General features: G+C 66.3%; 48 protein-coding genes and 1 tRNA gene (2 of these 49 only partly in view). 34 read left to right on the plus strand and 15 right to left on the minus strand.

Annotated elements, in window-relative coordinates:
• The 4 genes from AC5P5M_RS06665 to AC5P5M_RS06680 all read left to right on the plus strand — a co-directional run.
• Positions 1-513 carry the 3' portion of an AraC family transcriptional regulator gene (locus AC5P5M_RS06665; RefSeq protein ID WP_053518158.1) on the plus strand. Its footprint begins 312 nt before the window's first position, so only the last 513 of its 825 coding nucleotides appear in the window; its start codon lies off the left edge, out of view; it ends in the stop codon at positions 511-513.
• 30 nt (positions 514-543) lie between these two features.
• The gene (locus tag AC5P5M_RS06670; RefSeq protein WP_053518159.1) at positions 544-1,632 is read left to right on the plus strand and encodes an alpha/beta hydrolase family protein; all 1,089 of its coding nucleotides are present in this window, start codon (positions 544-546) and stop codon (positions 1,630-1,632) included.
• Positions 1,633-1,722: 90 nt separating this feature from the next.
• A complete protein-coding gene (locus tag AC5P5M_RS06675; RefSeq protein ID WP_495205679.1) occupies positions 1,723-2,406 on the plus strand; it encodes a VOC family protein in 684 nt (227 codons plus the stop codon).
• A 59-nt stretch (positions 2,407-2,465) separates the two neighbouring features.
• On the plus strand, positions 2,466-3,083 hold the full coding sequence (locus AC5P5M_RS06680; protein WP_414487822.1) for a YiiX/YebB-like N1pC/P60 family cysteine hydrolase: 618 nt from the start codon (positions 2,466-2,468) through the stop codon (positions 3,081-3,083).
• Between the two features lie 52 nt (positions 3,084-3,135).
• On the opposite strand, the gene AC5P5M_RS06685 is transcribed toward AC5P5M_RS06680, so the two are convergent.
• From AC5P5M_RS06685 to ubiA, 3 genes are all read right to left on the minus strand, one after another.
• On the minus strand, positions 3,136-3,291 hold the full coding sequence (locus AC5P5M_RS06685) for a hypothetical protein (RefSeq protein ID WP_312555957.1): 156 nt from the start codon (positions 3,289-3,291) through the stop codon (positions 3,136-3,138).
• A gap of 241 nt (positions 3,292-3,532) precedes the next feature.
• Complete coding sequence (locus tag AC5P5M_RS06690) at positions 3,533-4,957, minus strand: short-chain fatty acid transporter (protein ID WP_193396040.1); 1,425 nt, start codon at positions 4,955-4,957, stop codon at positions 3,533-3,535.
• A gap of 105 nt (positions 4,958-5,062) precedes the next feature.
• Positions 5,063-5,956, minus strand: coding sequence for a 4-hydroxybenzoate octaprenyltransferase (gene ubiA / locus AC5P5M_RS06695; protein WP_495205680.1), 894 nt, complete (start codon positions 5,954-5,956; stop codon positions 5,063-5,065).
• Between the two features lie 161 nt (positions 5,957-6,117).
• Here ubiA and AC5P5M_RS06700 point away from each other — a divergent pair, with 161 nt between their 5' ends.
• Complete coding sequence (locus tag AC5P5M_RS06700; protein WP_253119204.1) at positions 6,118-7,284, plus strand: nucleotide sugar dehydrogenase; 1,167 nt, start codon at positions 6,118-6,120, stop codon at positions 7,282-7,284.
• 86 nt (positions 7,285-7,370) lie between these two features.
• On the opposite strand, the gene AC5P5M_RS06705 is transcribed toward AC5P5M_RS06700, so the two are convergent.
• The gene (locus tag AC5P5M_RS06705) at positions 7,371-9,596 is read right to left on the minus strand and encodes a polysaccharide biosynthesis tyrosine autokinase (protein WP_495205721.1); all 2,226 of its coding nucleotides are present in this window, start codon (positions 9,594-9,596) and stop codon (positions 7,371-7,373) included.
• Positions 9,597-10,134: 538 nt separating this feature from the next.
• Here AC5P5M_RS06705 and AC5P5M_RS06710 point away from each other — a divergent pair.
• The 8 genes from AC5P5M_RS06710 to AC5P5M_RS06745 all read left to right on the plus strand — a co-directional run bounded on the left by AC5P5M_RS06710 (position 10,135) and on the right by AC5P5M_RS06745 (position 18,179).
• Positions 10,135-11,124: a glycosyltransferase family 2 protein gene (locus AC5P5M_RS06710; RefSeq protein ID WP_253119176.1), complete on the plus strand. Its 990-nt coding sequence runs from the start codon at positions 10,135-10,137 to the stop codon at positions 11,122-11,124.
• 20 nt (positions 11,125-11,144) lie between these two features.
• Positions 11,145-12,242, plus strand: coding sequence for a polysaccharide pyruvyl transferase family protein (locus AC5P5M_RS06715; RefSeq protein ID WP_476340143.1), 1,098 nt, complete (start codon positions 11,145-11,147; stop codon positions 12,240-12,242).
• Positions 12,239-13,465: an O-antigen ligase family protein gene (locus AC5P5M_RS06720; RefSeq protein ID WP_346480637.1), complete on the plus strand. Its 1,227-nt coding sequence runs from the start codon at positions 12,239-12,241 to the stop codon at positions 13,463-13,465. The genes AC5P5M_RS06715 and AC5P5M_RS06720 overlap by 4 nt, the downstream gene beginning before the upstream one ends.
• Positions 13,466-13,473: 8 nt before the next feature.
• Entirely contained in the window at positions 13,474-14,244 is a 771-nt protein-coding gene (locus tag AC5P5M_RS06725) for a WecB/TagA/CpsF family glycosyltransferase (protein WP_495205681.1), read from the plus strand.
• Between the two features lie 29 nt (positions 14,245-14,273).
• Positions 14,274-15,629 (plus strand): TolB family protein, encoded by a 1,356-nt coding sequence (locus AC5P5M_RS06730; protein ID WP_476340140.1) that lies wholly within the window; start codon positions 14,274-14,276, stop codon positions 15,627-15,629.
• Positions 15,622-16,935 (plus strand): MATE family efflux transporter, encoded by a 1,314-nt coding sequence (locus tag AC5P5M_RS06735; RefSeq protein WP_346480634.1) that lies wholly within the window; start codon positions 15,622-15,624, stop codon positions 16,933-16,935. Before AC5P5M_RS06730 ends, AC5P5M_RS06735 begins: the two co-directional genes overlap by 8 nt.
• Positions 16,932-18,017: an alginate lyase family protein gene (locus AC5P5M_RS06740; protein WP_414487828.1), complete on the plus strand. Its 1,086-nt coding sequence runs from the start codon at positions 16,932-16,934 to the stop codon at positions 18,015-18,017. Before AC5P5M_RS06735 ends, AC5P5M_RS06740 begins: the two co-directional genes overlap by 4 nt.
• A gap of 85 nt (positions 18,018-18,102) precedes the next feature.
• Positions 18,103-18,179 (plus strand) — tRNA-Arg (locus AC5P5M_RS06745).
• Positions 18,180-18,366: 187 nt separating this feature from the next.
• On the opposite strand, the gene AC5P5M_RS06750 is transcribed toward AC5P5M_RS06745, so the two are convergent.
• The 3 genes from AC5P5M_RS06750 to AC5P5M_RS06760 form a co-directional block, all read right to left on the minus strand.
• Positions 18,367-19,722 (minus strand): Gfo/Idh/MocA family protein, encoded by a 1,356-nt coding sequence (locus tag AC5P5M_RS06750; RefSeq protein ID WP_111187265.1) that lies wholly within the window; start codon positions 19,720-19,722, stop codon positions 18,367-18,369.
• Between the two features lie 65 nt (positions 19,723-19,787).
• Complete coding sequence (locus tag AC5P5M_RS06755) at positions 19,788-22,763, minus strand: TonB-dependent receptor domain-containing protein (protein WP_495205682.1); 2,976 nt, start codon at positions 22,761-22,763, stop codon at positions 19,788-19,790.
• 119 nt (positions 22,764-22,882) lie between these two features.
• Positions 22,883-26,236, minus strand: a complete 3,354-nt coding sequence (locus tag AC5P5M_RS06760) for a TIM-barrel domain-containing protein (RefSeq protein ID WP_495205683.1) — start codon at positions 26,234-26,236, stop codon at positions 22,883-22,885.
• Positions 26,237-26,558: 322 nt separating this feature from the next.
• On the opposite strand from AC5P5M_RS06760, the gene AC5P5M_RS06765 reads away from it, so the two are divergent.
• From AC5P5M_RS06765 to AC5P5M_RS06790, 6 genes are all read left to right on the plus strand, one after another.
• A complete protein-coding gene (locus AC5P5M_RS06765) occupies positions 26,559-27,725 on the plus strand; it encodes an SIS domain-containing protein (RefSeq protein ID WP_065174327.1) in 1,167 nt (388 codons plus the stop codon).
• On the plus strand, positions 27,718-28,656 hold the full coding sequence (locus tag AC5P5M_RS06770; RefSeq protein WP_180877105.1) for an ROK family protein: 939 nt from the start codon (positions 27,718-27,720) through the stop codon (positions 28,654-28,656). Before AC5P5M_RS06765 ends, AC5P5M_RS06770 begins: the two co-directional genes overlap by 8 nt.
• A 17-nt stretch (positions 28,657-28,673) precedes the next feature.
• Complete coding sequence (locus AC5P5M_RS06775; RefSeq protein WP_495205684.1) at positions 28,674-30,008, plus strand: D-tagatose-bisphosphate aldolase, class II, non-catalytic subunit; 1,335 nt, start codon at positions 28,674-28,676, stop codon at positions 30,006-30,008.
• Positions 29,926-30,819, plus strand: a complete 894-nt coding sequence (locus AC5P5M_RS06780; RefSeq protein WP_346475376.1) for a DeoR family transcriptional regulator — start codon at positions 29,926-29,928, stop codon at positions 30,817-30,819. Before AC5P5M_RS06775 ends, AC5P5M_RS06780 begins: the two co-directional genes overlap by 83 nt.
• The gene (locus AC5P5M_RS06785; RefSeq protein ID WP_180877095.1) at positions 30,816-31,931 is read left to right on the plus strand and encodes an N-acetylglucosamine-6-phosphate deacetylase; all 1,116 of its coding nucleotides are present in this window, start codon (positions 30,816-30,818) and stop codon (positions 31,929-31,931) included. The genes AC5P5M_RS06780 and AC5P5M_RS06785 overlap by 4 nt, the downstream gene beginning before the upstream one ends.
• Positions 31,932-32,033: 102 nt before the next feature.
• The gene (locus tag AC5P5M_RS06790; protein ID WP_053518007.1) at positions 32,034-33,821 is read left to right on the plus strand and encodes an MFS transporter; all 1,788 of its coding nucleotides are present in this window, start codon (positions 32,034-32,036) and stop codon (positions 33,819-33,821) included.
• 7 nt (positions 33,822-33,828) lie between these two features.
• Here the strand turns inward: AC5P5M_RS06790 and AC5P5M_RS06795 are convergent, their stop codons facing one another.
• The 4 genes from AC5P5M_RS06795 to AC5P5M_RS06810 form a co-directional block, all read right to left on the minus strand.
• Positions 33,829-34,260 carry a SecDF P1 head subdomain-containing protein gene (locus AC5P5M_RS06795; protein WP_460256603.1) on the minus strand — a complete coding sequence of 144 codons (432 nt, stop codon included), beginning with the start codon at positions 34,258-34,260 and terminating at the stop codon, positions 33,829-33,831.
• A gap of 50 nt (positions 34,261-34,310) precedes the next feature.
• Positions 34,311-34,862: an HdeD family acid-resistance protein gene (locus AC5P5M_RS06800; protein WP_053518003.1), complete on the minus strand. Its 552-nt coding sequence runs from the start codon at positions 34,860-34,862 to the stop codon at positions 34,311-34,313.
• Between the two features lie 58 nt (positions 34,863-34,920).
• A complete protein-coding gene (locus AC5P5M_RS06805; RefSeq protein ID WP_476340126.1) occupies positions 34,921-35,616 on the minus strand; it encodes a ComFC family protein in 696 nt (231 codons plus the stop codon).
• Between the two features lie 183 nt (positions 35,617-35,799).
• Positions 35,800-37,140, minus strand: coding sequence for a chloride channel protein (locus tag AC5P5M_RS06810; RefSeq protein ID WP_445394025.1), 1,341 nt, complete (start codon positions 37,138-37,140; stop codon positions 35,800-35,802).
• A 204-nt stretch (positions 37,141-37,344) separates the two neighbouring features.
• Here AC5P5M_RS06810 and bioB point away from each other — a divergent pair, with 204 nt between their 5' ends.
• From bioB to bioC, 5 genes are all read left to right on the plus strand, one after another.
• A complete protein-coding gene (gene bioB / locus AC5P5M_RS06815) occupies positions 37,345-38,388 on the plus strand; it encodes a biotin synthase BioB (protein WP_481559428.1) in 1,044 nt (347 codons plus the stop codon).
• A 67-nt stretch (positions 38,389-38,455) separates the two neighbouring features.
• On the plus strand, positions 38,456-39,679 hold the full coding sequence (gene bioF, locus AC5P5M_RS06820) for an 8-amino-7-oxononanoate synthase (RefSeq protein ID WP_476340123.1): 1,224 nt from the start codon (positions 38,456-38,458) through the stop codon (positions 39,677-39,679).
• 18 nt (positions 39,680-39,697) lie between these two features.
• The gene (bioH, locus tag AC5P5M_RS06825; protein ID WP_053517994.1) at positions 39,698-40,477 is read left to right on the plus strand and encodes a pimeloyl-ACP methyl ester esterase BioH; all 780 of its coding nucleotides are present in this window, start codon (positions 39,698-39,700) and stop codon (positions 40,475-40,477) included.
• Between the two features lie 29 nt (positions 40,478-40,506).
• A complete protein-coding gene (locus AC5P5M_RS06830) occupies positions 40,507-41,286 on the plus strand; it encodes an SDR family oxidoreductase (protein ID WP_053517992.1) in 780 nt (259 codons plus the stop codon).
• Positions 41,287-41,297: 11 nt separating this feature from the next.
• Entirely contained in the window at positions 41,298-42,182 is an 885-nt protein-coding gene (bioC, locus tag AC5P5M_RS06835; protein ID WP_053517990.1) for a malonyl-ACP O-methyltransferase BioC, read from the plus strand.
• A gap of 166 nt (positions 42,183-42,348) precedes the next feature.
• Here bioC and AC5P5M_RS06840 read toward each other — a convergent pair whose 3' ends face one another.
• Both AC5P5M_RS06840 and AC5P5M_RS06845 read right to left on the minus strand, forming a co-directional pair.
• Entirely contained in the window at positions 42,349-42,981 is a 633-nt protein-coding gene (locus AC5P5M_RS06840; RefSeq protein ID WP_111187213.1) for a YdcF family protein, read from the minus strand.
• Positions 42,978-43,940, minus strand: a complete 963-nt coding sequence (locus AC5P5M_RS06845) for a pyridoxal-phosphate dependent enzyme (protein WP_495205685.1) — start codon at positions 43,938-43,940, stop codon at positions 42,978-42,980. The genes AC5P5M_RS06840 and AC5P5M_RS06845 overlap by 4 nt, the downstream gene beginning before the upstream one ends.
• 156 nt (positions 43,941-44,096) lie before the next feature.
• On the opposite strand from AC5P5M_RS06845, the gene AC5P5M_RS06850 reads away from it, so the two are divergent.
• The 9 genes from AC5P5M_RS06850 to AC5P5M_RS06890 all read left to right on the plus strand — a co-directional run bounded on the left by AC5P5M_RS06850 (position 44,097) and on the right by AC5P5M_RS06890 (position 54,413).
• Positions 44,097-44,573 (plus strand): hypothetical protein, encoded by a 477-nt coding sequence (locus AC5P5M_RS06850; protein WP_053517985.1) that lies wholly within the window; start codon positions 44,097-44,099, stop codon positions 44,571-44,573.
• Positions 44,574-45,063: 490 nt separating this feature from the next.
• A complete protein-coding gene (gene mnmG / locus AC5P5M_RS06855) occupies positions 45,064-46,953 on the plus strand; it encodes a tRNA uridine-5-carboxymethylaminomethyl(34) synthesis enzyme MnmG (protein WP_065174313.1) in 1,890 nt (629 codons plus the stop codon).
• A gap of 90 nt (positions 46,954-47,043) precedes the next feature.
• Complete coding sequence (locus tag AC5P5M_RS06860) at positions 47,044-47,574, plus strand: gamma carbonic anhydrase family protein (RefSeq protein WP_053517982.1); 531 nt, start codon at positions 47,044-47,046, stop codon at positions 47,572-47,574.
• A gap of 122 nt (positions 47,575-47,696) precedes the next feature.
• Positions 47,697-48,386, plus strand: a complete 690-nt coding sequence (locus AC5P5M_RS06865) for an RDD family protein (protein WP_053517981.1) — start codon at positions 47,697-47,699, stop codon at positions 48,384-48,386.
• The gene (locus AC5P5M_RS06870) at positions 48,383-49,375 is read left to right on the plus strand and encodes a stage II sporulation protein M (RefSeq protein WP_053517980.1); all 993 of its coding nucleotides are present in this window, start codon (positions 48,383-48,385) and stop codon (positions 49,373-49,375) included. Before AC5P5M_RS06865 ends, AC5P5M_RS06870 begins: the two co-directional genes overlap by 4 nt.
• On the plus strand, positions 49,365-50,954 hold the full coding sequence (locus AC5P5M_RS06875) for a DUF4129 domain-containing protein (protein ID WP_053517978.1): 1,590 nt from the start codon (positions 49,365-49,367) through the stop codon (positions 50,952-50,954). Before AC5P5M_RS06870 ends, AC5P5M_RS06875 begins: the two co-directional genes overlap by 11 nt.
• Complete coding sequence (locus tag AC5P5M_RS06880) at positions 50,951-52,135, plus strand: DUF4350 domain-containing protein (protein ID WP_164150504.1); 1,185 nt, start codon at positions 50,951-50,953, stop codon at positions 52,133-52,135. Before AC5P5M_RS06875 ends, AC5P5M_RS06880 begins: the two co-directional genes overlap by 4 nt.
• A complete protein-coding gene (locus tag AC5P5M_RS06885) occupies positions 52,132-53,118 on the plus strand; it encodes an AAA family ATPase (protein ID WP_053517976.1) in 987 nt (328 codons plus the stop codon). The genes AC5P5M_RS06880 and AC5P5M_RS06885 overlap by 4 nt, the downstream gene beginning before the upstream one ends.
• The gene (locus AC5P5M_RS06890; protein WP_495205686.1) at positions 53,115-54,413 is read left to right on the plus strand and encodes a DUF58 domain-containing protein; all 1,299 of its coding nucleotides are present in this window, start codon (positions 53,115-53,117) and stop codon (positions 54,411-54,413) included. Before AC5P5M_RS06885 ends, AC5P5M_RS06890 begins: the two co-directional genes overlap by 4 nt.
• A gap of 92 nt (positions 54,414-54,505) precedes the next feature.
• Here AC5P5M_RS06890 and AC5P5M_RS06895 read toward each other — a convergent pair whose 3' ends face one another.
• Together AC5P5M_RS06895 and AC5P5M_RS06900 are read right to left on the minus strand one after the other, a co-directional pair.
• Positions 54,506-55,684 (minus strand): glutathionylspermidine synthase family protein, encoded by a 1,179-nt coding sequence (locus tag AC5P5M_RS06895; protein ID WP_065174309.1) that lies wholly within the window; start codon positions 55,682-55,684, stop codon positions 54,506-54,508.
• 7 nt (positions 55,685-55,691) lie between these two features.
• On the minus strand, positions 55,692-56,264 hold the full coding sequence (locus tag AC5P5M_RS06900) for a DUF1190 domain-containing protein (RefSeq protein ID WP_053517972.1): 573 nt from the start codon (positions 56,262-56,264) through the stop codon (positions 55,692-55,694).
• A 234-nt stretch (positions 56,265-56,498) separates the two neighbouring features.
• On the opposite strand from AC5P5M_RS06900, the gene ilvD reads away from it, so the two are divergent.
• Positions 56,499-57,495, plus strand: the 5' portion of a protein-coding gene (ilvD, locus tag AC5P5M_RS06905) for a dihydroxy-acid dehydratase (RefSeq protein WP_346475368.1). It continues 842 nt past the right edge of the window; the window shows 997 of its 1,839 coding nt (coding positions 1-997); the start codon lies at positions 56,499-56,501; its stop codon lies off the right edge, out of view.

A 57,495-nucleotide genomic window follows, 5' to 3' on the forward strand; every position in this document is an offset into this window, starting at 1 on the left:
ACTGCGGATCTGGTCCTGGTGCAGGCGGCGCGCGTGGACGACATTCCCACCGCCTGCAGCGTGGCACCGCGCCTGCTCGACACGCCTTCGTTCCAGGTGGCCGGAATCGGCATGCGCCACACCCGCCACAGCAGTGGCGCCATCCCCGGCCAATGGGCGCAGCTCAACCGGGAATGGCCCAAACCCGCACCGGTCAGTTTTGGTGTATGCCACGACAGCGATGACGACGGCGGATTCACCTACCTGGCCGCATTGCCCAGCGCCGCGCTGACCTCGATTCCAGCACATTGGCAGCGCCTGCAGATTCCCGCGCGCCGCTATCTGGTGGCCTGGCATGACGGCCACATCTCGTCCATCCGCGCCACCTGGTTCTGGTTGCTGGATCACTATCTGCCCACCTCCGGATTGAGTCTTGCCGCGGCGCCGGACCTGGAACGCTACGACGCCCGCTTCGATGAGCACACCGGCAACGGCGGTGTGGAGATCTGGCTGCCCGTGGACCCCCACCCCTGATGAATGCAACACACTGAAAGGAGTCGTGCGATGCGCTTGATGCACCTGCTGCTGGGCCTGGTCCTGATTGCCCCCGCGTCGCTCGCCGGCGTCCCCGGCAGTGGCCTGGCCGGCGAACACCAGGCGGTGACCACCGTGGCCAGCGCTGCGGTACGCGACGCGCAGCAGCGCGATACGCTTCGCTACACCGTCTGGTATCCGGCTATGGCGGGCAGCAGCGAAGTGCCACTGCGTATCGGTCCGCCCGATGCACCGTTGTTCGTGGTGGGCCAGGCGGCGCCGGAGGCCGCCATTGCCGGTGGCCGCCTGCCGACCTTGCTGCTCTCGCATGGCAACGGCGGCAGCGCCCGCATGATGGGCTGGCTGGGCACCGCGTTGGCGCGCGCTGGTTATCTGGTGATCGCCGTCGACCATCCCGGCAACAACGGCGTGGATGAATTGACCCTGCAGGGCAGCATGCTGAGCTGGCTGCGTGCGGATGATCTGCGCGCCGCATTGGCCGCCGTGCAGGCCGATCCCAAGCTGGGGCCGCACGTGGATGCGCAGCGGATCGGTGTAATGGGCTTCTCGGCCGGAGGCTACACGGCCCTGCTGGCGGCGGGGGCGCGACCGGACCTGCGGCGGTTGCGTGATTTCTGCGAAGCCCATCCGGATGACGGTGTGTGCCAGCCACAGAGCGAGGCGCCGTCGCACACCCTGGAGGCTCGCAAGGCCGCGGCGGCGGCGGCGCATCTGGCGCCGTGGATGGCCCGCGCCGATGATGCCCGCCCGGTCCCGGGTGTGCGCGCCGTGTTCCTGATGGCACCAGCGATCATGCAGGCGTTCCCGCCCCAGCAGTTGCAGGCGCTGCGGCAACCGGTGTCGATCATCCAGGGCGCGGCGGACACGGTCGCTCCTGCAGCCACCAACGCGGAGGTCGCCAAGGCGTCCATCGCGGAGGCGAGACTGGATGTCCTGCCCGGTGTCGGCCACTACGACTTCCTGTCCGAATGCACGCCGCTGGGCCAGCAGCGACTGCCCGCCCTGTGCAGCAGCCAGACGCCAAGAGCGCAGACGCATGCACGCACCGTGGCGGAGGCGCAGCGGTTTTTCGAGGCCGCCCTGAAGCCGCGCCCGTAGCGCTTCGCGACGCCGTGTTGCACGGATGAAGACGCCGCGCGAAGGCCCGTGCCACTACACTGTCAGCGCACGCTTCGAGGCGGAGAGACCATGCGTCTGTTGCGTCTCACCCTGCCGGTATCCGACGTCACCGGGGTGGCGGCCTATTTCCGCGATGTGTTGCAGCTGCCGGTCAGCGGCAACCGCATCCACATCGGCTGGAGCACGATCGAGCTGCGGCTGGCCGAGGACGTCGCGGTCGGCGGCGTGCACCTGGCCTTCAACGTGCCGGACAACCGTTTCGCGGCCGCCATGACCTGGCTGCGCGAGCGTACGCCGCTGCAGCGCAACCCGGCAGGACTGGACTACTTCGCGCTGGAAAGCAGCTGGCAATCGCAGTCGGTGTACTTCACCGGCCCGGATGGACTGATCCTGGAGCTGATCGGCCGGCGCCGGCTTCCGTGCAGTCCGCAGGAGGGCGCCTTCCATGGCAGTGAGATGACCTGCCTGAGCGAAGTCGGTCTGCCCAGCCACGATGTCGATTCGGTGCGCCTGCAGGCCGCCGGGCGCTTCGGCCTGCAACCGATCAGCGCGCCCTCGGCCCAGTTCGCACCGATGGGCGATGACGAGGGCCTGCTGATCGTCGTTGCCGCCGACCGGCGCTGGTTCCCCGAACAGAAGGACCTGCCCAACGCACGGGGATTGCAGGTGCTGATGGGAGATGTACCCGCGGGCGAGCTGCGGGATGCGGAATTGGGCTGGGAGGTACGCGCCGTACCGCATCGGCGGGGCTGAACGGGCCGTGTGCCGTGCAGGAACCTACAATGGCGCTTCCTCCCGTTGCCGGACCCTCCATGCGCCGCATCCTGCTGTTGTTCGCCCTGTTGTTGCCCGCTGCCGCTGCGACGGCCGTGGATCTCCAGGAGGGCGACCTGCTGTTCGTCACCGCAGGGCAAAGTGGCCTGAGCGCTGCCATCGATGATGCGACCGGTACGCAGGCTCATCCCGGTTTCGATCATGTGGGTCTGGTGGCCGCCACGACGCAGGGCTGGGAAGTGCTGCATGCGGACGAGAAGGGCTCGCGCCGGCAGACGTTGGCTGCGTTCCAGCAGGACGCGCGCGCCCGGCTGCGGCAGATCGTGGTCTACCGCCTGCGCGCACCGCACAACGCTGCCATCGGCGACGCCGTCGCCACCGCGCGTACCCTGCTTGGAAGGCCCTACAACGCCTCCTACGTGCCGAACGATGACAGCTACTACTGCTCGGACTTCATCGAACGTGCCTTCCGTGCCCACCATGTATTCGCGCTGCAGCCGATGAACTTCCGCAATCCGCAGACCGGGAAGATCGCCCGGCATTGGATCGACCTCTACCGCAGCATGGGCATGGACGTACCGCAGGGCGTACCGGGTACCAATCCCAACGACATGTCGGCGGCGCCCGTGCTGGAGCGGATCGGCACACTGGAATGAGAAGCCCCGCACAAGGCGGGGCTTCAGGCGATGCTGGACAGGGACGCGAGGGTCACTCTTCCTCGTCCTGCCCGCCCTGCTGCTGGTTGCGCTGGCCGCGCTGCTGCTGTTCCTGCTGCTGTTGCTGCTGCTGATCGCGACCGCGCCCCTGCTGATCCTGCTGCTTCTGGTTCTGCTGGTTCTGCTGGTTCTGATTGTGCTGGCCCATTGCGGTGTCTCCAGTGCCACTCGCGGAATGCGGTGGTTGCGGCCATCGTCTGCAGCGGTGGGTTAACCATGCGTTGTGACGCAGCTACAGAAATGTGCATGCGCGTGAATGAACCGGCGTGGCGCCTTGTGCCACAAGCGGCTGAAGGATTCATGTGGGTTCGGCATGTGCTCATGCCCGCAGAGGCTGTGACCCATTCAGCGGCGCCCGCCCGGCCCGGCCGCGCAGCGGGCGCAGCACCTCATGGCATCACAGGCGGCACGTAATCCAGCGTCATGCCCAGCAACCACAGCAGGCCCAGCACCAGCGGGATGTGCACCAGGAGCTGGATGAAGGTGAAGCCGACGATGTCGCGGGCCTTCAGGCCCAGCACGCCCAGCAGCGGCAGCATCCAGAACGGATTGATCAGGTTCGGCAGTGCTTCGGCGGCGTTGTACACCTGCACAGCCCAGCCCAGGTGCGCCTTCAGTTCGTTGGCCGCCTGCATCACGTACGGTGCTTCGATGATCCACTTGCCGCCGCCGGAGGGAACGAAGAAGCCCAGGACCGCCGAGTACACGCCCATCACCAGAGCGAACGTATCGGTGCTGGCGATGTGCACGAACAGGCTGGACAGCCGGTGCGCCAGCGTCTGCCCATCGGCGCCGGCCGCGTGGGTGAGGATCATCGCGATGCCGCCATACAGCGGGAACTGGATCAGCACACCGGTCGTGCTGGGCACCGCCTTGGCCACCGCGTTGAGGAAGCTGCGCGGGCGCCAGTGCAGCAGCAGGCCGAGCGAGATGAACAGGAAGTTGTAGGTATTGAGGTTGGCGATTGCGGTCACCACCGGCTTGTTGGCGAACTCGTTGAACAGCCATCCGAAGGCCAGCAACGAGAGCAGCACGGTCAGCAGTGGGCTGTATTCGAGCCATTCGCCGGGGCGCGTGCGGCGCTGCAGCGGCTCAGGCTCGGCCTGCGCCGCACCGGGAAACGATTCAGCGGTGCGCGCACTGCCAGCCGCCGGTGCGGTCAACCAGGCAATCAGCAGTGACACCAGGATCAACGCCGCGGTCAGCACGATCGACTGCCACAGGAAGATGGTTTCAGTGAAGGGCAGTACGCCGGTGATCTCCACCAGCCCCGGCGGCATGCTGGCCGGGTTCGCCTGCAGCTGCGCAGCCGAAGAACTCAGGCCCATCGCCCAGACCGCGCCCAGGCCGAGGTAGGCGGAGGCACCCGCTGCGCGGTAGTCCATGCGCAGATCGGTCCGGCGCGCCAATGCACGCACCAGCAGACCGCCGAACACCAGCGAGAAGCCCCAGCTGAGCAGCGAAGCCAGCATGCTGACCAGGCCTACATAGACCACCGCACCGCGCCCCGTGCGCGGCACCCGCGCCAGCAGTTCGATGAAGCGCGCCACCACAGGCGCGGTGGCCACGGCATAACCGCCGATCACCACGAAGGCCATCTGCATGGTGAACGGAATCAGGCTCCAGAAGCCATCGCCAAAGGCACTGGCCGTGGTCTGCGGCGTGGAACCGAAGCCGATGGCTGCCAGGGCGACGATGACCACGCCCAGCACCGCGAACACGTAGGCATCAGGGAACCACTTTTCCGCCCAGGAGGCCGAGCGCAGCGCTGCGCGCGCCATCCAGCCATCCTGTACTGCTGCCGTCGAGGCCATCACCTACCCTCCCAGGTTCGATGGCTCGATTCTCGGCCTCGCGGCGGAGACTGTCAGTCGCCTATTGGTCGTAGGACGGTACGGGCCCCTTCCCGGCTGCGCCTGTCAGCGCAGCGCCAGATCCAGCGCGATACCGGCGAACAGCGCCGCGCCGACCCAGTTGTTGTGCAGGAACGCCTTGAAGCATGGCCCCCGCTCGCGGTTGCGGCAGATCCAGAATTCGTACCCCACCAGCGCCGCAGCCACCGCCAGGCCGGACAGGTACCAGCTCCCCAGGCCGGCGCGCACACCGACCAGCGCCATGGTCGCCAGGAACAGGGCGTAGAGCACCCCTTGGATCACCAGATCCAGGTCCCCGAACAGGATCGCCGTGGAGCGCGAGCCCATCTTCAGGTCGTCCTCGCGGTCGACCATGGCGTACCAGGTGTCATACGCGGTCGACCAGAGGATGTTGCCGGCGTACAGCAGCCAGCCCAGCAGCGGCACTTCGCCCTGCACCGCGGCGAATGCCATGGGAATACCCCAGCCGAACGACATGCCCAGATAGACCTGCGGCAGGTGCGTATAACGCTTCAGGTAGGGATAGCTGGCGGCCAGGAACACGCCGATGAAGCTCATGCCGATGGTCAGCCCGTTCAGGGTCAGCACCAGTCCGAATGCCACCAGCATCAGTACTGCGAACAGCACCAGCGCGGCACGGCCACTGATCGCCCCTGTCGCCAGCGGACGGGCCTTGGTGCGCTCCACATGCGGGTCGAGCCAGCGATCGGCGTAGTCATTGATGACACACCCCGCCGAGCGGGTCAGCCAGACGCCTGCGGTGAACACGAACAGGGTCCACAGCGGCGGCATGCCGCCTGCCGCCAGCCACAGCGCCCACCAGGTGGGCCACAGCAGCAGCAACGTGCCGATCGGACGATCCGCGCGCATCAGACTCCAGTAATGCCGCCAGCGCGGCGTCGCCGGCGAATGCGGCGAAGTAAGGGGGGTATCGGCCATGGCGATAGGATACTCCTGGACGACGACGCGGCGTGGGGGAAGGTTGCGAACCCCGGCCGTCAGGCCCCGGCCATCATCCATGTAGTAGCATTGCGACCCCCATGTCACGTCATCTGCGCGCAAGGCCACACCTGCCCGCTGATGCAGGAAAGGAAACCCACATGAAAATTGCCGTGGTCGGTACCGGTTACGTTGGCCTGTCTAACGCTGTTCTGCTGGCACAGAACCATGAGGTCATCGCGCTGGATATCGACGCAGATCGCGTTGCGCGCATCAACGCTGGCAAGTCGCCAATCGAAGACGCGGAGATCGAGGCATTTCTCGCGCGGGGCGGCCTGAATCTGAAGGCCACGTTGGATCGCAAGGAGGCCTATGAGGACGCACGGTTCGTCATCATCGCGACGCCCACCGACTATGACCCCCTCACCAATTACTTCAATACCCGCTCCGTTGAATCGGTACTGCGGGATGTGCAGCAGATCAATCCGGATGCGCTTGTCGTGGTCAAGTCCACCGTCCCGGTAGGCTGCACTGAACAGCTGAGGGAACGTTTCGGTACACAGAATGTCATTTTCTCTCCGGAGTTTCTGCGCGAGGGAAAGGCCCTGTACGACAACCTTCATCCCAGCCGCATCATTGTGGGTGAACGTTCAGAGCGTGCGTTGGAGTTCGCTGAGCTTCTCAGGGAGGGAGCCATCCGCAAGGACGTGCCCACAGTGTTCACAGGTTCCACGGAAGCCGAAGCGATCAAGCTGTTCGCCAACACCTACCTGGCCATGCGCGTTGCCTACTTCAACGAGCTGGACACATATGCGGCGGTGCATGGACTCGATACCCGACAGATCATCGACGGCGTCAGCCTCGATCCGCGTATCGGCAACCATTACAACAACCCGTCCTTCGGCTACGGCGGCTACTGTCTTCCGAAAGACACGAAACAGCTGCTGGCAAACTACAGCAACGTGCCGCAGAACCTGATCCACGCCATCGTGGAAGCGAACCGTACCCGCAAGGACTTCATTGCCGACGACGTGATCGCGCGCTCACCGAAGGTGGTGGGCATCTATCGCCTCGTCATGAAATCCGGATCGGATAATTTCCGTGCCTCCGCCATCCAGGGCGTGATGAAGCGCATCAAGGCCAAGGGTATAGAGGTCATCGTCCACGAGCCCGTACTACAGACCCCGCACTTCTATAACTCCCGGGTCATCAACGACTTGGAGCGATTCAAGTCGGAAGCTGACCTGATTCTGGCCAACCGGCTGTCCGCCGAGCTTGAGGATGTCTCCGACAAGGTCTACACCCGGGATCTGTTCGGAAACGACTGATCCGGCGTGATGCCGGAACAGCCAATAAAAAGGCCCGGTACGCCAACGCGTACCGGGCCTTCTTGCTTCAACCCGAATGGAAAGGATCAGGCCTTCCCATCCGACTTGTATTCGTAATAGCCGTAACTGTAGTACCCGGTCGCGCGCTTCTCCACTGCGTTGAAGATCGCGCCCTTGATCTGCACGCCGTTCTGTTCAAAGCGCTGCAGGGTCAGCTCGATCTCCTTCGCCTGGTTGACGCCGAACCGGGTCACCAGCAGGCTCGAACCGGCATGGGTGGCTACCAGCGCCGGATCGGTTACGGCGAGGATCGGCGGCGTATCGACGATCACCAGATCGTACCTGCCCGCCAGATCGTTCAGCATCTGCGCGAATCGCGGATGCATAAGCAGTTCAGCCGGATTCGGCGGGATATCACCGCGCACCATGTAGTGCATGGAATCCACGCCCGGAACTGGCTGAATTGCCTCGTCCACTGCCAGCTTGCCACCCAGGATGTCCGACAGACCCTTCTGATGGGAAACGCCGAGAATCTTGTGGAGCGTACCCTTTCGCATGTCGGCGTCGATCACGAGCACGCGTTGCCCGGCCTGAGCGATGACCGCTGCCAGATTGGCTGACACAAAGGTCTTGCCTACGCCAGGACGAGGACCAGAGATGGCAAGAATGTTGTTCTTCGCCTCCAGCATTGCAAAGTGCAGGCTGGTACGCAGGCTGCGCAGGGCTTCGACCGTGGGGTCGGCCGGTGCGGTCACCGCAAGCAGGTGCTGACGGCCATCCGCGATCATGCGGGTGCCATGCTTGCCCTTGCGAAGCTTCGGCAGCGTACTGGATACGCTCAGCGGAATGGCTGCGTACACCGGCAGGCCGAGCGCTTCGATGTCGGAGGGATCCTCGATTCCCGGGTTCAGCATGCGCTGAAGAAACACGAACGCCGTCGCCAGGAAGGCGCCAAGAAGCGTGGCGATCGCAACGATGAGCGCCTTGCGCGGCTTCACGGGATTAGCGATGTCCACCGCGGCCGGATCCACGATCCGGACATTACCGACGGCCCCCGCACGGGCAACGTCCAGCTGCTGCGCTTGGTTCAGCAGCGCCGTGTAAAGCTCGTTGCTGACCTGCAGATCACGCGTAAGCCGCAGCAGCTCCTGCTGCGTATCCGGCAACTGCCCGACCTGGCGCTGGAAGCCGGACTTGCGACCCTCGAGTTCTCCAAGCTGCTTCAACAGCGCGCGATATGCAGGATGCTCGCGCGTGAAGCTGCGGTCCATCTCGGCCTGCTTCAGACGAAGCTGCTGGATGCTGGCCTCCACCGCCACTTCCTGCTCCAGCAGGCCCTTGGTCTGCATGGTGATGTCGACCGCATTGGAGCGCGACTGATACTCGCTCATCGCGGACTGCGCCTGCTCCACCTGGCGGCGGATCGTCGGCAGCTGATCTTTCACGAATTGAAGCTGGGAGGCCGCTTCCGCCGAACTACGATCCACGTTCTGACGTACATAGGCGTCGGCGATCTGCTGAACCAGATTCTCAGCGACACGAGGATCTTCGGACTCGTAGACCAGCTGGAGAATGCCGGAATCCTTGCCCTGCTCAGTGGCCCTGACATCCTCCTGCAATGCGGCGACGACATCGAATCTACGCTGCTTGGTGATCTCAAAGCGCATGCCAGGGTTGGCATGCAGCGCAGCTACTTCCAGCTCAACGCCCTTGCCGGAAGCGGGCTTGCCCACAGCTCCCTTCAGCAGTTCCTCGCCGTCCTCGTCGTACAGTACGTAACTGCCAGTCGACTCCCCAGCCTCCAGAAGCAGCGTGGTGTCCAGAAGAGCAGCGGGAACCTGCAGGCGATGAACGTCCAGGCTTCCCCCCCCCCATCCGTAGCGGGACATGCCCAGCCAAGGAGAGGCGACCTGCCCATCCGACTCCGGGGTGAAGCGCCTGGAGATGAAGCCACCGATCAACGGGAATCGAACCGGCTTGACCTGGATGTCCAGCTGCAGCTGATCGACAGCGGAACCAATCACGGTCCGGGAGGTGAGCAGCGCAACTTCGGTGGTCGCCGCAGTGCTGCCGCCACCGCCGAGGGAAGCCAGATCGGACAGTCCGGGAATGGTCGGCATCTTTGACTCGACCTGCACCAGCGCCTGTGCCTGATACACCGGCGCCATAAGCATTGCGCACGCGACGCCTATGGCCAGGAACAGCGCTGTAGGCCCCAGAATCCACCATTTGCGGTCGATGAGCAGACCCACGATCTCCCGAAGATCGATCTCGTCATCCTTGACCACTCGTGACTCTGATTGCTTTCTCATCGCTTCCATCGTGAAATTCGAAGAACAGGCTGTGGGCGTCAAGACACCGGGCACTATCGCCCGGCCATCGCGCAAACCAGTGCAGCTTTTGCCGCACAAACTGAATTGGCGAAGTTGACAAACAGCGGATTAGCATACCAGAAACGGTCATCAAACTGCCGCATGGTGCCTCGACAGGGACGAAAGCTGCTCCTGTTCAGCTGCAAGCGCTCCGCAGGCCTTGGATCAGATCACGAACTCCGGGTAGCATGCTGGGTTGCCCTGGTAAGGGGCACCGGAGGGGCATCGCCCTCGACACTTGCAAGGATGCAGACATGAACCATTCCGCGACTCCGCTGAAGTCTGGCAGTGGGCTGGTTCCAGCCGAGAACAAGCCTCGCCCGCCAGCCCTGCCCAGGTTCAGGCCCCCTATGCGGGTCAAGTATGACGGAGCCGTTCAGTCACGGGGAGCCCGCCGCAGACCCAATCGACCACGGTCCTCTAAGATGCTGAAAGAGGCGATACCCGTGACCTGCCTGGTAACAACTGAAATAAACCTATGAAGCCTGACACCCCTGCGCCGCTGTTCTCGGTCGTCATTCCGGTCAAGAACCGGTCGGAACTGCTGACACGTGCTCTGATATCGCTTCGCAATCAGACCTTCGACAACTTCGAGGTCATTGTCGTCGACGATCATTCCGATGAGGACATTGCCGCCGTGGCAGCGCGCTTCACCGATGTTCGCCTGCAGCTTGTCAGGCAGACCAGCGACAGGAAGGGAGCATGTGCAGCCCGGAACCTTGGAGGCTCTCTCGCTCAAGGCAGTTACATCGCATATCTGGACAGCGATGACATCTTCCTTCCCGACAAGCTGCAGACGATCGCAGATCAAATAGCGGTCAGCCAGCCCGGCGTCATCGCCTCACGGCTGCTGGTATATCGTGGCGATGACCGCATGCAGCTGCGACCGAGCCGCGCTCCCGGCGATGACGAAGAGATCAGCGAGTTTTACTTCGTTCACGATGAGCGCATCCAGTCCTCCAGCATCGTCGTGCGACGCGATGTGGCGCTGGCGACGAAGTGGAATGATGCACTGCGCAAGGTGCAGGATCCGGATTTCTTCATTCGCGCGCGTCGCGCGTCCGGCACATTGCTGTTCATCGACCGCCCGCTCGCCGTGCTCTTCGATGACCAGGCAGATGCCCGGATCTCCAGTTCGAGCGCCGAAGAGAACATCCGAGCCTGGCTTGGCTCTCCAATGTGCCCGCTGACTCCCAGGGCCCGCTCAGGCTTCGTGCTCTATGCGCTGTCCCACGAAGTTGCCAAGCGGAGCAAGATACGTGCTCTTTCCATCATTCTCCGCAACTGCGGCGCGGTCCATCCGAAAACCGTACTCAAGAGTATCTACAGGACCGTAGCCCCGGAGTGGCTGTTCAAGAAAACTGCCCTGGCCGTCGCCGCGCGCGGCGATGGTGCTCGCCACGCACACAACTATGCGTACATCCATGCCCTGACTGAGCAGGCGACATCCCCGGCGGAGCAGCGATGATGCCCAGAACCTTGGGATTCATGAGCGTCAAGACGCAGTTCGACAACCTCGGAGACGCCTTGATCAACAAGGAACTGGCTGCGCTGGTCGCTGCACGGGTGCCCTTGACGATCGACCTCACACGTTCACCGAAGAGCTTCCACGCAACCATGGGCGTCGAGCAGCTTTCCAATACACGGCTGATCACTTCTGGTCGCGGCAGGATGCTGCTGGACATGGCGAAGCAGGCGATCGCAGGAAATCGGTGCTACTTTTTCCTCAACCCCGGCGGCCTTGGCGGCGGCGTTGGCGACAACACGAGGGCGTTCGTATCCTCTCTGGTCTACAACTGCATACTGTTGGCCCTGCGCTGTCTTGGCGTGCGCGTATGTCTGGTTGGCGTCTCGTTCGAGCCGATGACGTGGCGTGAGCGGCTGGTGACACGCATGAGGCGCAGGATCTGCCATGCGTTCGTGGTTCGGGATGAGGTCAGCGCACGCTACCTTGAGCGAATCGGAATTCCAGCTGACGACGTTGTTCCCGACCTCTCATTCAATCTTTACCAGCAGCCAGCGACGGAGGCGACCTCGAAGCAGATCGCCAGCGCCTTCAGCTTTCGCACTGATCGCGGCCTTTCCACTGCACGGCTTGCGGAGTGGGCAGAACGCATCATCGCCGAAGGCGCCTCGGACAGTCACCATGCGGTGATCTCACAGGTCGGGCGTGACTCGCGCGGCATGCGGGAGCTCCATTCCCGGCTGTGCAAGCGCTTCGGCGAAGAGCGTATTTCGCTGATCGAAACCGATTCCAGCCTGGAGACAGCCTGTCACTGGTATTCCATGACGGAGCGTGTCTATTCCAATCGCTTGCACGTCCTGCTTCTCGCCGCGAATGCCGGAGCCCGCCCGGTCGCGGTACTACCCGGCGGGAACCACGGCAAGGTGAGCGCGCTGTTTGCCGACCTTGGCCTTTCAACCAATGTGGTCGACATGCAGGGGGGCACGATCGACTCCGCGCATGATCTTTCCTGGGCACAGGGCCTTGCGGAACGCGAACGACTTGATTCCTACTTTGATCGTCTTCTTCTGGAACGGGAGAGCCAGCCGACGGCTTCCCACGGAACCGCACTGCACGCATGAATAGCGCTCAGCATCAATTCCGGGCGACCGCAGACATACGGGTCCCCAACATCTCGGTGTTCTTTTTCGTCCTGGGCGCGTTGTGTCTTGACCTGAACCTTCCGCGTTTCGAGGGCATCAAAACCGGCAACCTGGCGATGATTGTTCTGATGGGGCTGTCGATCTTCGCTACGGCACTGGCCAACGGCTGGCGCATCCCCAGCCCGTCCATCAGATCATCCAACCGGCTGCTCCTTGTCTATCTCGTACTGGTTGCCGTAAGTGCTGCATGGTCGCCCTCGGCTACCGATACGATCTTCCAGCTCACGCTGCTTTCGATCATCTTCCTCACGACTAGCATCATCGCTGCGGCGCCAGTTGAACTCGTTGTCCGTCACGTGGTTATGCTCGGTTCGATCACAGCCGTTCTATCGCTGCTGATAATCCCCGTCGATCGTAGCCTCGCCTTCCAGCCATTCACGTCAGGCGAGCGGCCAGAGCTCCGCGGAGTTTTCGAGCACCAACTCCGCCTGGGCCTGTTCATGGGGTGTGCGCTGGGACTGGCCGTACTGGCCTGGCTGAACGGCGATATGCGCAAGGTTCTCCCGCAGCGCTGGTTGCTGTTCCTCGCAGCACCACTGATGCTCGGCGTCTTCTACCTCGCGTACGCCCGCCTGTATTCCGTATTCGTCGTTGCGTCACTGCTGCTGACTGTGTCCTTCTCCATGCGCAAGCCGATGCGCTGGCTGGTGACCGCAACGGCGCTGGGCGCCATCGCGCTGGCACTCACGTTCCAGGCGAACATCGAATCCACACTGGCTGATGCCGGCGTTGACACCAGCCTGACCGGACGCACGACGATCTGGATGAAGAGCATCAACGAAGCGCTCCTATCCCCGTGGAAGGGTTACGGCTTCGGCTCGTTCGACAACGCAGCCTTTGACTACATGTGGCCTGGCTTCTATCGACCGCCGCACCCCCACAACAGCTTTCTGCAGGCGTTCTTTGAAACCGGATACATCGGCATGGCACTCGTGATCCTCCTGGCGCTGAGCCATCTGGTTGTCTCGGGTCGCCGGGATCCGGTACGTCCCTACTCCTACACCTTCTTCATGGTCGTCACCATGGTCCTGGGCAGTCTTACCGGCGCCAACTACGCGTCCAAGCCGGTCACGCTGTATTGCCTTGTCACGCTGATGATCTCGATGGCCATCAGTTCGCGCGAGAGATCAGTTCTGAAGTGAATACCCAAATGAAGCCGCGGCGCGTGTTCAACATCCCGATAGATCTCATGACCCTGGAGCAGGCGGCTTCGACGATCGCGTCCGAATGCCTGTCAACAGATGAAATGAAGTACGTCGTAACCCCGAACATCGACCATGTCGTGATCCTGCGGACCGACCACGAGTTTGGCGACGCCTACGAAGGAGCAGCCCACGTGCTCGCTGACGGTTGGCCGGTGGTGATGGCCAGCCGTCTACTCCGTCACCCTGTTCCCGAGCGGGTCGCCGGCAGCGATCTGGTTCCTGCAGTCCTGGCCCACGCACATAGCGCGGCACTGCCGCTTTCCGTTTTCATCTTGGGCGGTATGAACGATGTGCCGCAGCGGGCAGCCGAGCATATCCGCCACAACTACCCGACCTTGAGCGTGGTGGGTGCGTACAGCCCTCCGTTTGGATTCGAGAAGGATGCTGCGCAATCTGATCGGATCGTCGCCATGATCAATGAGTCCGGCGCCAACTTCGTCGTGCTTGGCCTTGGTTCACCAAAGCAGGAGAAGTGGATCCATCGGCATGCCAGCCTGCTGCGCCCGGGCATGGCGATCTGCGCCGGCGCTACGGTCGACTTCATGGCGGGCAATGTGAAACGGGCGCCAGCATGGATGTCGAAGTCGGGCCTGGAATGGCTGTACCGGCTGGCATCGGATCCGCGCCGGCTTTTCCGGCGCTACGCCAAGGATGCGGTCATCTTCCCACTCTCATTCATGCAGGAAGCCTGGCGCTTCTATCTTCGTGGCAATTGATAGGCGCGGACCGGCCTGGACCTCATTCGATGAACACTCAGATCTTCATTAACAACCTGAAGTACCTCAAGCGAAGGCTGAAGGAAGCGCCGGAGTTGGCGCGACAGGCTCTCGCGCACGCCCGCGGCCCGATGCGTGACTGGAGCAAGGCCCCCCTTAGAGTCGACAGCCCATCCAGGCCCTACCGACCGCAGGAGAGTGCGGTACCGGTGTCGACGGTTAGTCCTGACTCCGGTCATTACATGACCACCTTCTTTGACGTTGACCCGTTCTCTCCGAGCGGCCGCTTCCTTGCCGTGACACAGGTTCCGTTCATCGAGCGCATCCCCATTCCGGGCGACAAGGCACGTGTGTGCGTGATTGACCTGGTCGAAGGCGGGTGCGAGGTCGTGCACGAGACCTTGGGCTGGGGGGCGCAGCTCGGCGCGAACGTGCAGTGGGGCAGCAGCGATGACATCCTGTACTGCAACGACGTCGTCGAAGGACGAGCCACGGGCGTGCGCATCGAACGCGCCCAACGGAAGGTCGTCCCTCTGGATGGACCCGTCTATGGTCTCTCCCCAGACCGACGGTACTCCTATGCTCCCGACATCGAATATGTGAACGCGATCATCCCGGGCTATGGCGTAGCCGATCCGCTGACCGGAAAGAAGCGGCAGACAACGCCCCTGAGTTCGACGGAAGGCATCTGGCGGACCGACCTTGCGACCGGGGAACGGAAGCTTCTGGTGAGCTTGAGGGACATCGTTGAATGCCTGCCGGATCAATCAGAGCTGGCAGGCAGCACGTACTATGTGTTTAACGTCAAGGTCAATCCCACCAACACGAAACTCTTTGCCGTGCTCTTCTGCACCGGCGTACGCCTCCGCGGCGGAACGCCGGTTCAGCTGGTGACCATGAATCTGGATGGCTCCAACATCAAGCTCGCCATGCCGGATGCGCTATGGCGGGTCGGGGGCCATCACCCCAACTGGACTCCGGACGGCGAGCACATCCTGATGAACCTTCGCCCGAAAGGTAAGCCGATGGCGTTCGTGCGCTTCAAGGCCGATGGCACCTGCCTGGAAACCGTCGCTCCGGGCCACAAGGGCAGCGGGCACCCAAGCCTGGACCCTTCCGGGCGGTTCCTGGTGACCGACTCTTATGTGTCGGAGGGATTCAGAAACTCCCAGAACGATATACCGCTGCGCCTCATTGACCTTGAAACAAACAAGGAACAGGCGCTCTGCTGGATTCATACCAAGAACCTCAACGGTCCTCGGCGTATAGATCCGCATCCGGTGTGGTCCAGCGATGGCACCCGCATTGCCTTCAACGGGATCGTGGACGGATTCCGACAGGTCCTGATTGCCGACACCCGACAGATTACCCGCGCTCATGGCTAAGCGAGCGCTCGATACACTTGCGACGATCGTCACGCGTTTTGGAGCGAAATCGGTCAATCTTCTGGTTTTTCTGATCGTCGCCAGGCAGCTCTCCCTGGCGGAGATGGCTGCCTACGGATTCATTTTCTCGACGACGCTCATATACTCGACCATTCTCGACCTGGGCACCCGCAATTCTCTTGCCGTGTTCATCGGCAAGGAACCTGCGCTCACGCACGACTATACCCGCAGCGGATTCTTCCTGTGGCTGGTCCTTTCAGTGCTGGGTGTGCCGGCGGCGTATCTGACCCTGCGCGCGTCCGATCTGGGGATGGACCCGGCCCAACTTGCCGCTCCGTTCTCGATCCTTCTGGCGGCCATGCTCTATTTGCGCATGATGCAGGGAACCCCCCTCGGAACCGGCGACATCAAGTTGTTCAACCGGTCGGAGCTGGCATCCAGAATAGCGTTGCTGATCGGCACTGTCCTGCTCCTCGTCATCCCCGGTGCATTCACGCTCCTTGGCGCAGTATGGGCCCTGGCAATATCCCAGGTTGCCGCTGCACTCTATCTCTTCGCAAAGCAGCTGCCAGCAATCCGCGTTCCATCCGGCAAGAGCACTGCGACCGCGCTGGCTTGGAAACTGGTCAGCCGGGGCTTCCTGTTCATGCTCTCAGTGCTGCTGATGAACGCGGCCAAGCGGGTCTCGTTCCTGGTTGTCAGCCACACCTCCGCAAGTGATGATGCAGGTACGTTCTTCGCCCTGCAGCGGTTGACCGAGATCATCACCGAAGTGGGCATGGCCATTGCGGTAGTGGCATTCTCATACAGCGTCCGCTCATCCAGCACCAAGGAGGCCGTCGACAGCAGCGCAGCCATGCTTCGCACCTCCATGCTGCTGTTCACCGTAGTATCCGTGGCCATGATCGCCACGGCGGATGTGTCGGTCCCGCTGCTGCTGGGTTCACAGTTCTCCGCAGATGGCTGGCTGTTCGTGCTCCTGGTCGCTGCAACGCTCAGTGGTGCACCCTGGACGATCCTGTTCCCCAGTCTCTCGGTGGTTCTGTCCCCGTTCCGTGTTTTCCTGCTGATGCTTCCGGGAGTTATGCTCAACATCGTTACCGCCAAGCCGCTGACGGAGGCCTATGGCCTGAACGGTGCGGCGATTTCCATGTTGATCTCGAACGTTGTACTAACGCTCTCCTTCCTTCTCGTATACCGGGTCGCTTTCTCCGTTCCCATTCACCGCTTCCTGATCATCAACCGTGATGACCTGGCCGGAATGCGCGCTCTGATGGAGAAACTCAGAATGAGGTTACGTCGATGATGATTTCCGCCAACATTCCTGCCCTTGCCAATGCACGCAGGTCGAACACCCTCTGGACCCGGCTCTGTTCAATGCTGTTTGCGCTGCTGCTGCTCGCCAGCGTGGGCGAGGGACATGCCGCAGGATCCGCGTGTCCGAAGATGCCCCAGATGTCCCCGGAGATGGGAATCATCTCGCGCTACTACGGCCCGTCGGTTGACGCGACGTTCTCCACGATGAACCCCAAAGCGGTGGCGGAGCAGAAGCCGGTCCGTACGCGAATCGGCGGGCCCGTGGTGGCGCTGAACCGATTGGCGGCCCAGTATGCGGAGGCTGAGTCTGCGGGTCGTGCCCAGGTCGGAGAGTGCATCACAAACCTGGTCCATGAAATGGCTCGCACAGACTATCTGGGAGAACCGCGCAGCCGGGAAGACAGATACTTCCGTGACTGGCTGATGGTCGCCGTGCTGGCCAACCTGCTGGGCCTTGATGAAGCACAGCTGGAGGGTGTCCTCGATTCACCGACCAGGGCGTGGATCAAACAAGCGGCGGATGCATCAAACGCATTCTTTCAATCCCAGCCAGTCGATAACCACTATTACTGGAGCGGTCTCTCCCTCGTACTTTCAGCGGCCGTGCTGAAGGATCGATCCATTGAAGAAGCCGGCCAGCGCGTGCTCTCACGTGGGCTTGCGCAGGTGACCCAGCAGGGCCTGCTCCCTGCCGAGGTTGCCCGGGGCAAGCGCGCAACCCATTACCATCTCTTTGCGGCCATCCCGCTCGCAGCCATGCAGCAGGTCGCGGGGAACAGTGAACAGGTCGCGCCGCTCTCGCGCCTGACCCGTACGCTCCTTGTCGATCTCCGCGATGGCACTGGCGGGCCCATAGCGAAGGTCGCAGGCCCGCAGCTTCCGAGCGAATCGCTGCCTGGCCTTCCTCTGTTGGCGAACTACCTGTCGAACGACCCGGAACTGAGGAACGCCTATCAGGCAATCATCGCGAAGCAGTCCGACCACTTCTTCTTCCTGGGCGGAAGCGTGAAGCGCTTCGAGTCGGCGCTTGAGAAGAGCAGGCAGCGTTTGCGGGCAAGGGAAGCCGGGTAGTGCCGCCCTCGCAGCCCTGACGGGTCGGCCCCTGCTTTGCTGGACTTCCGAAAACGCAAAAGTAGGCATACACTATGCGGCCAACGCGCCCGTAGCTCAGCCGGATAGAGTAGTGGCTTCCGAAGCCATTGGTCGGGGGTTCGAATCCCTCCGGGCGCGCCATCCTTCCCTGCTCAGGCCATCGATTGTTGGCCCACCGGCACAGCCCCAGAATCAGCAGGCCGCTGATCTTCCACGCTAAGAACTGGAAGCCGGCAGCCGCCGAGGGCAGGCCCAGCGCCACAGGGGCGAGCACACCCGTCCACACAGCAACGCCGGGCATGGCCCGGCGCTACCGTGGGTGTACGGATCAGTACGTGCCGTCGAAGGCGAAGATCGGCTTGCGCTGCTTCCACGCGCCAGCGGTGAAGTCAGGGAACTCCAGCGTCTGGAAGCCATTGGCAATGGACTGCTCGGACAGCGGGGTGATCGCGCTCCAGGTCACCGCATCGTAGATGTCGATCGGCATCGGCGCCTTGGCCTTCAGTGCCTCGACGAACGCATGGATGACGAACCAGTCCATGCCGCCGTGACCGGCGCTGGCCGCGGTGTCGGCATGCTGCTTCCACAACGGGTGCTCGTACTGATCCTGGTAGGTCTTGAACTCTTCCCACTGGTGCGGCGGGCTGCGGCCTTCAATGTGGATGGAGTGGTTGACGTCCATCCACAGACCCTTGGTGCCCTGCACGCGGAAGCCCATCGAGTACGGTCGAGGCAGCGAGGTGTCGTGCTGCAGCAGGATGGTCTCACCGTTCTCGCAGGCAAGCGTGGTGGTCACGATGTCACCCAGCTTGAACTTCACTTGGGTGCTGGGGTGGGTGGTGCCACCGCTCTTGGCCACGGTGTACTCGTGCAGGCCGCGTGCCTTGGTCGCGAAAGCGTTGATATGGGTGAAGCGGTTGCCGCGGTTGATGCCGGTGTACATCGCGCACGGGCCGATGCTGTGGCTGGGGTAGAGCTCGCCGTTGCGCTCCACCGAATGCTCGGTGCGCCAACGTGCCTCGCTCCAGCCCTTGGGACCGAACTCCACGCCGCTGTCGTAAGGCTGGCTGGGATCACCGGAGTTGAACTTCACCCCGCGCAGGTCGTGCTGGTAGCCGGCCTGCAGATGCACCAGCTCGCCGAACAGGCCCTGTCGCACCATCTGCAGGGCGGCCATCACATCGCGGCGGTAGCAGACGTTCTCCAGCAGCATGTACGGCGTGCCGGTCGTGAGCTGGGTCTTCAGCACATCCCAGTGGTCCTGCAGGGTGATGCCGGCCACCACCTCGCAGCCTACGGCCACGCCCGCCTGCATGGCGGCGATCGCCATCGGCGCGTGGTATTCCCACGGCGTAGCGATGATCACGCCATCGATGCCCTTCTGTTCCAGAAGGCGCTTCCAGGCGTTGCTGTCGCGATCCTGGCCATAGGTTTTCGGCGCAGGCTTGCCGGCCTTGGTCACCATGTCCACGGCACGACCCAGCATGATCGGCTCGATGTCGCACAGTGCAATGACCTCGACATCGTCGCGGCGCACCAGCTCCTTCAACAGCACCTGGCCGCGCATGCCGGTACCGATCATGGCCAGGCGGAGCGTGCGACCGCGCGCCCAGGCCGGGGTCTGTGGCAACAGGCTGCTGGCGGCGACGGCGGCACTGGCCGCGATGAACTCCCTGCGTTTCATGGCAAACATCTCTCCTCTTGGAAGCGCGCCGGCCGCAACCGGCGCGCTGGATCACTCGAACCTGCTTACTTGAATCGATAACCGATGGTCACACTGTAACCACGGCCGAAGATCGTCGCGTAGTCACTGGAGTCACCCAGGAAGCTGTTCGGATCGTAGAACGGCAGCCGATCGAACAGGTTCTTGACGGTGAAGCTCAGGTTCCAGGCGTCATCGGGGCGCCAGGTGACGCTCAGGTTGGCGGTCCACCAGGACGGCGCGCCGTCGCACTTGCTGGCCTGCAGCGCCAAGTAGCCGGCGGTGCAGGTCTCCTTGTTGTTATCCACTTCATCCACGCGGTCACGGGCCCACTTGGTACCGCCCACATAGTTGACGAACATGCTGGTGGTCACCTGCTTGTAGGTCCAGTCGGCGTTGAGCGTGGCGCGCAGGCGCGGGTTGTTGTAGTAGCCCACCACGTCGCCGTAGTACCAGCCGCTTTCCTCATCCATGTAGTAGCGGTTGCGATTGGCGATGGTGGCGGCCAGGCCCACGTTCAGCCCGCCCCACTCGCCCAGCGAGAAGCGGCTGCGTGCGTCCACGTCGAAGCCGTCGACCAGGGTCTTGCCGCGGTTCTTGTACTGGCCGACCACGCTGGCCACGTTGCCCACGCTGTAGCCGGGCAGGACCGAGGGGCAGCTCACACCGCTGGCCGGGTCGGCGCACATCGCCGCCAGCTGGGCCAGGTTTGCACGATCGGCATCAGTGATCGGCGAACGGGTGGAGGAGATGATGTCGGTATCACGGCTGAAATCCGGGGCGACGATCTCGTTGTTGCGGTAGATGAACCAGTAGTCGGCCGACACCGACAGCCAGCTGGCCGGCTCGTAGACGAAGCCCAGGGTGGCGATCTTGGCCTTCTCCGGCTTCAGGTCCTGGTTGGGCTGGGTCATGCGGGCCACGGTGCGGCTGCAATCGACGTTGGCCAGGCTCTTGCCCAGGTCCACGTCACCGGCGCGCTGCGACTGCCGCAACAGGTCGGCGATCGCGTTGGTCTCGGCGCAGCGCACCTCATCGCGGTAGCCACCGAGCTGGGCGAACACGCCACCGCTGCCGGACTCGGCCAGGCTCGGCGCACGGAAGCCGGTCGAATAGGTGCCGCGCAGCATCAGTTGATCGAATGCCTGGTACTTGAAGCCGATCTTCGGTGCGACGTTGGCGCTGAAGTTCGGGTATTTGTCCACGCGGACCGCGGCATCCAGTTCCAGCTTGTCGGTGATCGGCGCCACCGTTTCGGCGAACAGTGCATAGGTGTTGCGCGCACCGTCGAACCACGAGCCGCCCTGCTGGGTGATCAGGCCGGCGGCTGCGTCGGCATTGCCCGGCGTGTAGAAGGTTTCGCGGCTGGCATTGAAGCCGAACGCGGCGCGCATCTCACCGGCCGGCAGCTGGAACAGCGGGCCTTCGATCTTGCCGTCCAGGGTGTGCAGGCGCGTCCAGGACTGGATGTCGAAGGTCGGGAACGCCTCGCGGATCAGCGCTGCGTTGGCTTCGCTGATCTCACCGAACTTGTATGCCGGATGGTCGGAAATGATCACCCGCCCGGTACCCGGATCCACCGAGTACGGGCCGAAGGCCTTCTCGAAGCCCTTCAGGTTGACGTTGATGGTCTGGTAGGTGGTGGAGTGCGTGCCGGCGGTGGCGAAAGCAGTTTCCCAGTTCCAGTCACCCATGTTGCCACGTGCACCGGTCAGCACGCGGTAGCTCTTGTCGGTGTTGCGCTGGCCGAAGTAGTTGGCGCCGGCATCCTGCAGCAGGTACTGCAGGCCGACTACGCCGCCCATCATCGCCTTCAGTTCAGGGCTGGCGTGGTTGTACTCGTTGTTCGGCCCCAGGTAGGGATACAGGAACTGGTTGACCGTAGTGCCGGTATCGCGGGAGAACCAGCTGGTCGGATTACCGGTGGTGGTGCCATAGCTGCGGGGTGTACCGCCATTGGCACGCAGATCGATGTCGGTGTAGGTCGCCTCGGCGAAGATTTCGGTCGAGTCGCCCACCAGGAAGGTGCCATTGAGGTAGGCGGTGTTGCGCTCGGACTTGGCGCCGGCGTCGATCTCGTTGTTCATCCAGGTCTCCCAGACACAACGCGGACCGGCGGCCTCGCCCTGCAGCACGTTGTTGCACCCGGGTGCGGCCTCCTGCACGCGGCGGCCGGTGACCGGATCGAATGCGAAGTAACTGCCCGGGTTGAACTCGCCCGGCTTGCTGCCCACGCCCAGGCGCAGGTTGGTCAGGTAATTGGGATTGTTGACGTAGTACTGCTCAGGACGCTTGTCGTAGAAATCACGCAGCGGGATCGCATCACGGCGGTACATGTTGACCGCACCGTAGATGTTGAAGCGGTTCTCGGCCAGGTCGCCGAAGCCGGCGGTGATGCTGGCCTGGCGCTCACCGTAGGAGTCGATGCGCGATGACGTATCGTTGGTGAAGTTGATCTCCGCGCCCTGGAAGTTGCGTTTGGTGATCACGTTGATCACACCGGCCACGGCGTCGGTGCCGTACACCGCCGAAGCACCATCGGTGAGCACTTCCATGCGTTCGATGGCGGCAGCCGGGATCGCATCGATATTGACGAACTGGGTCTGGAAGCCGGCGGGTGCGCCGTAGTACGACAGGCGACGACCGTTCAGCAGCACCAGCGTGCCCTGTGCGCCCAACCCACGCAGATTGGCCTGCGAAGCACCGTCGGAGCCGGTGAACAGCGAGCGCGAATCCTGCTGCGCCGGGCGGGCAGCCGGCAGGTTGTCGAGCACCTGCAGCAGCGTACGCGCACCCATGTTCTGGATGTCCTGCTTGCTGATGACCTGGACCGGCGAAGCGGTTTCCACATCGGTACGGCGGATGTTGGAGCCGGTGACCTCGATGCGGGCCAGGTCGGTGGCGTTGTCCTTGCTGTCCTGCGCAGCGGCAGGCAGGGCGACCGACAGCAGCACACCGGCAATGGCCAGCGTCAGCGGAGCGATCGTGCGACAGGGGGGGCGGCGGTAGCGTGCGGGCAACATCGGGGTTCTCTCCTGGCAGGGGTGCGGCGCGAATGTGGATCAGCGGGCAAAACGCTCCCGGGCCACGGCCAGCAGGCCGCAGTCGGTATGGGCGGGGGAGGAGCGGTGTTACGAAGGGGTCATGGGGCGACGATGCTGGCGGAGTCGCCCTCCTGGCCGATCAGCACGGCGTTGGCCCAGTTGGCACAGACCTGGGCGGGTTGACTGCCCTGCGCACCCAGCGTGCGCAGGCTCAGGGTGGTAAGGCCACGGATGTCCAGCTCCGGCTTGACCACGCCGGGCGCCTTCACCAGGCCGCTGTCGTAGAGCAGGCGGTTGTCGCCCCAGACCTGGAACTGCAGGCCGCCTGCGCTGCGGCAGGCATCATCGATGCCCAGATCCGCACGCAGCAGGCGCCAGCCGCCCTGCAGACGCAGGTCGATGCGGCTGTTCGCGCCCACTCCCAGGCCGCGGCGGAACTGCAGGCCGTTCATGCGCATGCCGGCCTCGCCACGGAACGCCTGGTCGGCGCGCATCTGGCTGGCCAGCGCGGCCGGCACCGGCAGCTCGGAGAGATAGCGCTGCCGGGCCGGTCGCTCCGGTTCCTGGTGCTCGAGGATGTGGAAGGTGGACAGCGCGATCGGGCCGACATCGCGTGGCTGCAACGCGTCGAACGCGCGGGCGCTGCCCTGTGCCGCAGTGACCATCGGGTCGGTGCTGCTGGCGCCGTCGCCTTCGGGGTTCTGCACGCTCAGCACCCGGAAACGCAGCAGGCGACCGGCGTGTGCGGGGAAGTCGATGCGCTGCATCCCTTCCTTCAACTGCAGCCGGCCCCGGGCGATCGGCTCGCCCCATTCGCCATTGCTGTCGCCCAGGTACACCTCGTAGTCGCGAACCTGGCCATGCTTCCAGTTCTTGTCGTTGCGTGGCGCCAGCTCGATGCCGTCGATCATCCGGCGCTCACCGAAGCCGACCACCCATTCGTGGGCGCCGGTGCGCACGGCCTGGTTGCGCACGCTGCGGAACCAGGTGGCCGGGTCATCGTCGAACGCGTTCTCCAGCGGATGGCCAGGCTCTTCCGCCGGGCGGTTGACCACCAGCAGGCTGTCGGCCGGCAGCTCGCGGCCGAGCACCGGCGCGGCCGGATAAGCATCGTCCGCAGCGGCGGCGGTCACGGCGAAGTCCAGCTGCATCTGCAGTGGCTGGCGGATATCCTGCGTGGCGGTACGCACATGGACGGTACCGCCACGCTCACGGGCATCGAAATACCAGCCTTCGTCGGCACCGTTGAAGGCTGCCGCGTCGGCCAGCGCGGGCAGCACACGAGCGCCGGCCTGCACTGCGCGCGGTGCCTGCCGGCTCAACACGCGCAGGCCGTAGCGACGCTGCGCCAGCTGGCCCTGGTAGGTGCCCTGCACGGCCGCGATCTGCACCTGGACCGGGCCACTGCCCTGTGCCGGCGCCTGCACGCGGATCTGCTGCGTGCTCGATTCGCCCTGCTGGTAGCGGCGGGTGTTGCCGTCGTCTTCGTACAGCGTGTACTGCGAATCGCCCTGCGGATAGAGATCGAAGGTGACCTCGTCCAGCGGCTTCTCGCCATCGAACAGCATCGACGGATACATCGGCAGGATGGCCCCGGCGCGCACGAACACCGGCAGCGTGGCAAGGTCGACCTGGCGGTCGAGCTGACGGCCCTCGGCGCCGGCCTGCACGCGGCGGCCATCCCAGTAGTCGATCCATCCACCGGCCGGCAGATGGATGTCGCGCCGCCAGCCGCGGCTGGCCGCCTGGCTGCGGTAGACCGGTGCGATCAGCAGATCGCGGCCCAGCAGGAACTGATACTTGTAGGTTTCGTCCTGCGCGTGCGGATCGCGGGGGTAATCCCACATCAAGCCACGCACCGGCGGCGCGCCGGTCTGCGCGGCGTCGTGCACCAGCCCGTACATGTACGGCGTCAGCCGCATCTTCAGTTTCAGATAATCGCGGTTGATGCTGCGGTAGGGTTCGTCGTACCACCACGGGTGCTTGCGCGCGTTCGACGACCAGCCACTCATGCCCATCAGTACCGGAGTGAAGGCCTTCCACTGCAGGTCGCGGGTGTAGGTCTCGGCGCTGCCGCCGAAGATCGCATCGACATCGCCACTGGCATAGGCCATGCCGGACAATCCCGAGCCGACCAGGGTCGGCACGTGCCAGCGGATGTAATCCCAACTGCTGCTCTGGTCACCGGTCCAGGCAACCGCGTAGCGCTGGATGCCGGCCCAGCCCATCACCGTCCACAGGAAGGGACGCGAATCGGAATTGTCGACGATGCCATTGAACGCCTGGCGGTTGGCGTCCATCGCGAACTGATAGCCTTTGCCGGTCCAGGCCACATCCAGCTTCTGTACACGGCTGCCGGCCTTGCCGACTTCCCAGGCGATCTTGTCGACACCGTTCTCCGTCCACAGGCCCGTGCGGAAGCCGTATCCGGCCAGACCCTTCACCGTCTCGGGCAACTGCTTGTAGCCGCAGCCATAGCCGTCGTTGGGCAGGATCCAGCCACCGGGCATGTCGTGTGCCCGGTACTGCTTGGCCACGCTGTCGACCACGTCAGGCGTGGTGCCGGTCGGGCCATCGCTCCAGCCCTCGGGCACGGTGCCCGGCTTCTTCGCGTTGTCGCCGTCGTTGTAGCAATCGGCATCGCCATAGGACAGCGCCCAGCGCGCGACCATGTTGGGGCGGCCGGTCAGCTGCGTGTAGCGCTCGATCAATGCCGGCAGATCGGCACCGACGAAGTAGTAGGCGTCGAAACGATCTTCGCGATGCAGCAGGGTGGACTGATCGGGCTGGCGCAGGTCGTAGCTGCCGTCGCTCCACGTATTGCGCAGCATGCCCCAGCCGCGGCTGCTCAGCAGCATCGGCGCCGGGCTCGGTCGATCACCCTCTTCCCAGCCGCCGGAGTAGGACACCTCAAGCTCGCGTCCCTTGAACTGGTAACGGCCGTTCTGCTGGCCGCCGCCGAAGAAACCTTCGTCGGGCTGCGACGAGAGTACCTGCACGCTCTGTGCGGCATCCAGGTCCAGCGGCTGCAGCTCCTGCCACAACGCAGTGGGCTGGCCATTGTCCAGACGCTCCAACCGCAGGCGCAGCGGCTGGCGCTGTACGTGCAGCACCAGTGCGCCGGTGCGCAGACGGATCTCCTGCGCATCTTCTTCCAGCTGTGCCTGCACGTCGGCACTGGGCTGGGGCAGCACGATCGGCGCGGCCTTGTCGCCGGCTCCGGTCAGTACCCCCTTGCGCCCCGCCTGCACACGGACAATGTCGGCAGCCGGCAGTTCGATGCGCACACGCGCGCCGGTGTCGGTCTGCAGGTCCCAGGCGGGCGGGCCCGCCTTGCTGGCGGTGACCGAGCGCAGGTTGCCGATGGGTTCGGCGTGGGCCGACATGGACGCCAGCAGCAGCACCGGCAACAGGGCCAGCATCAGCGGCGAGCGGCGAATGCAGATTTCCACGCGGACTCCCAACCCGTTCACCGGGCGTTTCGAAAGCGGTTGGGCCGACTCTAGGGCAGGGATTCGAAAGATGTCAACAAATGGAAAGCAAAAAGTAAGATAAGTTCGACTGAAACGAAAGGTGATGCGGCGCAGTACTTTGTGTAATCGCTTGCACTCCCCTGTTAAGCTTGGTGCGATACGGCATTCTTCGATTCCTTTCGTTTTGGACGATTGCGGTCTACCAGAAACGCCAAGCGCTCTTTATCTTTCTTTTTGCTTTCGGTATTTGACATTTCGAAAGAAAACACAGATCGTGCGATGGCCCAACTGGAACCTCCGAATGGACGTCACCCTGCTTTCCGATGTGTCCGCCTGGCAGCGCCGGGGCGGAGCCGATACCGCTACTGAAATCGCCCAGCAGCCAGCACTGTGGGACGCGCTTGCACAGGATCTGCTGCAGGCCCGCGAACGCCTGCAGGCCTTCCTGGGCGACCGCCTCGACAATCCCGATCAGCGCGTGTTGTTCACTGGCGCCGGTAGTTCCGGCTTCATCGCCGAGATGGTGGCCGATGCGATCAACGCGCAGTGGGCCGCTGACGTCCGTGTGGTGCATACCACCAGCCTGCTGACCCATCCGGCGCTGTATCTGCAACGCGACCGCCCCACCCTGCTGGTTTCGTTCGGCCGCAGTGGCTCCAGCCCGGAAAGCGTGGCAGCGGTGGACCGTGTGCGCAGCGACGTGGATGACGCACGCTTCCTCGACATCACCTGCAACGCTGATGGCGAACTGGCCCGGCGCGGTGCCGGCCGTGCCGATACCTGCACCCTGTTGATGCCGTCGGCCAGCTGCGACCGCGCCTTTGCGATGACCAGCAGCCTGACCTGCATGCTGCTGGCCGCGCTGACCGTGTTCGACCGCTCACCGTGGCAGACGCGGGTGGCGCGCCTGACGCAGCTCGCTGCGCTGGCCCGCGAAGGCCAGGCGCAGTGGGATGCACCGGTGGCCGCGCTGGCACAGCGCCCCTTCAACCGCGTCATCTACCTGGGCAGCGGTCCGCTGGAAGCGCTGGCGCGCGAGTGCGCGCTGAAGGTGCTGGAGCTGACCGCCGGCCGCGTGCTGGCGCTGGCCAACACGCCGCTCGGTTTCCGCCACGGCCCGAAATCCACGCTGGATGGCAGCACCCTGGTGATCGTGCTGCGCAGCGTGCAGCCGCTTGCACGCCGCTACGAGCAGGATCTGCTGGACGAGCTGCGCCGCGACGGCGTGGCCGGCCAGGTGCTGGCCATCGGCCCGCATTCGGACATCGGTGCCGACGATGACTACACCCTCGCCGTACCCGTCCTGGAGCCGGTTCTGGGTGATCCCTGGCTGGCGCCGGTGTGGCTGGCCTTCGGCCAGCTGTTCGCACTGCAGCGCTCGGCCGCGCTGGGGCTGACCCCGGACAATCCGTTCCCCGACGGCACGGTGAACCGCGTGGTCAAGGGTGTCACCATCCACCATGGCTGAGTTGATCGCCCATGCCTGCTACGGCATCGATATCGGCGGCACCAAGATCGAGCTGGTGGCGTGCGATGCGGCGATGCAGGTCACCTGGCGCCGCCGGGTGGCCACTCCGCAGGGTGACTACGATGGCTTTCTGCGGTCGGTGGTGGCGCTGGTCGCCGACGCCGACGCCGCACTGGGCCGCAACGATGCGGCCATCGGCATCGCGCTGCCCGGCGTGCGTGACCGCCGCACGGGCCGCCAGCTGAGTGCCAACGTGCCGGCGCTGACCGGCCACAGTGTGGCGGCCGACCTGCAGGCACGCCTGCAGCGTCCGCTCCATTTCGGCAACGACCTGCAGTGCTTCGCCTTGTCCGAAGCCCATGGCGGCGCAGCCGACGGCTACCCCAGCATGTTCGGCGCGATCCTCGGCACCGGCGCCGGTGGCGGCTTCTGCCTGCAGGGCCGTCTGCTGTCCGGCTTCAACGGCCTGGCCGGGGAGTGGGGCCACTGGAGCGTGCCGGGCCACCTGCTGCAGCGTCACGGCCTGCCGTTGATCGACTGCGCGTGCGGCCTGCAGGGCTGCGTTGAGCGCTATGTATCCGGCAGCGGCCTGGCGATGATCGAACGCCACCTGGGCGGCGCGGCCGTCGATGCCAGTGCGGTGATCGCACTGGCCGAAGGCGGCGATGCGCGTGCACGCAGCGCGCTGGACATCCACCGCGACCTGCTCGGCCACAGCCTCGCTGCGCTGGTGCTGGCCGTGGACCCGCATGTGATCGTGCTCGGCGGCGGCCTCTCGCAGTACACCCCGCTGTACCAGCAGCTGCCGGCGGCAATCGCTGCCCATCTGTTCAACGGCGTGCAGGTGCCGCCGATCGTGCCCCCGCGCTTCGGCGATGCCGGTGGCGCGCGCGGTGCCGCGCTGCTTGCCTGCCAACCCTCGTTTTCCTGATTGTCCGGAGCATGACCATGTCCCCGTTGCAGACCCTGCTTGCCTCCCACCGCGCCGGCCACAATGTGGGCCTGTACAGCGTCTGCTGCAGCAACGAACAGGTGCTGCGCGCGGCCATGCACGTGGCACTGGCACACGACACGGTGCTGCTGGTCGAAGCCACCTCCAACCAGGTCGACCAGTTCGGCGGCTACACCGGCATGACCCCGCCGCAGTACCGCGACTATGTCGGCACGCTTGCGGATGAGGAAGGCTTTCCGCGCACGCGGCTGATCCTGGGCGGCGACCACCTCGGTCCGAACGCCTGGCAGAAGCGCCCCGCCGCCGAAGCGATGGCCCACGCGCGCGTGCTGATCGAAGCCTACATGGCCGCCGGCTTCCACAAGATCCATCTGGACTGCAGCATGTCCTGCGCCGACGATCCGGTGCCGCTGCCTGATGCCACCGTGGCCGCGCGTTCGTCGGAACTGGCGACGATCGCCGAGCGCACGGCTGCCCGGCTCGGCCTGCCGGCGCCGGTGTACGTGATCGGCACCGAAGTGCCCGTTCCCGGCGGCGAAGCCTCGCTGGCCGGCGGCCTGCAGGTGACCACGCCGGCAGCCGCCGCGCAGACCCTGGCCATCCACCAGCAGGCATTCGATACCCCCGAACTGCGCGATGCCTGGCAGCGCGTCATCGCGATGGTGGTGCAGCCGGGCGTGGATTTCGATCACAGCAGCGTGCACGAGTACGATCCGGTCGCCGCCAATGCGCTGGCCGACTTCCTAGAACAGCAGCCGCGCATCGTGTTCGAGGCGCACTCCACCGACTACCAGCGCGAAAGCGGACTGCATGCGCTGGTCCGCGATCATTTCGCGATCCTCAAGGTCGGCCCCGCCGCCACCTTCGCCTATCGTGAGGCGCTGTTCGCGTTGGCAGCGATCGAACAGGCGCTGCTGCCGGCTGCGCAGTGCTCGCGCCTGCCACAGGTGCTGGAGGAGGTGATGGTAGCGCAGCCGAAGTACTGGCAACCCTACTACCAGGGTGACCAGGCGACACTGCGCCTGTTGCGCAGTTATTCCTTCAGTGACCGCTGCCGCTACTACTGGGGCGAGCCGGCACTGCTGCGCGCCGTGCAGACGCTGTTCTCCAACCTGGAGCAGCACACGCCACCGTTGGTGCTGCTGAGCCAGTACCTGCCGGAGCAGTACCGCGCCGTGCGTGACGGCCGCCTGGCCAACACGCCGACGGCCCTGGTGCAGCACCGCATCGGCCAGTGCCTGGGCGAGTATGCCCGCGCCTGCAGTGCCAACCAGGCAGGCAAGCGCGGTCAGGACACACGATCCGCTGCCGGCATTGCTGCGAACGGCTAATCTCTACCCCTCACAGCAGACCCGAGACTCCGCCATGCGCAACACCCGCTCCCGCCGGCAACAGATCCTGCAGCTGCTGATCGAGCACGGCTCGGTGCAGGTGGCCGATCTGGTCGAGCGCTTCGGCGTGTCCGCGGTGACGATCCGCGCCGACCTGACCCACTTCGAGTCGCAGGGCCTGGCCAACCGCACCCACGGTGGCGCCAATCTGGTGCGCACGCCTCCGCAGGAGCAGGACATCCATGAAAAGGATGCGCTGAATCTGCCCCTGAAGGAGTCCATCGGCGCCTGCGCGGCGAACCTGGTGCAGGCCGGTGACAACATCATCATCGACTCCGGTTCGACCACCATGACGCTGGCCCGCCATCTGCGTGGCCGCCGCGATGTGACGGTGATGACCAATGGCCTGAACATCGCGTGGGAACTGGCCAATGCTGCCGGCATCAATGTGCTGCTGACGGGCGGGCTGCTGCGTCAGCAGTCGTTGTCGCTGCAGGGCAGCCAGGCGGAGGCCAGCCTCAATTCCTACAGCTTCGACACCCTGTTCCTGGGCGTGGACGGGTTGGACCTGCAGTTCGGCCTGACCACCCACGATGAGGCGGAAGCGCGCCTCAACCACCGCATGGTCGAGCGCGCGCGCCGCATCGTCGTGCTGACCGACGCCTCCAAGTTCGGCCGTGTCAGCCTGCATCGCATCGCCCGCCTGGATCAGATCCATACCGTCATCACCGACGCCGGCATCGACGACGCAACCCGCGAGGGCCTGCAGCGGCTGGGCATCGAAGTGATCATCGCCGAGCCGCCCGCATGACCGACACCCGTTCCCTGCATGGCCGCATCCTCACCCCGCTGGGGTGGCGACGTGGCCATGTCCACTTCGACTCGCATGTGCGCCAGCTGCAGGTGGACGACCACAGCGGCGGTGATGACCCGCAGCTGCAGGTGATCCTTCCCGGTTTCATCGATCTGCATGTGCATGGCGCTGCCGGTGTGGACCTGATGCAGGGCGGCGATGTGGCCCGCACCATCGCCCGCACCCACCTGCGCTTTGGTACCACCACGCTGCTGGCGACCACCATGACCGCCGGCCTGGACGAGATCGAGTACGCCCTGCAGGGCGTGGCCGCCACCATGGCAGCGCCGGACGACGAGGCCGCATGCATCGCCGGCGTGCATCTGGAAGGGCCGTTCATCAGCCCTCAGCGCCTGGGCGCACAGCCCAACCGTACGATCGAGGCGACGCTGGCGCTGGTGCAGCAGCTGCATGCGCTGGCACCGATCCGGGTGATGACGCTGGCGCCGGAGATCGGCGAACACACGGCGCTGATTCCTGCGCTTTCGGCGATGGGCATCCGTGTGCAGCTCGGCCACAGCGCGGGTAGTTACGAAGAAGGTGTGGCTGCTCTGCAGGCGGGTGCATCCGGCTTCACCCATCTGTTCAACGGCATGACCGGCGTCGATCACTATCGCCCGGGCATCGCGGCGGCGGCGCTCGCCCATGCACGTTACGCCGAGATCATTCCCGACCTGCAGCACATCCATCCCGGCGTGATCCGCCTGGCCGCGCGCGCGATTCCGCGCCTGTACGCGGTGACCGACGCTACGGCCGCCACCGGCATGCCGGATGGCGAGTACGCGCTGGGCGAACAGCGCGTGCACAAGTGTGGCGGTTGCGTGCGGCTGGCGACCGGTTCGCTGGCCGGCAGCGCGCTGACCATGGACCAGGCACTGCGCAACCTGGTGCGTGTCGGCCTGGATCTGGCCGACGCCTCGCAGCGCGTTTCCACGTTCCCGGCCGACTACCTGGGCCTGGGCGATCGCGGTCGCATCGCGCCCGACGCCCGCGCCGATCTGGTGGTGCTGGACGCTGGACTGCGCCTGCAGCAGGTGGTGGTGGGTGGCCGGGTGGTCGAGCTGCACTGAGCAACATCCCTGCCGTAGAGCCACGCATGGCGCGGCGCCACAGAACGCAATCTGCGAAGAACCGCCGCCGGGCAGGGTCCGGCGCTACCACAGGAACTGCCGATGACTGCAAGCACCGCTCCGCGCTGGCCCGTACGCTATCTGCTCTTCATCGGCGGCCTCGGCGGCCTGCTGTACGGCATCGATATCGGCATCATTGCCGGTGCCCTGCCCTATCTGGAAGCGACCGCCAGCCAGGCCTGGCAGCTCAGCAGCCAGCAGCTGGGATTCGTCGTTGCGGCCGTTCTGCTGGGCAGTGTGCTGTCGTCACTGTTTGCCGGCATGGTGGCCGACCTGATCGGACGCCGCGGCGCGATGCTGCTGGCTGGCGTTCTGTTCACCGCCTCCATTCCCATCATGGCGCTCGCTTCGGGCTACACGCCGCTGCTGCTGGGCCGACTGCTGCAGGGGATCAGCGGCGGCCTGATCGGAGTGGTGGTACCCCTGTACCTGGCCGAGGTGCTCAGTCCGGAGCGGCGTGGCCGGGGTGCAGCGATGTTCCAGCTGCTGCTGACCATCGGACTCGTGCTGGCGGCGCTGATCGGCCTGTACCACGCCCAGGCCGTGGATGCCGCTGCCGAAACCGTGCGCTCGCTGCCGCTGGCACAGCAGGCGCAGGAACTGTTCGCCGTGAAGGACCATGCGTGGCGGACCATCTTCTGGAGCTGCCTGACGCCGGGCCTGGTGTTCTGTGCCGGCATTTTCTGGCTGTCGGAGTCGCCGCGCTGGCTGGTCCGCCGTGGTCGGGTGGACGACGCCCGTCGCAGCCTGCTGCGGGTGCTGCCTGCCGCCGAGGTCGAGCCCACGCTCGCGCGCATCCAGGCACCGGAATCCAGTGGCACGAACGGCAGGCGTGATCCGCTGCTCAGCCGCCGCTACGTGGTGCCGTTCGTGCTGGCCTGCGTGGTCCTGGCCTGCACCCAGGCCACCGGCATCAACTCGGTGCTCGCCTATGCGGTGAACATCCTCAACCAGGCGGGCCTGTCCGGTTCGGTGGCCAATGGCGCCGACGTGGCGATCAAGCTGCTCAATGCGGTGATGACCGTGGTCGCGCTGCTGCTGGTGGATCGCAAGGGCCGCAAGTTCCTGCTGATGCTCGGCAGCGGCGGTATCTGCGTGGCGCTGCTGGCCGCCGCCACCCTGTTTTTCCAGGCCGAACGCGGCCGCGCCGATGTGCAGCCGCAGCTGCAGGCCGCAGCCAGCGGCGATGGCCTGCATCTGGTACTGGACGAGGCACAGTGGCAACGCCTCACTGACGGCATCGACAGCGAAGGCCGTCCGATGCAGCTGACCGTGTCCTACGCCTATGGCGATTTTACCAACGTGCGCGCACTTCGCAGTGACAACCTGATCGATCGCGAGCTGCGCATCGACCGTGCCGGCACCGTGCAGCCGGACAGCGTCATCGGCGCCTTCTTCCGCACCCTGCACCTGAATCCGTTCGCAGACCCGGCCGGCGCAGCGCACGCACCGCTGCGCATCGAGCAGGCGCGGATCGGACCGGTGCCAACGCCCGCCCACGGCTGGGCGGTGGCCGCCTGCATCCTCGTGTTCGTTGCCTTCTTCGCGGTGGGCCCTGGCGTCTGCGTATGGCTGGCACTGTCCGAGCTGATGCCCAACCGGATCCGCTCCAATGGCATGAGCATCGCGCTGCTGATCAATCAGTTCGTGTCCACCACCATCGCCGCGATCTTCCTGCCGACCGTGGGCCACTATGGCTACGCCAGCATGTTCCTGTTCTGGGCGGCATGCACATTCGTGTTCTTCCTGGTGGCTGCGTTCTGGCTGCCGGAAACCAAGGGCAGGTCGCTGGAGGAAATCGAGGCCAGATTCGCGACCAGGCAGCGCTGAGCACGGTTCAGGGCGCCGGCACCCGCTGGCCGGTGATGTGCCATGCCAGTTCCTGCGCCTCGGCCACGCTGGGCAGGCCACTCAACATCATCGATTCGCCGAACGGGCCACTCACCGTCGCCACCGTCAGCACGCGGCCATCCACGCTGATCGCCACCCGCTTTCCCACCAGTGCGGCCGTGCCATCGTGGATGCGCTGCTGTGCCTCCTTGCGATAGCGGATCTGCAGGCCGGGCTGCTGGCTCTGGTCCAGCACGTAACGGACATCGGCGATGTCGGCACTGCCGGCAATCGGCGGCTCACGCAGCGCGAGTGTTTCACCCTGCCACTGTACCGCCGTGCCGTTGCCGGCAGCATTGATCGCGCTCAGACGCACATCCACGCCCGGACGCGGCGCATGATCCCTGCCAGCCTCCGCATCCGCTGTTGCGCCGGGCATGCAACCGGCCAGGCCCAGCACCGCGACCAGCAGAAGCGAACCCGCCCGCCTCACTTCAGCTTCCTCAGCTTGAATGCCACCAGCACCTGCAGCAGCCCATACAGCAGGCTGCCGATGCCGATCCACAGCGTGGTCACGGCCACGCCCGCGTAGGGATTGGCCGCAAACAGCAGGCCCAGCACCACCGCCAGCACACCACTGAGTATCAGCAACCACTCGCCCTGGATCTGCCTGCGCACGCGGATTGCGTACACGATGCGATAGATGCCGGCCACCAGCAGCCACGCCGCCAGGAACAGCACCAGCACACTGGCGGTGGCGAGCGGATTGATCACCGCCAGAATGCCGAAACCGAGCGAGGCGATGGCATACAGCGCCAGCCAGCCACGCGAGGCACCGCTGCCACCGCTGATCAGCGCGAACAGGCTGATGACACCTTCGATGATGGCCATCACGCCCAGCGTCCAGGCCAGGGCCGTCGCCGCCGACAGCGGCCAGCCGATCGCGATGATGCCGAAGCCGAGTGCGACCAGGCCATACAGCAGCAGGATCCACCAGCTGCGACCGACCGCCGACAACAGGGGAGACAAGGGGGAATTCATGACCACTCCTTCGATCCGGAATCGGCTTCATCCTAGCCCCTGGCGATGAAGAGGGCGATCACGGAACCCGTGCGCAGACCCACACGCGCACCTCTGCGGCACCCACGCAGCGCAGTGTCTCAGCGATTTCCATCACGGTGCTGCCGGTGGTCATCACATCATCGACCACGGTCAGCCGCGGCGGCACCGGCGCATGTGCATCGAAGGCGTCGAACAGGTTGTCCCTGCGCTGTTCGGCCGTGCGTTCGGATTGTGGTGCCGTATGCCGACGACGGTACAGGCCCTGCCAGACCGGCATCGGCAGCAACCGGCATAGTTCGGCGGCCTGGTTGTAACCACGCAGGCGCAGGCGCCGATCATGCAATGGCACCGGCACCAGCGGCGCGCACGACCAAGGGGGCGGCGCGCGCTGCATCAGCTGCGCGAGCAGGCGTCCGGCCGCCAGGTCCTGATGGAACTTGTAGCGCACCAGCAGCTGGTCCACCGGCGGCAGGTACAGCAGGCTTGCGTGCGTGGCCAGCTGCGGTGGTGCCTCCTCGCGGCAGCTGCCGCAGACGATCAGGGCCGCATCCGGCAGCGGCAGCGCGCAGCGCAGGCAGGCGCGACCCGACCACGGCAGTCCGGCGTAGCAGGCCGGACAGAGATCCAGCTCGTCGTGACCTGGGTCATTGCAGACCAGGCAGCGTAGTGGAATCAGCAGGCGCAGCAGCCGTTGCAACGGGGCCCCGGCGACGATGCGGTGGACGATGCGCATGCGGCAGGCTCGCGCATGGCAGGCAGCGACGCCATCGGCGGACGGACCAGACATGGGTCGGTGAAATGCCCGTCATCGTGTCCCGACGGGTATGACCCACCATGCCCCCTACTGCATGGCCTGCCAGGGTGGCTGCCGGTCGCCTCTCCCTGGCAGCATCTGCCGGGCACGTACGCGGATCACCTACTTTCGACCGGGATCGACGGACGTGGCATCGGCCGATGGGCCAGGCACCATCAGCAGCTCGGCCAGGCCACGATAGATCGGCACCCGGCACACCAGACCGGATACCCCGCGGGCAATCAGTACCGTGGCCAGAATCGGCAGCAGCAGGTCACCGCTGTCCGTCAGTTCCAGCGAGATGACGGCGGAGGTCAGTGGGGCCTGGGTGACGCCGGTCAGATACGCACACATGCCGAGCAGCACGAACGCGCGTGGATCCACGCCGGGCATCAGCACGGCCAGGTTGTGGCCCAACCCGGCACCGACCGCCAGCGCGGGCGAGAACAGGCCCCCGGGGATACCGGCCACATAGGAGGCCAGATTGGCCAGCAGCTTCATCAACCCGAACTCATGACCCACCAGCGCGTGACCCTGCACCAGACTGCGTGCCTGTTCGTAGCCGGTGCCGAACGCACCTTCACCAAACAGCATCGCCAGCGCCACCACCACCAGGCCGCAGCCGGCGGCCAACAGCACGGGATGGCGCTGGCGCAGTTGCCCCAGCCAGCGCGGACGGCCTGCCGCGCTCGCCAGTACGGCGCGCGCGAACAGTCCTCCCAGCAATCCCGCCACCACACCGCACAGCAGGATCGCCAGCCAGCCCTGGCCCAGCGGAAGCCGCGCCGAAACATGGCCGAAGTAGGTGTAGTTGCCCAGCAGACCCAGCGATACCACACCACCGACGATCACCGCCGTCAGCAGCGTGCCCGAGAACCGGTGCTCGAAGCGGCCGCTGAGTTCCTCGATGGCGAACACGATGCCTGCCAACGGGGTATTGAAGGCTGCCGCGATGCCTGCGGCGCCGCCCGCCAGCAGGAAGTGCGACAGCTCACGCGGGTCCTTGAAACCAAACCAACGACCGAACAGGTACATCAGGCTTGCACCCACGTGCACGGTCGGACCTTCGCGGCCGACCGAAGCACCGCCCAACAACGACAGTGACGTCAGCAGCAGCTTGCCGGCCGATACCGCCGGTGAAAGATTCGTCGCGCGGAACGAGGCATCCGGCTTGTCCAGCGCAGCGATGACCTGGGGAATGCCGCTGCCGCGGGTAGGCTTCAGTACGCCGCTGGTCAGCCATGCCAGCAGCGCGAAGATGCCTGGCGTGAGCAGCAGCGCCCACCACGGCGAATGCGCAGTGATGCGCTGGAACAGATGGAACGCCGCGTCGCTGGCCTTGGCGAACAGGATGGCCACCAGCGCCACCGCCACGGCACCTCCCCAGAGTGCGGCGCGGCGGCGCCAAGCCTCACTGAGGACCAGCGCGCTGATGCGGCCGCGAAGGCGATGGAGATCGGTCATGGGACAGAGTCTGCGCGCCAGCGCTTCCGTAGGGCAGTGGCTACTGTGGCCGGCTGCCTTGCACGAAACGGTGAAACGCGGTCCATCCGCTCCAGTCTGATCAGCGGGTCGCAATGTAAACTTGAAATCAATGTAATTGGTTGACAGAAGCTTCAGCGCTACCCACACTGCCGCCCTCGCTCCACTCGTACCCAGGGTCCTGCCATGGCCGCCGCCATCCGCCACGACTGGCAACACGATGAACTGCAGGCGCTGTTCGAACTCCCCCTCCCCGACCTGTTGTTCCGCGCCGCTGCGGTCCATCGCGAGCACTTCGACCCCGCCCGGGTGCAGGTCTCCACGCTGCTGTCGGTTAAGACCGGCGGCTGCCCGGAGGACTGCGCGTATTGCCCGCAGGCCCAGCGCTACAGCACCGGCGTCAACGCACAGAAGCTGATGGACACCGAAGCCGTGCTGGCCAAGGCGCGCCAGGCCAAGGCTGCCGGTGCGTCGCGCTTCTGCATGGGCGCGGCCTGGCGGTCGCCGAAGGATCGCGACATCCCGAAAGTGGCGGCGATGATTGCCGGGGTGAAGGCACTGGGCCTGGAAACCTGCGCCACGCTGGGCATGCTCAGTGGCGACCAGGCACGGGCACTGAAGGACGCCGGCCTGGACTACTACAACCATAACCTCGACACCGCGCCGGACTACTACGACTCGATCATCCATACCCGCCAGTACCAGGACCGCCTGGACACGCTGGAACACGTGCGGGATGCAGGCCTGAAGACCTGCTGCGGCGGCATCGTCGGCATGGGCGAGACGCGGGCGCAGCGCGTGGGCCTGCTGCTGGCCCTGGCCACGCTGCCGGCCCATCCGGATTCGGTGCCGATCAACAGACTGGTGCAGGTGGCCGGTACGCCGCTGCACGGCAGTGCCGAACTGGACCCGTTCGAGTTCGTGCGAATGATCGCGGTGGCACGCATTGCCATGCCGCGTTCGATGGTGCGCCTGTCGGCCGGCCGCGAGGCGATGAGCGACGAACTGCAGGCGCTGTGCTTCCTGGCCGGCGCCAACTCCATCTTCTATGGCGACAGGCTGCTGACCACCGGCAACCCGGAAAGCGAGCGCGATCTGGCATTGTTCGCGCGGCTGGGCCTGCAGCCGATGGCGGTGCAGGTGGACGCCGAGGGCCACGACCACGGCGGTACCGTGCATGCCGATATCGGCAGCGATGCACCCGGCTGCGGCTGCGCTCACGCAGCCTGAGACGGGGCCCGAGCAGGCGTCGCGGCAACGCGCTACCCTAGCCGCCCCGTCGCCGCCTCCCGCCGCCATGGCCCGCCCCGACCTCACCGCCCGCATCCAGGACCAGCGCGCGCTGCGCGATGCCCAAGGTCGTCGCCGCCCACGGCGCACGGTCACCCGCCGCGATGGCGTCTGCCTGGAAGTGGAAGGCCGCTGGCTGACCGGCTTCTGCAGCAACGACTATCTGGGCCTGGCCCAGCAGTTCAGCGTGGTCAATGCATTGCAGGACGCGGCCGCCCGCGAAGGCGCCGGGGCCGGCGCATCGCACCTGGTCTGCGGCCACCACGCGATGCACGATGCTCTGGAACGCGAAATGGCCGAGTGGCTGGGCTACCCGCGCGCACTGCTGTTCGGCAGCGGTTTTGCCGCCAACCTGGCGGTGCAGCAGGCGCTGCTGAGCGAAGAGAACGACGTCTGCGTGCAGGACAAGCTCAATCACGCCAGTCTGCTCGATGCCACGCGGCTGGCGGGCGCACGCCTGCGCCGCTATCCGCACCTGGATGCGGAAGGGGCCATGCGCCAGCTCAGGCACGCAGCCGATGGCGCAGCGATGCTGGCCACCGATGGTGTCTTCAGCATGGACGGCGACGTCGCGCCGCTGCGCGCACTGTCACTGGTCGCGCGCCTGCAGCAGGCACTGTTCTATGTGGACGATGCACATGGCGTTGGCGTGGTCGGCGATGGCCGGGGCACGGTGGCGGCCGCCGGTCTGGGCGTGGACGACGTGCCGTTGCAACTGGTCACCCTGGGCAAGGCGCTGGGCAGCGCCGGCGCGGTGGTGCTGGGCCGCGAAGACCTGATCGAGCATCTGGCCGAAACCGCCCGCCCCTACATCTACACCACCGCGATGCCGCCGGCGCTGGCGGCGGCGGCACTGGAAGCAGTGCGCCTGGCACGCCGCGACAACTGGCGCCGCACCAAGCTGGTCGACCTGATCGCACTGTTCCGCGGCGAAGCGCGCCGCCACGGGCTGGACCTGATGGCATCGGAGACACCGATCCAGCCCCTGCTGTGCGGCGATGACCACACCGCACTGGCGCTGTCCAAGGCGCTGGAGCAGGCGGGATGGCTGGTCGGAGCGATTCGCCCGCCGACCGTTCCAGAGGGCAAGGCACGCCTGCGCGTCACCCTCTCTGCCGTGCACACGGCAGACCAGGTGCGGGGGCTGGTCGAGGCCATCGCCAGCGCGCGTGATCGCCTCTCGATCACGCCGCGCGAGGCCGCGCCACCGCCGTTGCCGGCCCTGGCTTGAGGTTCGGCTGGTTTCCGCATGCATATCGAAGTCGCCGGCCAGGGGCCGGACCTGGTACTGATCCACGGCTGGGCCCTGCAGGGCGGTGTGTTCGCGCCGCTGGTCCAGCGCCTGGCGCAGCAGTTCACCCTGCACCTGGTCGATCTTCCCGGACACGGCCACAGCCGCGGGGACACCACGCCGTTGCGCCTGCCCTTCGTGGTCAACGCGATCGCCGCCGCCACGCCACCGGCGGTGTGGTGCGGGTGGTCGCTGGGCGGGCTGTTCGCACTGCATGCCGCGGCGACCCTGCCGAAAGTGCGGGGACTGGCGATGATCGCTGCCACGCCCCGCTTCGTGCGCAGCGACGACTGGCCGCATGCGGTGGAGCCGGCCGTGTTCGAGCAGTTCGGCCGTGAGCTGGCCAGCGATTTCGGTGGCACGCTGGAACGATTCCTGGCCCTGGATGTAATGGGTTCGGCGCACGCCCGCGAGGAACTTCGCACCCTGCGCCAGCGCCTGGTGGAGCGCGGTGCACCGACCGCACGCGCCCTGCGGGAGGGTCTGCAGCTGCTGGAAAGCACCGACCTGCGCGGCGCCCTGCCGGCACTGGGCAAGCCCAGCCTGTGGATCGCCGGTCAACGCGACAGGCTAGTGCCACCGGCCGCCATACAGGCTGCAGCGGCGCTCGCGCCCGGCGGACAGGCGCTGACCATCGCTCACGGCGGCCACGCCCCCTTCCTCGGCCACGCCGACGAAGTGGCCGCCGTCCTGCAACGCTTCGTTGCCGGCCTGACACCGGCGGATGACGGACAATGACGTTCCTTCGAACTGCGCAGGGCTGACGCATGGATCTGGGTATCAAGGGCCGCTGGGCCCTGGTCTGCGGTGCAAGCAAGGGGCTGGGCCTGGGATGCGCGCGCGCACTGGTGCGCGAAGGCGTGAACGTGGTGATCGTTGCGCGCGGCGAAGCAGCGCTGCAGGCCGCCGCCGAGCATCTGCGCGCACTGCCCGGCGCCGGCGAGGTGCACGCGGTCGCTGCCGACGTCAGCACAGAAGCCGGACGTGCCGCTGCGTTGGCCGCCTGCCCGCAGGTGGACATCCTGGTCAACAACGCGGGCGGGCCGCCGCCGGGCGATTTCCGCAGCTTCGAGCGTGACGACTGGATCGCTGCACTGGACGCCAACATGCTGGCCCCGATCGCGCTGATCCGCGCCACCGTGGACGCGATGATCGAACGCGGCTTCGGCCGTATCGTCAACATCACCTCGTCGGCGGTGAAGGCGCCGATCGATACCCTGGCGTTGTCCAACGGCGCGCGCAGTGGCTTGACCGGCTTCGTCGCCGGTCTGTCGCGGCGCACGGTCGCCCACAACGTCACCCTCAACAATCTGCTGCCTGGCCAGTTCGACACTGATCGCCTGCGCGCCAACTTCGCCCACAGCGCGGGCAAGGATGGCGATGCCGGAGAGATCGCCGAGCGCCGCCGCCAGCAGATCCCCGCCGGCCGCTTCGGCACCGCCGACGAATTCGGCGCGTCCTGCGCTTTCCTGTGCAGCGCACAGGCCGGCTACATCACCGGGCAGAACCTGCTGATCGATGGCGGCGCCTACCCCGGTACGTTCTGAGAGATCCTGCAATGCCGTCCCACTTCGATCCCCGCCATGTGCGCCGTGCGTTCTCCCGCGCCGCCAGCAGCTACGACGCCGCCGCTGCCCTGCAGCGCGAAGTGCAGTCACGGCTGGTGGAATCGCTGGACTACCTGGAGGCACGCAGGCCCGAGGTGGTGCTGGACATCGGTGCCGGTACCGGCCATGCCAGCGCACTGATGAAGAAGCGCTGGCCGAAGGCACAGGTGATCGCGCTGGATATCGCCCTGCCGATGCTCGATCAGGCCAGGCGCCAGGCCGGGTGGTGGAAGCCCTTCCAGCGCCTGTGCGCCGATGCGGCGGCGTTGCCGCTGGCCGACAACAGTGTGGATGTGATCTTCAGCAATCTCTGCCTGCAATGGGTGGACGATCTGCCTGCAGTGTTCGCCGGCTTCCGCCGCGTGCTCAAGCCCGGCGGCCTGCTGTTGTGCTCGACTTTCGGGCCGGAAACCCTGATCGAGCTCAACGAAGCGTTCGCTGCTGCCGATGATCGCCCGCACGTCAGCCGTTTCGCGCAGATCGCACAGTTCGGCGACGCGCTGATGATGGCCGGCTTCCGCGACCCCGTGCTGGACCGCGACCTGTTCACCCTGACCTACGAGGATCTGCCCGCCTTGATGCGCGAACTGCGGGCGATGGGCGCGACCAATGCGCGGGTGGACCGTCGGCATACGCTGACCGGCCGCGGGCGCTTCGCCGCTGCGGCGGCCGCCTACGAGCCGATGCGCCGTGCCGATGGCACGCTGCCCAGCAGTTGGGAAGTGATCTATGCCCATGCCTGGGCACCGGACCCGGGCGCGCCGATCCGCGAAGGCGGCCACGACGTGGCCTCGGTACCGGTGTCGGCCATTCCGATCCGTCGCAAGCAGACCTGATCGATCGATCACGGGTGATGTGCCGACCAAGGTCGGCGACTACCGACTCATGCACGGAATCCGTTCTGGTAGGTGCCGACCTTGGTCGGCACAATGCCTGCGGCATCGCGATCTGGCAGGTTGTGCCGACCAAGGTCGGCACCCACCCAAAGCAGGCGGCAGCCGCTCAGGTATTGGCCGGCGAACTCAGCGGTGGCCGCACCAGATCGCGATGGAAGAAATAGATTTCCTGCAGCAGGAAACGCCAGCTGGTGTGGAAGCTGCGGAAGCGGGTGCTCGGCGTCGATGACGCCAGCGCATCGATGCCCAGCGCCCGGCTCAGGCGCAGCGCGCGTGCCATGTGCAGCGGATCGCTGACGATGATCACCCGGTGCAGGTTGCGCTGGTCCATCAGCCGCTTGGCCTCGATCAGATTCTGCACGGTGTTGCGCGAAGCGGTTTCAATCAGGATCGCGTCGTCCGGAACGCCGTGCTTGAGCGCATAGCGCCGCGCCACCTGCGATTCGGAGAAGCGGGCGCCGCTGCCGCCATACCCCCCGGTGAAGATCAGCAGCGGTGCATACCGGGCCTCGTACAGGTCCAGGCCATGACGGATGCGCTCCTCGAAGACCGGCGACGGCTTGGCGTCATAGGCGGCCGCACCGAGCACGATGATCGCATCGGCCTGGGCGGCCTGATCGCGCTCTCCCACCCAGACGATCCATGCGGTCACGCCCAGCAGCCAGATCACCAGCAGCACGAACAGCCGCCACGCCCAACCGAACAGGCCGGTACGCTCGCGGTGCCGGCCGCGGCTCAAGGCATGCCCCAGCGCAGGGCGGGAAGATCGACGTTGCCACCGGACAGCACCAGGCCCACCCGCTGCCCGGCAAACCGTTCCGGCTGGGACAGCACCGCCGCCAGCACCGTCGCCGAAGACGGTTCAACCACCTGCTTGAGCACCTCCCACAGCAGGCGCATCGCAGCCAGGGTGGCGGCGTCATCGACCACGATGACCTCCGCACCGGCAGCACGCAGCAGCGCGAAGTTGGGCGCACCGATCAGGGTGCGCAGGCCATCGCAGACGGTATCGGGGGTGAACGCGCCCTGCCGCTCGCCGGCGGCCAGTGAGCGGGCGGTATCGTCGGCACCAGCCGGTTCGGCCAGCACCAGCCGGGTCTGCGGGCCGGCCAGCTGCAGCGCCAGCGCAGTACCGCTGGCCAGGCCACCACCGCCCACTGGCACCACCAACACGTCGAACGGCCCGTCGCTGTGCAGCAGTTCCAGCGCAGCGGTGCCCTGCCCTGCCATCACCGCCGGATCGGCATACGGGTGCACCAGGGTTGCACCGGTGTCGGCCTGCACCCTGGCGCAGGTGGCCTCACGCTCGGCAATGGTCGGCGCGCAACGCCAGAGCGTGGCTCCATGGCGCGCGATGTTGGCCAGCTTGGCGGCGACGGCGCCCTCGGGCACCACCACATGGCAGGGAATGCCCCGCGTCCGTGCCGCCAGCGCCAGGGCCGCGCCATGATTTCCCGATGAATGGGTGACCACACCTCGTGCGGCGCGCTCGTCCGACAGCAACCAGACGGCGTTGCAGGCGCCCCGGAACTTGAACGCGCCGCCCCGCTGCAGGTGCTCGGCCTTGAAGGCCAGGCGTGCGCCGGCAAGCGTGTCGAGGGTGCGCGAGCGCAGCACCGGCGTCACACTTGCGTGCGGCGCGATCCTCGCGGCGGCAGCCAGGACATCTTCGGCACGGGGCAACAGTGAATCGCTCATGACGCAAGATTAACGTATGCCCTCGTGCTGGCGACCCCGGCACAGGCCATGCCAGCATGCAGGCCTTCGCCGCCATTCATCCTGGGTGGTGGAATTAAGGGCCGATTCAATGCCCACGCCCGAAGCTGACTGCACACCCGTTCTGGGGGGACCCACATGAAAACGCGCCTGATGCTTGCCGGTGGCCTGTTGCTGGCCCTGACCGGCTGCACCACCTACGACTATGTCGGCGGTGGCCGCAGCGGCAGCTACTACCACGGTGCGCCGTCGGTGGAGTACCGCTACCCCGCCGGCTATCCCTACAACTACGGCCCGTACTACGGAGGCTATGGCGGCTATTACGGCGGCTATGGCTACCCGTACTACTCGCGTCCGATCTATCGTCCACCGCACAATCACCGCCCGCCACCGCGCCCGCCGGGCAATGGCGAGAACCGTCCGCCGCGTCCGCCGCGCGAGAACAATGGCGGCTCACCGTGGCGGAACATGGACTCGATGCGACGCCCGCCGCAGCCGAGCGTGCAGCGCCCGGCACCGCCGGCCCGCCCGGCGCCGGCACCGAGTGCGCCCAGGATGAACGGTTCCCCCTGGCGCAACATGGATCGTGCGACGCAGCGCACACTTGAGCGCTGAACCGTCTTGCATTTCACACGGTCCAAGCGGCAATCTAAAGCGGTTGTGACGGCCCGCGTCACAAAGTGACAAGAAGCGGTATGGGCCGTCGCGGAAAGCTCTACGTCGATATCCGACAGGAACATCTGGATCCCCCCTGTTCCGGCCCTGTCGGATGTCGGCACCTCTGAAGGCAGACGGCCCCGCAATGCGGGGCCGTCTGTTTTTGCGGATGCCTTCCGCGAAGAAAAACAGGGCCGGACAGTCCCCCGACTGCCGGCCCTCTGCTCCCCCATCGTGCGCCTGTACCGGCCCCTGTTCCAATTCCGGTCACGGGCGCCTTCGGCGCCAGCCACGATGGGTGCTATTGGGTTATCTGCAAAAATCCTGCCAACTTTAGGGTCAATTTCGTCCGGCCCTGGCCTCTCCGGGCGTCGCCCTGCCGAATGGCGCTAAAATCGCCACCCCGGCACCGCCTCCGGCCGCGCCCGCCCCCATCGACTCCGCCCCCATGACCCACTCCTTCCATCGTTACGACGTCATCGTCATCGGCGGTGGCCACGCCGGCACCGAGGCCGCGCTGGCCGCGGCCCGCACCGGCGTGCGCACCCTCCTGCTGACCCACAACATCGAAACGGTGGGCGCGATGAGCTGCAATCCGGCCATCGGCGGTATCGGCAAGGGCCATCTGGTCAAGGAGATCGACGCCCTTGGCGGGGCGATGGCGCATGCCGCCGACCGCGCCGGCATCCAGTGGCGCACGCTCAATGCCTCCAAGGGTCCAGCGGTGCGCGCCACCCGCTGCCAGGCCGACCGCAACCTGTACCGCATGGCGATCCGCGCCCTCGTCGAGGGCCAGGCCAACCTGACCGTGTTCCAGGCGGCCGTCGATGATCTGGTCATCGAGGGCGACGCCGTGCGCGGCGTCATCACCCAGACCGGCCTGCGCTTCGATGCGGAGGCGGTGGTGCTGACCGCCGGCACCTTCCTGGCCGGCAAGATCCACGTCGGTCCGACCCAGTACGCCGCCGGCCGCATGGGCGATCCGCCGGCCACCACGCTGGCCGCACGCCTGCGCGAGCGCCCGTTCCAGGTCGACCGCCTGAAGACCGGCACGCCACCGCGCATCGACGGCCGCTCGCTGGATTACAGCGTGATGGACGAGCAGCCCGGTGATACGCCGCGGCCGGTGATGTCCTTCCTCGGCTCGGTGGACGAACATCCGCAGCAGGTCAGCTGCTGGATCACCCATACCACCGAGCAGACCCACCAGATCATCCGTGACGCCCTGCACCGCTCGCCGCTGTACAGCGGCCAGATCGAAGGCATCGGCCCGCGTTACTGCCCCTCCATCGAGGACAAGGTGGTGCGCTTCGCCGAAAAGGCCAGCCACCAGATCTTCGTCGAGCCTGAGGGGCTGGGCATCGTCGAGATCTATCCCAACGGCATCTCCACCTCGCTGCCGTTCGACGTGCAGCTGGAGATGGTGCGCAGCATCCGGGGCTTCCAGAACGCGCACATCACCCGCCCCGGCTACGCCATCGAGTACGACTTCTTCGATCCGCGCGGACTGAAGGCTTCGCTGGAAACCAAGCTGGTCAACGGCCTGTTCTTCGCTGGCCAGATCAACGGCACCACCGGTTATGAAGAGGCGGCCGCGCAGGGCCTGCTGGCCGGCCTCAATGCGGCCCGCCAGGTGCGCGGCCTGGATGGCTGGTGCCCGCGCCGCGACGAAGCGTATCTGGGCGTGCTGGTGGATGATCTGATCACCCACGGCACCAACGAGCCGTACCGCATGTTCACCAGCCGCGCCGAGTACCGGCTGCAGCTGCGCGAGGACAACGCCGACCAGCGCCTGACTCCGGTTGGCCGCGACATGGGACTGGTCGATGATCGGCGCTGGATGGCGTTCGAGGCCAAGCAGGCTGCCGTAGCCGCCGAACGTGCGCGGCTGGGGGCGCTGTGGGCGACCCCGGCCAATGCCCTGGGCCGCGAAGTGCAGGACACGCTGGGGGTGACTGTCAGCCGCGAAACCAATGTGCTCGACCTGATCAAGCGCCCCGAGCTGGATTACGCGCAGCTGATGCAGGTGCCCTCGCTCGGCCCGGCAGTGGCCGATGGCAAGGTGGCCGAGCAGGTCGAGATCGGCGTGAAATACGCCGGCTACCTGGACCGCCAGCGCGACGAGATCGCGCGCCAGCAGCGGCACGAAGCCACACCGATCGCTGAAGGCTTCGACTACGCCAGCGTGCGTGGCCTGTCGGCCGAAGTGCTGCAGAAGCTGGAACGTGTGCGTCCGCAGACCATTGGCCAGGCGCAGCGCATCCCCGGCATGACGCCGGCCGCGATCTCGCTGCTGCTGGTGCACCTGGAGCGTGCACGGCGCGGACGCGTGGCGTAACGCAGCATCGACGGTGGCGCCGGGCCATGCCCGGCGAGCGCAGCGGCCCGCGTATCATCGTCGCGATCGCCCTGATTTCCGGAGACACCGATGACCCCGCTGCGCCCTTTCCGCGACAAGATGCCGGTGCTCGGTGCACGCGTATACGTCGACCCGGCGTGTACCCTCATTGGTGACGTGGAGCTTGCCGACGATGTTTCGATCTGGCCGGGTACCGTCATCCGTGGCGACGTCAATTTCGTCCGCATCGGCGCCCGCACCAACGTGCAAGACGGCACCATCATCCACGTCAGCCATCACAGCCCGTACAACAAGGCCGGCCATCCGACCCTGATCGGCGAAGGCGTGACAGTCGGCCACGGCTGCATCATCCATGCCTGCAGCATCGGCGATTACAGCCTGATCGGGATGGGCGCCTGCATCCTCGATGGCGCGCGCGTGGAGCGCCATGGCTTCGTCGGTGCTGGTGCAGTGGTGGGCCCGGGCAAGGTGGTCGGCGAAGGCGAACTCTGGCTGGGCAATCCCGCCCGGCCGGCGCGCATGCTGAGCGACAGGGAGATCGAGTCGCTGCATTACTCGGCCGACCACTACGTCCGGCTGAAGGACGAATACCTGGGCTGAGGCCCTCGACTGCCGGCGCGCTCTGCTAAAGTCTGGGCCCGACCAGGAACTGTCGAGACCCCCATGCCTGTGGTTGCCAGCCGGAGAGGACTCCAGCGCCCACAACGAAGGCCGTCGCTCTGATGGCCGCACCGATGCTCGACACCTACCGCGAGGTGGTGACGCCGGAAGGCGTGCCGCTGCAGCTGCCGGCCGCCGGTCCGGTGCCACGTGCGCTGGCCTGGCTGGTCGATCTGGCCATTCGTTTCGCGATTCTTGCCGCGCTGTCGATCCCGCTGGCGCTGTTGAAGGAATTCGGCACCGGCCTCTACCTGGCCCTGATGTTCCTGGTGTACTGGGCGTATCCGATCGTCTGCGAGGCGCTGTGGGGCCGCACCCCGGGCAAGCGCGCGCTGGGCCTGCGCGTGCTGGCCCGTGATGGCGCGCCGGTGGGCTGGATGGCGGCGATCACCCGCAACCTGCTGCGGACCGTCGACATGCTGCCGTTCGCTTACGCGCTGGGCCTGCTCAGCAGCCTGTTCGACGCGCACGGCCGCCGCCTGGGCGATCTGGTCGCCGGCACCGTGGTGGTGCACGCGCCGGCGCTGTACCTGCCGCCGCCGGCCACCATCGACAGCGTGCTGGCGCCGCCGCAGCCGCTGCGGCCGGAGGAACAGGCGGCGCTGCTGGCCTTCGCCGAGCGTGCCCCGCGGCTGGCACCGCTCCGCCAGCAGGAACTGGCCGCCATCGCCGAACCATTGACCGGCACCCATGGCCAGGTCGGCGTGCTGCGCCTGTATGCGATGGCCAACTGGTTGCTGGGACGGCGATGAAGCAGGAACAGTTCGTCGCCCGCCATCAGCAGGAATGGCTGGACCTGGAGCAGTGGCTGCTGCTGCGTGCCGGCGCCTCCCGCCGTCGCCGCCGCCAGCCCGCGGCCACCACGCTGGACGACACTGCGTTTCCACAGCGTTACCGGCGGCTGTGCCAGCAGCTGGCACTGGCCCGTGAGCGGGGCTACAGCCCGCAGTTGGTGCAGCGCCTGCAACAGCTGATGCAGCAGGGCCACAGCGTGCTGTACCGGACGCCTCCCACGCGCTGGCGGCGCGCGCTTGAATTCCTGGTGGCCGATTTCCCGCTGCTGGTGCGCAGCCAGGCACGCAGCATGTGGGCCGCCCTGGCGATGTTCGCGCTGCCGGCGGTGGGCTGCTTCGTGCTGGTGCAGCTGTACCCGGACCTGATCCACCAGGTGATGGACAACCGCCAGATCGCCGAAATGGAACGCATGTACGACCCGGCTGCCGAACGCCTGGGCCGCGACAGCGGTACCGACTGGATGATGTTCGGCCACTACATCATGAACAACATCAGCATCGCCCTGCGCACTTTCGCCAGTGGCCTGCTGGCCGGGCTGGGCACGCTGCTGGTGCTGTTGTTCAACGGCGTCATCATCGGCGCGGTGGCCGGCCACCTGCAGCACATCGGCCATGGTGATCCCTTCTGGCGCTTCGTGGTCGGCCACGGTGCATTCGAGCTCACCGCCATCGTCATCGCAGGCGGCGCCGGTCTGCAGCTGGGCATGAAGCTGCTGGCGCCCGGACGCCGCAGCCGCCTGGACGCACTGGTCGAAGGTGGCCGCATCGGTGCCCGGCTGTGCCTGGGCGTGGCCTTCATGTTGCTGGTCGCGGCGTTCGTGGAGGCGTTCTGGTCGTCCATTGCCGAAGTGCCGGCGTGGGGCAAGTTCAGTGTGGCCGGGGTGCTGTGGGCCGGCGTGCTGCTGTGGTTGTGGCGTGGCGGACGCGGAGGCGGCGATGCGCATTGATCGCCTGGACGTCGTGCTGCGCGCACGCAGCGGCTGGGAAGCGATGGAGCTGGGCAGCGCGCTGACCCGCCGGCATGCGCGTGCGGTGTGGGGCAGCTGGCTGCTGGCCAGCGCACCACTGTTCGTGATCGCCAACGCACTGGGCTGGTGGCTGGACGCATTCGGCCTGGCCTGGCTGCTGATGTGGTGGTGCAAGCCCGTGTTCGAACGCGCGCCGCTGTATGTGCTGTCACGCGGTGTGTTCGGCGAGCCGGTCACCGCCCTGGCCGCCCTGCGGGCACAGCGGCAGTGGGGCAACCGTGGTTTCTGGGGCTACCTGGGCTGGCGTCGCTTCAGCGTGCTGCGCAGCCTGTGCCTGCCGGTCAACCTGCTGGAGGGCAACACCGCCGAACAGCGTGGCCCGCGCCGGCGCGCGGTCGCAGCCGGCGCGGCGGGTCCGGCGCTGGTGCTGACCGTAGCCTGCATGGTGTTCGAGGGCGTACTGGTCGCAGGCGCGATCGGCGCGGTGTTCATGTTCATCCCGTTCGAGCTGCTCTCCGATTCCTGGCGCGCGGCCTGGGACATGATCGGCAAGGACACGCCCGCCTGGGCGAAGCTGGGATTCAATCTGGCCTGCTGGCTGGCCTCCGTGCTGATCGGGCCGTTCTACGTCGGCGCCGGGTTCGGCCTGTACTTGAATCGACGTACGCAGATGGAAGCCTGGGACGTGGAGATCGCCCTGCGCCGGCTGCGCGAACGCCTGCTGCCGGTTGCCTCGTCGCTGGCGCTGCTGCTGTGCCTGGCACTGCCGCTCACCTCCATGCCGGTGCACGCGCAGGAGGGTGACGCATCGAGCAACCGCAAGAGCGACGCGCGCCGGGCACCGCAGATCAACCCCGGCGATACACCCGCCATGATCTTCGGCGACACCCCGGTGGATACCGCGGGCTTCCGCCAGGCCGTGAGCCGCGCCTACGAGGATCCATTGCAGCGCCCGACCCGCCAGGTCACGCAGTGGAAAGCGATCGAAGAGGCGGAAGAGAAAAAGGACGCACGCAAGGAACTGGAACGCGACGGCAGCAGCCAGAGCCAACGCACGTCGCGCAGCAGCAGCATCGCCTGGCTGGCGCGATTGGCCGAATGGGGCCTGTGGGGCCTGCTCGGTGCCCTCCTTCTGGTGCTGGTGCTGACTGCACGGTTGTGGCTGCCGTGGCTGCGCGGCTCGGGCCGCCGCCGGGCCGCAGCGGCGCCGCACGTGGTCGAGGAACAGGTCGAGCTGCCGGTGGTGCTGCCGCCGGACGTGGCGACCCAGGCTGGTCTGCTGTGGGACCAGGGCCGGCCGCGCCAGGCGCTGGCCCTGTTGTACCGGGCCAGCGTGCGCACGGTCAGCGAGCGTGCCGGCATCGCACTGCCTCCGGGCGCCACCGAATCGCAGTGCCTGCGTGCCTCGCGACGCATGCCCGACAGCGTCGACCGTGAACTGTTCGCGCGGATCGTGCGGATGTGGCAATACGCCGCCTACGGTGGTCACCTGCCCAGCCGCGGCGATTTCGATGCGCTGGCCACGACCCTGCGCCAGCAGTACGGGTGGCAGGCATGAACCCGCGCCTGTTCTGGTCACTGTTGCTGGGGACGCTGCTGCTGCTCGGCGTGCCACTGGCGATCCTGTTCATGCGTACCCATGAGCGGGTCACCGAAACGGTCACGCTGCCACCGCAGGGCGAGGCCCGTTACAACCCGCTGTACGTGCTCGGGCAGGCGCTGCGCGCCGATGGCATCGAGGTGCATGCGCGGCCGCGGCTGGACCTGCAGCAGATGGCGCTGGGGCCGCAGGACACGGTGGTGCTGCTGCAGGACAGCAGCGAGCTGCCGGCGCCGGCCGCCAGGGCGCTGTTGGCGTGGGTCGACGGCGGTGGCCATCTGCTGCTGCGCACGCCGCCGCCGGCCGAGGACGATGCCGACAGCACGCAGGGGCCGCTGCTGGATGCACTCGGCGTGGACAGCCTTTACCAGCGCAGCGACTGCCAGCCCTTCCATGTCCAGGACGATCCCGGCCACGTGGAATTCTGCAAGGGCCGGCGCTTCACGCTTGGCTTCGCCGCTGAGGCGCGGACCGAACGCCGGTGGGGCAGCGGGCACGACCTGGTGTTCGCGCGCCTGCGTCACGGCCAGGGCCGGGTGAGCGTGCTGGCGGACATGGATTTCATGCGCAGCGAAGTGGAGTCGCAGGCCGCGCGGATGGCCGCAGCCAAGGGCCAGGCCAGCGACGGCCTGCACGACCGTTCCCACCGCGATCTGACCCGCTACCTGCTCGATCCCAATTACGGCAAGGGCGCCATGTGGCTGGTCTATGCCAGTCGTCCGCCGTCACTGTGGGTGCGCCTGTTCTACCAGGGCTGGCCGCTGTGGGTACCGCTGCTGATGGCACTGCTGGCCTGGCTGTGGGCGCGCTCGCAGCGGTTCGGCAGCCTGTTGCCATCGCCCGTGATCGAGCGCCGCTCGCTGCTGGAACATGTGCGCGCCAGCGGCGAACTGCTGCTGCGCTTCGGCCAGGGCGTGCGCCTGTACCAGGCCGTGCATGCCCTGTTCGTGCATCGCCTGCGCCTGCGCGCGCCACTCGCTGCTGCGCTGGAAGGCGCGCCACGCGAACAGGCCATCGCCGAACTGCTGCAGTGGCCGCGCAGCCGCGTTGCCAGTGCCCTGACTCCGCCTCCGCCGCACGATTCCTCCGCCCTGCGCGAGCGCATCCGCTTGCTGCTCCAGATGAGATCCCTGCTATGACCGAAGTCCCCGAACGTCCGGCGGCCGCCAATGCCCGCCTGATCGAACGCGTCGACGCCATCCGCCAGGCCGTCGGCCACGCCTTCATCGGCCAGGCCGACGTGCTTGACCAGATCCTGGTTGCCCTTCTGGCTGGCGGCCATGTCCTGATCGAAGGCGTGCCCGGACTGGGCAAGACACTGCTGGTGCGCGCACTGGCGCAGGCACTGGAACTGGACTATGGCCGCGTGCAGTTCACGCCGGACCTGATGCCCAGCGATGTCAGCGGCCACGCCGTCTACGATCCGAAGAGCGAGAGCTTCAAGATCCGTCGCGGGCCGGTGTTCACCAACCTGCTGCTGGCCGACGAGATCAACCGTGCACCGGCCAAGACCCAGTCCGCACTGCTGGAAGTGATGCAGGAGGGCCAGGTGACCATCGAAGGCAAAGCCTTCACCCTGGCGCCGCCGTTCATGGCCCTGGCCACGCAGAACCCGCTGGAACAGGAAGGCACCTACCCGCTGCCGGAAGCGCAGCTGGATCGCTTCCTGTTGAAGGTGCTGATCGACTATCCGCAGCTGGAGGATGAGAAACGCATGGTCACGGCCATCACCCGTGGCCGCGCCGCCAGCGATTTCGATCTGAGCCGGGTGCCGCGCGTACTGGGCGCCGGAGAACTGCTGCAGCTGCAGCAGGCCACGGCCGCGATCACCGTCGATGACGAAGTGATCGACTACGCCGTGCGCATCGTCGCCGCCACCCGGCAATGGCCCGGCATCGCCGTGGGCGCTGGACCGCGTGGCAGCATCGCGCTGGTGCGTGCTGCGCGCGCGCAGGCCGTGCTGGCCGGTCGTGACTTCGTCACCCCCGATGACGTGCGCGACATCGCGCGTCCGGCGCTGCGCCACCGCATCGCGCTGGCACCGGAACTGCAGATCGAAGGCCAGGACGCCGACGATGTGCTGGGTGCGCTGCTGGCCAAGGTGGAAGCACCGCGCCGATGAGGCCTGCGCCGCTGCTGCTGGTCCTGCTGCTGGCCTGGGCTGCGCTGGGAGGCGTGGTGCTGGCCGGCGCATTGCCGCGCTGGAGCTGGGCACTGGTTGCCACTGTGATCGGTACGCTGGCGTTGCTGGACCTGTGGCGGCAGGCCCGGCGACCGTCGCCACAGGTGCAGCGCGAGCTGCCCGAAGCGCTGGCCCTGGGCGTGCGTCGCGAGGTGGGCCTGCGCCTGCAGACCACAGAGCCGATGCGGGTGCAGGTATTCGATCTGGTGCCGGGTGGCTGGCCACTGGAGTCGCTGCCCCAGCGCGTGCAGCTGCGTCCCGGGCATGCCTGCGCGCTGCACTACGCCCTGCAGCCGCAGCAGCGCGGACGCTTCCGCTTCGAGGGCGTGCAGCTGCACATCCGCTCGCCATGGCGCCTGTGGTGGCAGCAGCGCACCCTGCCCCCTCTGCTGGACGTCCGCGTCTATCCGAACTTCGTGCCGCTGACCCGCTTCGCGCTGTTCAGCGCCGATCAGGCCTCACGTCTGGTGGGCGCCCACGTGAAGCGCCGGCGTGGTGAAGGCACTGACTTCCACCAGATGCGCGAGTACCGCGTCGGCGACAGCCTGCGCCAGCTCGACTGGAAGGCCACCGCCCGCGCACGCAAGCTGATCTCCCGCGAGTACCAAGACGAGAAGAACCAGCAGTTGCTGCTGATGCTCGACAGTGGCCGCCGCATGCTGGCCAGCGAAGGCGGACTCTCGCACTTCGACCATGCCTTGAACGCCTCGCTGGTGGTCGCCTATCTGGCGTTGCGGCAGGGCGATGCGGCTGGCCTGTTCGCCGTCGGCGGCGAGCGTCGGTGGGTGCAGCCACAGCGCGGCATGGGCACCGTCGAGCATCTGCTGCGGGCCAGCTACGACCTGCAGCCGCAGCCGGTGGCCACCGATTACCTGGCCGCCGCCACCGAAGTATCCCTGCGCCAGCGACGCCGTGCGCTGGTGATGCTGGTCAGCAACGTGCGCGACGAAGACATCGAGGACCTCCTGGCCGCGGTGCGCCTGCTGCAGCGCCGCCACCTGGTGTGCGTGGCCAGCCTACGCGAGCACGAGCTGGACGGCGCGCTGGAAGGCGAGGTGCATACGCTGGAGGACGCCGCGCAGGCCGGCGCCGCGGCGCTGTACCTGCAGCAGCGCGCGAAGGCGCACGAGGCACTGCGCAGCGAGAAGGTGATGGTTCTGGACGTGACCGCCGATGCCCTGCCGGCCGCGCTGGTGGAACGCTACCTGGCCGTCAAGCGCGAAGGCCTGCTCTGACCGGTAGCGCCGGGCCATGCCCGGCGGATCACCGCACACGCCGGGCATGGCCCGGCGCTACCGTCCACTACGTGTGCGGGTGCGCACCGTGCTCAGACGTAGATCCGCGTCGGCGCCTCGTCAACGATTGCGTGCGGTACGAAGCGCGCGCTGTCGCGGGTGATCGCGCTGTCGTCCTCGCGGATGCCGATGCCACAGGCGTGGTCACCGACCACCCAGCTGCCGATCAGCGGATAACCGCCTTCGAAGCGGGTCAACGGATGCGCGCGCTGGATGATCGCCGGTCCATCGTAGGGGCCGTCGCTGCGCTGGGTGCTGCCATCGGCCAGGTGCATTTCGATGTTGGCGCCTTCGCGCGAGAACAGCGGCTTGCGCACCCATCCGGTGGCCAGCGCGCTGCCGTCGTCGAAGTGCGCCTCCAGCAGGTTCGGGTGGCCGACATTGCGCTGCCACAGCAATGGCAGGATGCCCTTGTTGCTCAGCACCGCCTTCCATGCCGGTTCCAGCAGCTGCACGCCCGAGCCGGGCAGCGCGCGGCCAAACTCCTCGGCCATCAGGTCTTCCAGCGGATACAGCTTGAACAGCGTGCCGATCACCGAATCGTCCAGCGCGGTGAAGCGGCCATCCGCGGACAAGCCGATGTCTTCGATGGCGATGCCCTGCCCGTGCAGGCCTGCCTGCGAAGCACAGTCGCGCAGGTATTCCACCGTGCCGCGGTCCTCTTCCGAACTGCCCACGGCGCTGAAGTACAGCGGTGGCGGCAGGCGGCCGGCGAGCTCGCCGAAACGTTCGACCAGTGCCTCATGGATGGCGTTGAACTGGTCGGCATGCTGCGGCAGGCGGCCGGCGTTGCGCTGGTCCTCCAGCCACTGCCACTGGAAGAAACTGGCCTCGAACAGCGAGGTCGGCGTGTCGTAGTTCAGCTCGTACAGCTTGGCCGGACCGGTACCGTCATAGGCCAGATCGAGCCGGCCGTACAGATGCGGCTGGCGCTGGCGCCAGCTGTCGGCGATCCAGTCGCGGTAATGCGCGGGAATCGCCAGCTGATCCATCAGCCGCTCGCTGGCCACCACGTCGCCCACAAGGTCGAGCGCCATCTGGTGCAGCTCGGCGCTGGGATCTTCGATGTCCTGTTCGATCTGGCGCAGGGTGAAGGCGTAGTACGCGCTTTCATCCCAGTACGGCTGGCCGTCGATGGTGTGGAAGCGGAAACCGGCTTCCTCCGCGCGCGCCCGCCAGTGGGCGCGCTCGGCGATACGGATACGCTGCATGGGTCGATCAGCCGCCGTAGCTGCCGCTGGTGCTGCGACGCGCGCTGGTGTTGCCGAAGCCACCCCGGCTGGCGGTGACGGCACGGTTCGGCTCGCTGGTGACCGGTGCCAGGCCAGCCTTGCCGGCGCCGATGCCGCTGGCGGTGTTCAGGCCCCCCGTACCGCCCGGGGCCGAACGCGCCCAACCCGCATTCTTGTCCTGGTAGGCCGGTGCCGACGCCGGCGCCTGCGGGGCCAGGCCACCGCGGTTGCTCAGCATCTGGGACATGAAGAAGCCCATCATCATCGGGCCGATGAACGAGGTGCCTGCCGACGTGTGCTGCTGCACGCACTGCTCGGGCTTGTAGTCCTGCTCGCAGGCTTCCTTGGTGGCGTACTTCGGCGCAGCGTCGGCGGCCTGCTTCTGCGCCTCGGCGAACGCGTTGCGGCACGACGACGGATCACCGGTGGCCTCGGTGCAGGCCTCGACCGAAGTGAACAGGCCTTCCTGCACCTTCACCTCCGGCTCCTTCTGGCAGGCGGTGAACAGCAGCGGTGCGGCGCTCATCAGCAGCAGCGCGGTGGTGCGGGAACGTTTCATGGCCTCATGCCTCAAGCAGCGGATCAATACCCCAATGATGCCCGATCCGGGCCAACAACCGGAATCGGCAAAGTCCGAAAGATGAACGGCGTTTCATTTTCGTCAGGCCCGATCCGCCATCGCCGCATCACCCGGCGGCGCCGCGCAGACGAGCGGTGGTTGCAGCAGCAACCGAAAAAATTGGCGATGATCGTCCGACACCCCATGTCGTACGGCCCGCCCGTTCCGCCAGCCATGCCCGAATACCGCTCCCGCACCTCCACCGCCGGCCGCAACATGGCCGGCGCCCGCGCCCTGTGGCGTGCCACCGGCATGAAGGACGGCGATTTCCACAAGCCGATCATCGCCATCGCCAACTCGTTCACCCAGTTCGTACCGGGCCACGTGCACCTGAAGGACCTCGGCCAGCTGGTCGCGCGCGAGATCGAGAAGGTCGGCGGCGTCGCCAAGGAGTTCAACACGATCGCCGTGGACGACGGTATCGCGATGGGCCACGACGGCATGCTGTATTCACTGCCCAGCCGCGAGATCATCGCCGACTCGGTCGAGTACATGGTCAACGCGCACTGCGCCGATGCGCTGGTGTGCATTTCCAACTGCGACAAGATCACCCCTGGCATGCTGATGGCCGCACTGCGCCTGAACATCCCGGTGGTGTTCGTGTCCGGCGGGCCGATGGAAGCGGGCAAGACCCGGCTGTCCGAGCACAAGCTGGATCTGGTCGATGCGATGGTCATCGCCGCCGACGAGAGCGCCAGCGATGAAAAGGTGGCCGAGTTCGAGCGCAGCGCCTGCCCCACCTGCGGCTCCTGTTCGGGCATGTTCACCGCCAACTCGATGAACTGCCTGACCGAAGCGCTGGGCCTGTCGCTGCCCGGCAACGGCTCGACCCTGGCCACCCATGCCGACCGCGAACAACTGTTCCTGCGCGCGGGCCGCCTGATCGTCGAACTGTGCCACCGCTGGTACGGCGGCGAGGAAGAAAGCGCGCTGCCGCGGGGCATCGCCACGCAGGCCGCGTTCGCCAATGCGATGACCCTGGACATCGCCATGGGCGGATCGACCAATACCATCCTGCACCTGCTGGCCGCCGCGCAGGAAGCCGAAGTGGACTTCGACCTGACCCACATCGATGCGCTGTCACGGCGCGTGCCGCAGCTGTGCAAGGTGGCGCCGAACACGCCCAGGTACCACATGGAAGACGTGCACCGCGCGGGTGGCGTGTACGGCA

Source organism: Stenotrophomonas sp. YJH_SMC_106-19 (genome assembly GCF_059368375.1).

Bases quoted from the DNA above. Each gene is read 5' to 3' on its own strand.
- AC5P5M_RS06670 (WP_053518159.1), top strand. From the start codon at position 544: ATGCGCTTGATGCACCTGCTGCTGGGCCTGGTCCTGATTGCCCCCGCG.
- AC5P5M_RS06675 (WP_495205679.1), top strand. From the start codon at position 1,723: ATGCGTCTGTTGCGTCTCACCCTGCCGGTATCCGACGTCACCGGGGTG.
- AC5P5M_RS06680 (WP_414487822.1), top strand. From the start codon at position 2,466: ATGCGCCGCATCCTGCTGTTGTTCGCCCTGTTGTTGCCCGCTGCCGCT.
- AC5P5M_RS06685 (WP_312555957.1), bottom strand. From the start codon at position 3,291: ATGGGCCAGCACAATCAGAACCAGCAGAACCAGCAGAACCAGAAGCAG.
- AC5P5M_RS06690 (WP_193396040.1), bottom strand. From the start codon at position 4,957: ATGGCCTCGACGGCAGCAGTACAGGATGGCTGGATGGCGCGCGCAGCG.
- ubiA (WP_495205680.1), bottom strand. From the start codon at position 5,956: ATGGCCGATACCCCCCTTACTTCGCCGCATTCGCCGGCGACGCCGCGC.
- AC5P5M_RS06700 (WP_253119204.1), top strand. From the start codon at position 6,118: ATGAAAATTGCCGTGGTCGGTACCGGTTACGTTGGCCTGTCTAACGCT.
- AC5P5M_RS06705 (WP_495205721.1), bottom strand. From the start codon at position 9,596: ATGAGAAAGCAATCAGAGTCACGAGTGGTCAAGGATGACGAGATCGAT.
- AC5P5M_RS06710 (WP_253119176.1), top strand. From the start codon at position 10,135: ATGAAGCCTGACACCCCTGCGCCGCTGTTCTCGGTCGTCATTCCGGTC.
- AC5P5M_RS06715 (WP_476340143.1), top strand. From the start codon at position 11,145: ATGAGCGTCAAGACGCAGTTCGACAACCTCGGAGACGCCTTGATCAAC.
- AC5P5M_RS06720 (WP_346480637.1), top strand. From the start codon at position 12,239: ATGAATAGCGCTCAGCATCAATTCCGGGCGACCGCAGACATACGGGTC.
- AC5P5M_RS06725 (WP_495205681.1), top strand. From the start codon at position 13,474: ATGAAGCCGCGGCGCGTGTTCAACATCCCGATAGATCTCATGACCCTG.
- AC5P5M_RS06730 (WP_476340140.1), top strand. From the start codon at position 14,274: ATGAACACTCAGATCTTCATTAACAACCTGAAGTACCTCAAGCGAAGG.
- AC5P5M_RS06735 (WP_346480634.1), top strand. From the start codon at position 15,622: ATGGCTAAGCGAGCGCTCGATACACTTGCGACGATCGTCACGCGTTTT.
- AC5P5M_RS06740 (WP_414487828.1), top strand. From the start codon at position 16,932: ATGATGATTTCCGCCAACATTCCTGCCCTTGCCAATGCACGCAGGTCG.
- AC5P5M_RS06750 (WP_111187265.1), bottom strand. From the start codon at position 19,722: ATGAAACGCAGGGAGTTCATCGCGGCCAGTGCCGCCGTCGCCGCCAGC.
- AC5P5M_RS06755 (WP_495205682.1), bottom strand. From the start codon at position 22,763: ATGTTGCCCGCACGCTACCGCCGCCCCCCCTGTCGCACGATCGCTCCG.
- AC5P5M_RS06765 (WP_065174327.1), top strand. From the start codon at position 26,559: ATGGACGTCACCCTGCTTTCCGATGTGTCCGCCTGGCAGCGCCGGGGC.
- AC5P5M_RS06770 (WP_180877105.1), top strand. From the start codon at position 27,718: ATGGCTGAGTTGATCGCCCATGCCTGCTACGGCATCGATATCGGCGGC.
- AC5P5M_RS06775 (WP_495205684.1), top strand. From the start codon at position 28,674: ATGTCCCCGTTGCAGACCCTGCTTGCCTCCCACCGCGCCGGCCACAAT.
- AC5P5M_RS06780 (WP_346475376.1), top strand. From the start codon at position 29,926: ATGCCCGCGCCTGCAGTGCCAACCAGGCAGGCAAGCGCGGTCAGGACA.
- AC5P5M_RS06785 (WP_180877095.1), top strand. From the start codon at position 30,816: ATGACCGACACCCGTTCCCTGCATGGCCGCATCCTCACCCCGCTGGGG.
- AC5P5M_RS06790 (WP_053518007.1), top strand. From the start codon at position 32,034: ATGACTGCAAGCACCGCTCCGCGCTGGCCCGTACGCTATCTGCTCTTC.
- AC5P5M_RS06795 (WP_460256603.1), bottom strand. From the start codon at position 34,260: ATGCCCGGCGCAACAGCGGATGCGGAGGCTGGCAGGGATCATGCGCCG.
- AC5P5M_RS06800 (WP_053518003.1), bottom strand. From the start codon at position 34,862: ATGAATTCCCCCTTGTCTCCCCTGTTGTCGGCGGTCGGTCGCAGCTGG.
- AC5P5M_RS06805 (WP_476340126.1), bottom strand. From the start codon at position 35,616: ATGCGCATCGTCCACCGCATCGTCGCCGGGGCCCCGTTGCAACGGCTG.
- AC5P5M_RS06810 (WP_445394025.1), bottom strand. From the start codon at position 37,140: ATGACCGATCTCCATCGCCTTCGCGGCCGCATCAGCGCGCTGGTCCTC.
- bioB (WP_481559428.1), top strand. From the start codon at position 37,345: ATGGCCGCCGCCATCCGCCACGACTGGCAACACGATGAACTGCAGGCG.
- bioF (WP_476340123.1), top strand. From the start codon at position 38,456: ATGGCCCGCCCCGACCTCACCGCCCGCATCCAGGACCAGCGCGCGCTG.
- bioH (WP_053517994.1), top strand. From the start codon at position 39,698: ATGCATATCGAAGTCGCCGGCCAGGGGCCGGACCTGGTACTGATCCAC.
- AC5P5M_RS06830 (WP_053517992.1), top strand. From the start codon at position 40,507: ATGGATCTGGGTATCAAGGGCCGCTGGGCCCTGGTCTGCGGTGCAAGC.
- bioC (WP_053517990.1), top strand. From the start codon at position 41,298: ATGCCGTCCCACTTCGATCCCCGCCATGTGCGCCGTGCGTTCTCCCGC.
- AC5P5M_RS06845 (WP_495205685.1), bottom strand. From the start codon at position 43,940: ATGAGCGATTCACTGTTGCCCCGTGCCGAAGATGTCCTGGCTGCCGCC.
- AC5P5M_RS06850 (WP_053517985.1), top strand. From the start codon at position 44,097: ATGAAAACGCGCCTGATGCTTGCCGGTGGCCTGTTGCTGGCCCTGACC.
- mnmG (WP_065174313.1), top strand. From the start codon at position 45,064: ATGACCCACTCCTTCCATCGTTACGACGTCATCGTCATCGGCGGTGGC.
- AC5P5M_RS06860 (WP_053517982.1), top strand. From the start codon at position 47,044: ATGACCCCGCTGCGCCCTTTCCGCGACAAGATGCCGGTGCTCGGTGCA.
- AC5P5M_RS06865 (WP_053517981.1), top strand. From the start codon at position 47,697: ATGGCCGCACCGATGCTCGACACCTACCGCGAGGTGGTGACGCCGGAA.
- AC5P5M_RS06870 (WP_053517980.1), top strand. From the start codon at position 48,383: ATGAAGCAGGAACAGTTCGTCGCCCGCCATCAGCAGGAATGGCTGGAC.
- AC5P5M_RS06875 (WP_053517978.1), top strand. From the start codon at position 49,365: ATGCGCATTGATCGCCTGGACGTCGTGCTGCGCGCACGCAGCGGCTGG.
- AC5P5M_RS06880 (WP_164150504.1), top strand. From the start codon at position 50,951: ATGAACCCGCGCCTGTTCTGGTCACTGTTGCTGGGGACGCTGCTGCTG.
- AC5P5M_RS06885 (WP_053517976.1), top strand. From the start codon at position 52,132: ATGACCGAAGTCCCCGAACGTCCGGCGGCCGCCAATGCCCGCCTGATC.
- AC5P5M_RS06890 (WP_495205686.1), top strand. From the start codon at position 53,115: ATGAGGCCTGCGCCGCTGCTGCTGGTCCTGCTGCTGGCCTGGGCTGCG.
- AC5P5M_RS06895 (WP_065174309.1), bottom strand. From the start codon at position 55,684: ATGCAGCGTATCCGTATCGCCGAGCGCGCCCACTGGCGGGCGCGCGCG.
- AC5P5M_RS06900 (WP_053517972.1), bottom strand. From the start codon at position 56,264: ATGAAACGTTCCCGCACCACCGCGCTGCTGCTGATGAGCGCCGCACCG.